Genomic DNA, 57,671 nt, shown 5'->3' with positions numbered 1-57,671 from the left:
GACACGCGGGAGGGCCGGGCACCGCGACGGCGCCCGGCCCCCTTCGGGCCGTACGGCGCGGCGCGCCGTACGGCCGGTCGGTCCTCCTAACCGATCAGATGCCTCATGATCTTCTTGAGCACGGCGACCCGCTCGGCGTCGCCCGCGATCTGCTCCAGGCCGAAGCCGAGGAACACGGTGTCCCGCGTCGTGACCGCGGCCGTCTTGTCGGCCTGCGCCCTGGCGAAGTCACCGGCCCCGGTCGGGCTGCCGGGCGGCGGGCCCGGGATGGACCAGGGGCCGAGCCCGGACTCGAAGCCCTCGGCGTCGAGGGTCCCGCCGCTGGTGGTGACCCTGGTGTCGTCGACGAAGGCGCCGACCCCTCCGGTGCCCGGGTCGGTCACGTAGCTGATCGAGACCTCGACCTGCTGGCCCGCGTAGGGGGACAGGTCGAAGGCCACCTGCTGCCAGCCCTCCGAGTCACCGGTGAACCTGTTCCAGGACCCGCTGGTACCGGTCGGCTGGCACGGGTTGCCCGGGGTCAGATAGTGGGTCAGCCACGGGTGCTCGTCCAGCAGGAAGCCGGCCTCGCACTCGGCCGGGACGCCGGTGTCGGTCCCGCCGTTCAGGTCGGGCAGCGTCGTCCAGTTCTCCTGGCCGACGGTGTGGGCCTCGACGATGACGTTGTCGTAGCTCTCCTCGGTGTTGAAGGAGAGCTGGAACGCCAGCCTCGGCTGCTGGGCCGCGGTCACCGACGACAGGTCGACCGTGCGGGTCAGCCTCATGTAGGAGTCGTCGCTGTGCGGGCCCGCGACGTACCAGTCGCCCTCGGCCGGGTCGAACGGCCCGGTCGCGCCCTGGTAGACCGCCGAGGCCGAGCTCCTGAACTGCGGGAACTCATCCGGCGGCAGCACGTCGCTGGTGACCTGCAGGCTGCCGGCCTCATCCAGCGGGTTGTCGGCCACGGCCGGCCCGCCGAAGGTGGCCGAGACCCCGGTCAGCGGATTGCCGGTGCCGGTGATCCCGGTCGGCCCGCTGCGCGAGGTCCGCCCGTAGACGCCCATGTAGTACTGGGCGAAGTCGTCGGCCAGCAGCAGGCACTCCTCGAAGAAGCCGTCGATCGTGGTGACCACGCAGTCGGCGTCCGGCGCGCCGTCCAGGCCGTAGTAGATGCCGCCGAGCGTGGAGCCCAGGATCCCGTAGTACGCGGCGGTCTCACCGGTGTGCAGCAGCTTGCCGCCCTCGTTGAGATAGTCGCGCACCGAGATGGTCAGGTCCTGCTGCGACCTGCGGACGTCCAGGTCGGGCAGCGGGCCGAGCGGCGTCTGGGTGACCACGTCCTGCGCCTCCATGGCGAGCCGGTCGTCGCCCAGATACCAGGCCACCGCCTTGAAGTGGCCGAGCACGCCGAGGTGGTGCGGCACGCCCTGCTTGTCGACGTCCCAGGTCTCGGAGGAGTAACCGGCCGTCCGCAGCGCCTGCGCGTACTGCGCGGCGTACTTCGGCGCGGTCACCGAGGCGGGGTAGGTGGGGTTGAAGCCGGTGTAGTCCTCGTTGGCCAGGACGAGCACCTTGGCGCTGCTCTTCTTCTGCAGCGTGTAGGTGAAGTGCTGGCTCTCCACGGTCCCGCCGCCGAGCTTGAACCCGGTGAACCAGACCTCGACCTTGTCCCCCGGTCTCGCCCCCCGGACCGTGGCCCGGTACTCGGCGAAGTACTCGTCGTTCTCGTCGCCGTAGCGCTCGCCGCCGTCCCACTCGCTCACCGGCCGGATCTGGGCGGGCCCGCCGTTGATCCGGAAGCGCATCGTCTTGGCCAGCAGCGACCGGCGGGCGATGACCGCCACCGGCTGCGGGTCACCGTAGGAGACGGTGAAGCTGTCGGGCCGGAAGTCCGGCACGGTACGGCCGACCGGGGAGACGGGCCGGTCGGGGGTGAAGACCGACTTGGCGACCGACAGCGCCAGCGGGATGTTCTTGGCGAACTCCGCCTGGATCAGCGCCTCGCTGTCGGGGAAGGTGAAGCCCTGACCGCCCTCGCAGTCCTCCAGCGTCCACTCGTCGTCCGGCACGCTCTCGACCGCGACCTCGCAGGTGCTCATCTCGGGCGTGATCGGCAGCGCGTCACGCCTGTTGGCCATGTGCCCGTCGGTCTCACCGTTGGTGGTGTAGAGCTCGGCGCCGATGTCGGGGTCGTAGCCCGGTACGGCGGGCGTCGCGTCGTCGCCGAGCAGCGCCTCGAAGATCAGATCGTCGGGCGAGGGGGTGGCCTGCTGCCAGCCCACGCCGTACAGCAGGAGCTGCGCGGCCGAGTGGTAGTTCATCAGGTAGGTGAACTTCACCCGCCGGGCGAGGTCGTCGACCGCCTTGGTCTCGGGCTCGGACTGCGGGCTCGGACCGCGGTAGGTCAGGCTGGCCGGGTTGGGCGAGGAGCCCTCGTTGTCGTAGCCCCACTTGTAGGCGAGGTTGCGGTTGAGGTCCACGCCGTCGGCGCTGGTGGTCTGGCCGTCGCCGTTGTTGTCGCGCAGGTTCTTGCGCCACAGGCGGTTGCCCTCGGTGAAGGTGTGGTCGTAGCCGTCGGGGTTGGCCACCGGGATGAACCACAGCTCCGTGGTGTCCACGAGCTTGGTGATCTCGGCGTCGGTGCCGTAGCCGTTGAGATAGTGCAGCAGCAACCGGCGGACCATCTCCGGAGTGATCCACTCGCGGGCGTGCTGGGCCGCCATGTAGAGGGTCGCCTTGCGGGAGCCGTCCCGCAGCTTGCGGGCGTCCTTGGTGACCTTGATCGCGGTGAGCTTCTGTCCCTTGACCGTCGTGCCGATGTCGACGACCTTGGCGATGTTCGGCTTGGCGTCCGCCGCGGCGACGATCTGCTCGCGGATGCCGCCCGCGCCGCTGTAGGGCTTGAAGACGCCGTCACCCTTGGCCGCCGCCTTGCGCTGCGCGGCCTGCCGGGCGGTCAGGGTGAGACCGCTCTTGGCGAGCTGTTCGGCCTGCGCCGTGCCGAGGATCACCTCGACGGCGACCTTTCCGTCCGCGGACTTGGTGAGCCGCAGCTCCTCGCGGTCGACGCCGGACCGCACCAGCGTCGCGAGCTGCTCCCGGGTGAGCTCTCCGGTGTAGACGTGGATCCCGTCGCCCGCGTCCGGCGGGTCCGGGACCGCCTCCGCGGGCAGGGACACGACCATGCTCGCGAGCATGGCCGTCACGGCGAGAACGGCTAATCTCGCACGTTTCATCGCGACCTCCGCACCTCCCCCGAACCAAAGGAATGTGCGAAATCTGCGCGTCTGACGGAAAGGTGTCAACGCCCCCGACGCCCGTGACCACATGTGGTCACCGGGGCTTTTGGGCCTTCCCGGATGACCATGGATATGCCTGCTCCACGGGGAATGGATCGGTCCCGCACCGGCCCCCTCCCGGCCCCGTCCCGCGTCACGTAGAGCGACCTGCTGAGCATGATCAGTGATTCCGCTATCCTCCCGATATGCCCGACAGGGAGGATTTTGCGGCGCGCTACCGTCTACTGCGCCAGCTCGGCAGCGGCGGAATGGGAACCGTCTGGCTGGCCCGGGACGAGATGCTGCACCGCGAGGTGGCGGTCAAGGAGCTGACCCTGCCCCCCGGGGCCGACGAGTCCCGGCGCGCCGACATGGTCGCGCGCGCCGTACGGGAGGCGCAGGCCACGGCACAGGTGCGCCACCCCTCCGTGGTGGCCATCCACGATGTGGCGGCCCACGACGGCAAGCCGTGGATCGTCATGGAACTGCTGCGCGGCCGCACCCTCGCCGACGTCGTGGAGGAGCACGGGCCGCTCCCCCCGCGGCACGTGGCCGCGCTCGGCGCGCAGCTCCTGGACGGCCTGGCCGCGGCGCACGCCCGCGGGATCCAGCACCGCGACGTCAAACCGGGCAACGTCTTCCTGACCGACACCGGGCGCGCCGTGCTGACCGACTTCGGCATCGCCAAGCTCACCGGCGAGGAGACGCTCACCCAGACGGGACTGCTCATCGGCTCGCCCGGCTTCATCGCCCCCGAGCGCCTCGACGGCGAGCGGGGCGGCCCGGCCTCGGACCTGTGGTCGCTGGCGGCCACCCTCTACTACGCCGTCGAGGGCGTGGCCGCCTTCGACGGCGAGCCGATGGCGAGGCTGTCGAAGGCCCTGGCCGGGAAGGTCACGCCGCCGCGGCTGGCGGGCCCGCTCGGGCCGGTCCTGATGGCGATGATGGCCAGGGAGCCGGAGCGGCGCCCGGACGCCGACACGGCGCGGTGGATGCTCACACAGGTCGCCGAGGGCCACACCCCCGAGGTGTGGGCCCCTCCGCCCGCCCCGGACGCCCGGGTCCCCGGCCCGGCGCACCCCGGCACGGACCCCGGCCTCTCCGGCCCGCCGCACCGGCCCGGCACCGGCCCCGGCGAGACCGCGCCCCGCCGCTCCCGGTTCCCGCTGTGGATCGCCCTGGGCGTCACCGCGTGCGTGGTGGCCGCCGCCGTGTGGATCACGCTGACGCTGACCGGAGGCCAGGCCGACAAGACGGCGTTCACCCAGCCGGTGGATCTGTGCGCCCTGCTCACGCCCGCCCAGGTCCGCGAGATCACGCGGGCCCCCCAGCCGCCGCAGGGCAGCCCGAAGGACGAGGGCTGCACCTGGACCACCGCCGACACCGGGATCGCGCTGATCCCGCACGCCGACGGCGACACGCCGCAACCGTGGATGATGACCCCCCAGGCCGCTCAGAACCTCCTGGTCAGCCAGGGCCGTGACCACTCCCAGCCGGGCAGCGGCATCCCGTGGGAGTGGGAGGAGATAGGGATGAAGGATCTGACCGCCGTCTCGACGGCGGGGCAGCCGGTGCAGGAGCTGGGAGAGGGGGCCTTCACCTACGACCTGAAGTCCGAGCTCGGCCAGACCCACACCGGCGTCGTGCACTTCCGGGCGCTCAACCTCGTCATCGAGGCCCGTTACTCCACCCTCTCGGCCAAGCCCACCGACGCCGACATCAGGAACAACGCGCTCAAGGCCGCCCGGTGGGCCGAAGCGGCGCTGCGGAGCCGGGCATGAGCGAGGAGCGGATCCTGGCCGGCAGGTACCGGCTGCTGGAACGGCTGGGCGAGGGCGGCGCGGGCACGGTCTGGCGGGCGCGCGACGAGATGCTCCGCCGCGACGTCGCCGTCAAGCGGCTGCGCGGCGGGGAGGCCTTCGCCGAACGCGCGATCACCGAGGCCAGGGCCGCCGCCCGGGTGAGCCACCCGTCCATCGTCATGGTCCACGACGTGGTCACCGACGACGGGCAGCCGTGGATCGTGATGGACCTGGCCGGCGGGAGCTCCCTGGACCGGGTGATCGACCGGCAGGGCGCCCTCGCGCCGGCCAGGGTCGCCGCGATCGGCCTGAGCGTCCTGGACGCCCTGGAGGCGGCGCACGCGCACGGCCTGCTCCACCGGGACGTCAAACCCGCCAACGTCCTGCTCGGCGAGGACGGTACGGCGATGCTCAGCGACTTCGGCATCGCCGTGCCGATGACCGGCGAGGCCAGTACGGCGAGCCGCGCGGGCTCGGCCGGGTACACGGCCCCGGAGCGCCTGCGGGAGGAGCCCGCGGGACCGGCCTCCGACCTGTGGTCGCTCGGGGCGACGCTGTACACGGCCGTCGAGGGCCGCGCCCCCTTCCACAGCGACCACCCCGCCGCCGTCGCCGCCGCCGTGCTGATGCGCGAGCCCCCGGATCCGGTCCGGGCGGGGCCCGCGCTCGGCTCGCTCCTGCACGGCATGCTGGCCAAGGACCCGCAGCGGCGTCCGGACGCCGCCACGATCCGGCAGGTGCTGCACGACATCGTCCGCGCCGACCGGGTCGCGAGCGGTCACAGCGGCGGGTTCAGCGGCCCACGGCCCGTCATGGCCGGGGCCTCCGCCGCGGACCGCGCGAACCCCTCCGTCTTCGAGCCCACCACCGCACCGGTCCGGCGGGGGCTCGTCACCCCGCCGCCCCCGGCCGCGCCCCGCCGCCGCCGTGGGCCGCTGTGGGCCGGGGCCGCCGTGCTGGCGGTCGCACTGGCCGCCGGCGCCGTGGTCACCTTCCGCACGGTCACGGCCGGGGAGCCCGTGCCGGATCGCGGCCGGTTCGCCGCCACGCCCGAGGCGTGCGGCCTGCTCACCGTCGAGCAGGCCCGCGGGCTGATCGGCGAGATCTTCGATCCGCGCATGACCAGGGTGGACGAGTGCACCTGGCAGGACACCAAGGGCACCGGCAACTACCGCTGGCTCAGCGTGCGGGCCCAGGCCGTACCGTCCCAGGGCGGCCAGGGCGCGGGTCAGACCGCCCGGATGCTGTTCGAGCGCAGGAAGAAGGAGGCCGCCGCGACCACCGGGACCGACACCGAGTTCGGCCGTCAGACGTGGTCGCCCGTCCGGGACGTCCCCGGGGTCGGCGACGAGGCTTTCACCCAGGACTACTGGAGGGTGGGCCGCAGCATCTCCAGGACCATCTGCTCGACGACGCTCCGGGTCGACAACCTGATCGTCGAGGTCGTCTGGACCCGCGCCGAGGACGGCGGTGTCACCCCCGGTGACCAGCGGACCGTGCGCCGAGCCGCCGAACTGGTCGCGGCGGGACTCGGCACTTCCGGAAAAACGGTCCGAACTTCCGGGGGGTGAGGGAGATCTCACAGATGAGACCCCTCCCTCACGGTCCCGCTCCCCCATTCCCGCACAGGAGATTCCGTGAACCCCCATAATCCAGAACCGCCCACCACCCCGGTCAGGTGGGACACCACCGCGCCCTCCCCCGCGCCGCGGCGGCGCTGGCTGGTGCCCGCCGTGGCCGGAGTGACCGCCCTGGCCGCCACCGGCGGCGTCGTCCTGTACATGGTGAACCGGCCCGCCGAGACGCGGGATCCGGTCTCCTCCGCCGCCTCCCCGGCGGTCCCCGCGGCCGCCTCCCCGTCGGGGCCGATCGACGCCTGCGCCACCGTCGACTCCGCCGAGACCGACCGTCTCGTCCCGGAGGGGAAGGTGACCGAGGCCACCAACGACAGGCGGAGCTCCGAGTTCCCCTCCGTCACCTGGAGCTGCAGCTGGCAGAACCTCGACTACTCCTTCGGGGAGTACAGCCGGTCCCGCGAGATCAGCGTGGAGATCACCCAGCACCTCGGGCACAAGGGCGAGACCGCCGACACGGTCTCCCGCAAGCAGTACGGCATCGACCTGCAGAGCAGCCGCTACACCGCCACCCATCCCCTCAAGGACAGCTACTTCTCCGACGTGGTGCCGGTGACCGGGGCCGGTGACGAGGCCCACTCCCAGTACACCTGGTACAAGGGCAAGACCCAGACCGCCTTCGGCCAGGGCTTCAGCCGGGTGGGGGATCTCACCGTCAAGGTGAAGTACCAGGCCGGCCAGGTGCGCAAGGACCTGCCGCTGTTCACCAGCACCGGCAAGAAGTCCGTCAACGAGGAGAACGCGCTGCGCGAGGTCAAGCTCCTGCTCACCCAGGCGTCGCAGTCGGCCGCGGCCTGGCGGCAGGGCAGGCCGTACGCCCGCGCCACCCCTCCGCCCAGCCCGACGCCGACGCCGACCGTCACGCCGACGCCGGTCCCGATCGCCATGCCCAAGGCCTGCGCCGCGGTGGAGCCGATCGCCACCCCGCTGGTCACCGGCGCGAAGGCCACCTTCGAGCGCACGCAGGACGGCAACAAGACGATCACCGTCTGCAAGTGGAACAACAGGGAGATCCCCGCCGCGAAGGGGCGGCTCGGCCTGCGCACGGTCTACGTCAGCATCACCGCCTTCACCAACCGCGCCGGGAGCCCGGACTTCGGGGCGGCCAAGCAGTACTACATCGACCTGCGCGCCAAGGCCAAGCAGTGGGAGGGCAGCGGGTTCCAGGGATTGTTCTACTACAAGGTCAACGAGCCCGCGGGCTGGGGCGACGGCGGGCACTACCAGTACCGCAAGAACCGCACCCCGAGCGCGCACGTCGGGGTCGCCGACAGCGCCGTCCGCATCGGCACGACGGTGATCGAGGTCACCTACGGCGGCTCCGAGCGCCCCAAGAACACTCCGATCAACTACGCCAAGTCCGTCCTCATGCCGCAGAAGCAGGCGATCGCCGGCGTCGTCCCGGTCACCGAGGCGATAGTGAAGGGCTTCAAGGAGAACGGCGTCAGCTGACCGGCCCGGCCGGGCACCGCCCCGTTCCGTGCGGGAAGCCCGCCCGGTCCCACGGCCCCGTCCCGGACGAGACCACGCCCTTCCCGGACAGACACATCCCCGCCGCCTGGAGATCCCGTGAACCCCGACGCCTCCGAGCCCCCCACCGCACCGGTCCGGTGGGGGCCCGCCACCCCGCAGCCCCCCGCCGCCGCCCGGCGGCGCTGGACGGTGCCGGCGGCGGCCGCCGCGACCGCCCTGGCCGTCACCGGCGGCGTGACCCTCTATCTGACGAACCGGCCCGATCCGCCGGCGGCGGGTCCCGTCCCGGCCGCCTCCCCGGCCGTCCCCGCGGCCGCCTCCCCCACGGGGGACCCCGACGCCTGCTCCATGGTCGGCGAGGCCGAGATCGACCGGCTCGCACCGCACGCGGAGATCGACCGCCAGAACCGCGACTCGCCCGAGCAGAGCGTCTGGGAGTGCGAGTGGAAGAGCGTCTCCGACGTCTCCACGGAGTTCAGCAGGACCACCACGATCACGGTGAACCTCATCCGGCACAAGGGCTCCGACGGCAGGAGCGCCAGGAACGCCGCCACCGGCAGCTACGACCTCCGCCTGCAGTCGGACAGGCGCTCGGCGTCCCAGCCGGTCAAGGGCTTCGTCTACTCCCCCGTGGTGCCGCTCACCGGGGCCGGCGACCAGGCGCACGTCCGCTACACCCGGTCCGCGAAGAACACCTACGGCGTCGGCGAGGGGTACGGCCGGGCCGGGGAGGTCACCATCGAGGTGCAGTACAAGGCCGACCAGTACCCCAAGGGCGGCTTCGCCGACGCCAACCGGCCCGTCGGCAGGAAGGAGGCGCTGCGGGAGGCCGAGCTCCTGCTCCGGCAGGCCTCGGCGGCCGTCACGGCCTGGCAGGAAGGCCGGCCGTACACGCATCCGGCCACCCCCGCCCCGACGGCCTCCGCCTCGTCCGACGGCACCCCCTCGCCCTCCGCCACGCCCTCGCCCACGCAGGTCGGCATCACCGTCCCGGCGGCCTGCACCGCCGTGGTCCCGGTCGTCGGCAGGCTGGTCCCCCGCCCGGAGAGCGGCGCCACCCGCGCGCGGCAGCCCGACCGCACGACCATCGTCTGCTGGTGGGAGAGCCTGAACATCCGCACCGCCGAGGGTCTGCGCCTGCGCACCGTCTACGCCGAGTTCACCTCCTTCGCCGACCGGGCCGGAGGTCCCGATCCCGAGGGGGCCAGGCGGTACTACGACGAGCAGCTCGCCAAGGGGCGCAAGCGCGCGAAGGCGGGCCGCGAGTCCGCGGAGCGGTCCTTCGGCGGGCTCACCGAGGTCGAGGGGCTGGGCGAACGGGCGTACTACCAGTACAGGCAGAGCAGGAACAAGATCGTGCACGCGGGGGTGGGCGGGGCCCTCGTCCTCTCCGGCGCCACCGTGATCGAGGTCGGCTACGGAGGTGCGGACCGGCCGCGCGACACCTCGGTCGCCTCCCGCGCGTCCGTGCTCATGCCGGAGAAGCAGGCTCTGGCCGGGCTTCCCGAGCTCACGGAGGCGGTCATCCAGGCTTTCGAGCAGGATCCGCCCCGCTGATCTCCGCCGCGGCCGGGCTACGGGAATCGGCCGCGTCGCGGGGATCCGGCGGCGCCGTACGGGAGCGCGGGCCCGGCGCCGGGGTCGGGTGGATCCGGTGGATCCGGTGGATCCGGTGGTCGGTCAGGCGGCGGCGAGGGCGAAGACGGCCGGGTCGACCCGGCCGGCCATGCTCAGGGCCCAGCGCATCCGGGTGGCGTACGTCTCGGGGTGGTCACCGGCCTCCTGCGCGACGCACGCGGCGCAGTCGGCGAGATCCGCGTGGCAGGAGCGCAGCCTGCCCTCGATGGCGACGCGCACCTGCTCCGGCGTGGGGTCGTCGGACGCCTGCAACGCGGAAGTGAAGAGAACCTGTGCCAACTCGGACACGCTCATCATCGTAGGCATCGCATGCCTCTCTCCCCGGGGATCGGGGTCCCGCAGGACCCGAGGTCCCCGTGATCGTTTAAGTCTCCTTCACGCCTTCATCATCTCGAACGGCACTGACATTTTCGGGGTTCCACACCGGAGAACACCAGCGATTTAATCCCGGCGCCGCCCTGCCGCCCCCGCCGCCCCGGCGATCTGCGGACGGGAGCCGAAGGGAGATCTTTCATCGCCCGTGCCGAATCTCTGAAAACTAGGATTGTCACCTTTTAGCGAGTATTCGGGGACTCAGGTTTAACCAAACATGAGGCGTCTTGTTTCGGGGTTCCTGAGGGGGATGACGTGTTCAGGGACGACTCTTCACCCAGCTACGAGCAGCTCTTCGGGGATCTGGACTTCCGGGACGAGGACGACGCCCGGTCCGTCTACTCGCCCGCCGCCTACTTCGTCGATCTCCTGGAGCTCCTGGAAGGCGCCCTGGGCCGGCCGTCGCTCCTCGAACGGCGGCCCGACCTGAAGAAGATCGTCCTCGACGCGCAGAACACGTTCACCGAGACGCCGTACCTCGACATCGTCAACGAGGTGCTGGAGCAGCTCGCCGGGACCGACCCCTACGAGGCCCTGCGCGACGGGCGCAAGCCGTTCTCCCTCAAGAACGAGCGGCTGAAGAAGTACCTCGACCACCTCCGGGTCACGCCGGAGGAGCTGTACCGCCTGTTCGCCTCGCACGTGGACCGCGACACCGTGGCGCGCGAGTACCTCGGGCTCTCCCGGGAGGACGTCGCGCTGGTGACGACCGTGCTGTCCGGCGAGACCGCCGTCGCCGCGGCGTACGGGGTCCCCGCGACCGCCGGGCTCGCGGACGTGGAGGCCTTCGCCCGCGCGACCGGGCTGTCCGGCGACCGGGTGCGCGAACTCACCGGCGTCACCCTCGGCGAGGACGGCCGCACGCTCCAGGGTATGAGCCTGCCGTGGTTGGAGCGTGCCAACCGGGTCGTCCACCTCGCCCGCCTGACCGGCCTGACCATCACCGAGCTGAACCAGGTGCTGACGACGTGCTGCGCCGACCGCCTGGACCCGGCCGCGCTGCGGGCCGTCGCCGTGGTGATCCGCCTCGGGCGCGTCCACGGCCTGTCCGTCCCCGAGGTGTGCGACCTGGTCACGCAGACCGGACCGGCCGACGTCGAGACCGGCTCCGGCGACATCCTCGCCGCGCGCAACCGGGACTACCGCTTCCGCCTGGCGGCCGCGATCGACGTGTCGGAGGCGGACATCGTCGAGACCGTGACGCGCTACCGCGCGCGCTACGCCGAGTCGGAGCCGGGCCCCTTCGACCGCGGGGTCGTCGGGCCGTCCCAGATCGGCCTGCTGCGCCGCGTCGGCCGCCTCACCAGGGCGCTCGGCGTCTCCACCGGCGAGTTCTTCGACGTGCTCGTCGCGCTGGAGAGCGACCCCTCGCTGCACAGGTACACGACGTTCGCGGTGCTCGACGACACGCCTCCCGGCACCCGGGACTGCTTCGCACTGCTCGACGGGGGCAGCCTGTGGCTGGTGCAGACGCTGTTCGCCGTCGTGGCGTGGATGCAGTCCGGCGGTTTCGGCGGCGCGGAGCTCGTCGACATCCTCGGCGGGCGGCCCTCCCCGGAGAACCTGGAGGAGGTCGACGCGCTCAACCAGGCCCTCCGGCAGGTCGCGTTCTCCCCCGGGCTGTTCGTCTCCGACCGGTTCGGCCCGCGCGCGGCGAAGGTCGTCCACGACGTCCTGACCGCCTACGACGACACCGTCGTCAGCCCCCGCGACGACCGGCTGCTCCGCCTGGACGTCGCCGGGGCCCGCGTGGCGGCCTACGACGCGGTCACCGACTTCGGCGTCGTCGCGGCCGAGGACTTCCTGGGGCTCGGCCTGGGCGAGCGGCTGGCCGCCAAGATCTTCTCGAACCTGGTCCACCAGGGCCACCTCCGCCCGGACGGGACCCTGATCGCGGTGGGACCGCGGCTGGCCGGGGACTTCGGCCCGTACGCCGAGCTGCTCTTCAAGTCGATCGGCGCCGTCGTCAACGGCTCCGCGTCGTTCTTCCCCTCCGACCTGGCCGCGGTCAACACCATGACCGGCGCGCAGCAGGCCGAGCTGTACGACAACCTCGTCCACAACGGCTATCTGACCGAGGACGGCGACCTGACGGATCCGGACTTCTTCCTGGACGCCGCCAACCTGGGCCGGTTCACCGTCAACGTCGACCTGTCCGATGTCCAGGACGACGTCTTCGAGATGCTGAACGACCGGATCGCGGCGTTCCGCGAAGGCCCGCTCGCGCCCGAGACCGACGACGAGAAGCTGCTCGAAAGCCTGCGATTCAACGGCTACATCGACCAGAACAATAATTATGTCGACAAATCAGCCCTGATTTCACTGAGGCTGGATGATTTCGGGCTGGCACTGGAGTTCCATCCCCGCCGGAAATCCATTCTGGACGCGATCCAGGCTCAGATAGCCGAATATCGGCGCGCCCTTTACACGTTCACGCCGGATGATTTCTCCGAGACAGCCGACCACGCGATGGGCCACCGCGTGGCCGGGGGCGGGGACGGCGACCTCACCGAGACCGAGCGGGCCGTCGTCGAGGACCAGATCGCCGTGATCAAGGCGGACGAGGCGCCGTACCGGCTGTCCCGCGAGGCCCTGCTCGACCTCGGCTTCGACGAGGAGGAGACCGACCGGCTCCTCGCGCTGCTGGTGGACCGGGGCCATCTCACCGAGGGCCTCACCGTGGCCTGGGACCGCATCGACTACTTCGGCAACGTCGGCAACGTCCTCGGCTTCACCCTGGAGGGCCTGCAGGACTTCAGCGCCGACATCTTCTTCCTGATCCACTCCGTGGCGCGGGAGCTGTCGGCCGCCATGGACGAGGTGCTCGGCCTGCTGACCGGCCGCGCCGACGAGCAGCGGCAGGCGCTGTACGGCACGCTCGCCGACGCCTTCGGCGTGCCCCCGGCCACCGTCGCCGCCATCTGCGAGGCGATCACCGACCGCCCGATGGACGTGCTGGCCGCGCCGGTCCTGACGGACGGCGAGGACCTCCTCGCGGTGCCCGCCGACCCGCACTTCCGCCTCACCTACCGCAGGGTGCGGCGCTTCGCCCTCCTGGCGGGCAAGCTCGGCCTGGACCCCACCGAGATCGCCGTGGTCTTCCGGGACCAGGACCTGGCCGGCAAGTTCCCCGAGCACCTCGCGCTCCCCGCCGGGGTCGAGCGCTTCGACGCGGTGCTGGAGAGCTTCGACGGCAACGTCTACGCGTTCGGCGAGGGCGGGTACTGGACCTACCCGCGGGCCACCTACACCCTGCTCGCTCCCCTGCCCGAGCCGCTCACCGAGCTGTCCCCGGCGCTCGCGGACCTGGTCGCGGTCGACGCCGCCTTCACCTGCGCCGACGCGTCCGAGTGGCTCGTCGGGCACGGGACCGACGGCGTCTCCCGCGTCTTCACGCGCGAGCCCGGCGGCACCCGCTGGGCGCCCAGGGAGCAGGTCTGGGGCAAGGTGCGCAACACCTTCGACGACCCGGCGCGCATCGACAGCGCCTACGTCGACAAGGACGGCAGGACCTACCTGTTCAGCGGCGACCAGTACGTCCGCTACTCCACCGACGACTACTCCGTGGCCGATGAGGGCTTCCCCCGCAGCGCGTCGGAGTGGTGGGGCTCGGCGGTCGGGGACCCGGTGGACGCCTCCTTCCAGTCGCCCGACGGCCGGATCCATCTCTTCACCGGGACGACCTGGCGGTGCGGGGACACGCGCGCGCCGATCTCCGAGAAGTGGGGCAGGGTCCGCAACGCCTTCACCGGGGCGGAGCGGATCGACGCGGCGTACTCCGACGGGACCGCCGCCCATCTGTTCGCCGGCAACCAGGTGATCCGCTACTCCGACAACCTCGAGAACCCCGGCGTCCTGGCGGACGAGGGGCACCCCCGGCTGATCCACGACGTGCCCGCCGAGTTCGAGGGGGCGATCGACGCGGCCTTCGTCGACACGGCGGGCGTGCTGAACCTGTTCCGCAACGGCCGGACCGTCGCGGTGACGGGGGCCCGCGCCAAGGTCGTCAGGACCGCCGACCGCTGGGGCGTGCTGCCGCCCGCCCTGCCCGGCGGCACGGTCGACGCCGCGTTCGTCGGGCTCGACGGCAGGACGTACCTGTTCGGCGGCGAGACCTACCTGCGTTACTCCGGGGACGACTACACGGTCGTCGACAGCGGCTACCCGCGCTCGATCGCGGCCGACTGGGGCGGGCTGACCCGCGTGGACGCGTCGTTCGTCATGGACGGCACCGCCTACCTGTTCGGCGCCGGCGGGAAGCTGTTCGAGCTGCCGGTCGAGTGGGAGAGCGAGCTCGACGCCGACCGGGTCTCCCCGCGGCTGCGCAACCGCTTCCAGGAGCACGGCCTGTCGCCGGTGCGGATCACCGGCAAGGCGCCGGAGTGGCGGCTGGAGACCGACGAGGGCGTCCCGCTCACGGTCAGGCGCGAGGGCCTGCGGGTCAAGGTGTACGGCGAGGGCGCCCGGTTCTACGTGCGCTACTCGACCAGGGACTACCGGACGCCGGACGCCGGGTTCCCCAAGCCGCTCTCCGACGACTGGTGGAACCTCGATCTCGGCCCGGTGGACGCCGTGTTCACCGGCGCCGACGACCGGACGTACCTGTTCTCGGGCGATCGGTACGTCCGGTTCGACGCGGTCCACCGCTGGTGGTCGGAGCCGCTGAGCATCCGCGAGCACTGGGACAGCATCCCGTTCGACCGGATCGACGCCGCCTTCGTCGGCCGGGACGGCCGGACCTACCTGTTCTCCGGCGACCGGTACGTGCGCTACTCGACCGGCGACTACACGAGGGTCGACGACCGCTATCCCGCCCGGGTGGGCGCGTTCTGGGGGAACGTGACCAACAACCTGGCCCGGACGGGACAGGTGGACGCGGCGCTGGTCATGGACGTGACCGAGCAGGTCGACGGCGTCGACACGGCCCGGACCTACACCTACCTGTTCTCCGGGGACCAGTACGTCCGCTACGAGGGCGGGGACTACGCGGTCGTGCAGTACGGCTACCCGCGCGACGTCGCCTCGCTGGGCACCGAACCCGGGCTGGCCGCACTGGGCGTGACGCTCGACGGGGTCGACGCGGCCTTCTCCGACCGGCGCACCGCCTACCTCTTCCGCGGCGACCGGGGACACGCCGTGTCCCGTTCCCCGTACCGCGCCTACCCCGATCACCCGGGCCTGACCTGCGCCTTCCTGGAGAACGGCTCGGTGATGACGGAGGGGCCCGACGGCTGGCTCAGGCGCACCTCGATCGAGGAACGGCAGCCGTCGGCCTCGCCGTACCGGCCCAGGACCCTGCGCACCGTGCCGCAGGAGTTCCGGACCGGGCTGGACGCGGTCCTGAGCGGCGCGGACGGCACCACCTACCTGTTCAAGGGCCCGCTGTGCTTCAACACGCAGCTCGGCCGCCCCTACCCGCTGGCCGAGGAGTGGGGCCGGCCGCGCAACACCGTCTATCTGGACAGCGCGGTCGACGCCGCCTTCGTCGGACGGGACGGCCGGACCTACCTGTTCAGCGGGGACCAGTTCGTGATCGAGCCGGGCGGGGAACCGCAGCTCATCGGCGACCGCTGGGCCGGGCTCACCAGCGTCGACCTGGCCTATGTGCGGGGGACGACGACGTATCTGTTCGAGAAGCCCGGCCCCGACGGCACGCGGCGCCACCTGCGCTACTCCGGCACGGACTACGCCGTCCCGGACGAGGGGTACCCGGCCGTCGCCGACGCCACGTTCTGGCAGTCCCCGAGCGGCTTCCCCGTGCCCGACGCCGTCCTGTTCGAGGGCGAGACGATGATCCTGCTCGGCGGCGACCGGTGCGTGCCGTACAACGAGAAGACCGGCGCCTGGTCCCACCCGCGGCCGATCGAGCGGATCTGGCCGGGCTACCGCCAGGGGCTGGAGCCCGAGGACGCGCTCCGCACGGCGTTCACCGCCCCGGACGGGACGACCTACTTCTTCTTCGGCACGCGGTACGCGGCCTTCAAGGACGGGTCCTTCGGCCCGCCCGCCGCGATCCGCGACCGGTGGGGGCTGTCGGCCAACCCGTTCGGCACGACCGTGGACGCGGCGTTCACCTGGCGCGGCACGACGTTCCTGTTCTCCGGGGACCGCTACGTCCGCTACTCGACGGCCGACTACCGCTACGTCGACGAGGGCTATCCGAAGAAGACGGCCGGCAACCTGCGCGGGGAGGAGGCGTTCAGGAGCTTCCCCGAGTCCTTCGAGGACGTGCTCACCCGCCCGCTCGACGCGGTGGTCGCCAACGACCGGAACGTGTACGTGTTCGCGGACGGCGGCTGCCACGCGGCCTCGCGCGAGCTCACGGCGAGCTTCCCGCTGGACGTCGTCGGGCGGATCCGCAACACCGTCGCCGAGCGGGTCGACGCGGCCTTCACGGCCGACGGCAGGACGTTCCTGTTCTCCGGTGACCAGTACGTCCGGTACTCGGGCCCGGACTACTCCCACGTCGACGACGGCTACCCCAGATCGCTCCGCGACGACGCCGACTTCACGGTGCCCGAGCGCTACCAGGACGGGGTGGACGCGGCCTTCAAGGGGCTCGACGGCCGGATGCGCTACTTCCTCGGCAAGGAGCCCGGCTGGGGCAGGATCCGCAACGCCTTCACCGACCGGCGCGTCGAGGCGGCGTTCGTCGCGCCCGGCGGCGAGCTGTACGCCTTCGCCGGCGGGCAGTACATCCGCTACCGGCCGGGCGTGCCCGACCTGGTGGAGGAGGGCTTCCCGCGGACCGTGCGCGACGACTGGGGCGATCTGCCCGCCGCCTTCGAGGCGGGGCCCGACGGCGCGTTCGTCTTCGAGGGGCGCACCTACCTGCTCAAGGGCGGGCAGTACGTCCGCTACTCCGGCACGGACTACCACCGGGTGGACCGCACCTTCCCGCAGGAGTTCCGGCACCGGTGGTCCGGCGCCGCCGACTACCGGCTGAGCGACGTCAACGTCATCACCCGCTTCGCCGAGCTGGCGCGCGCACACCCGGACGGGCTGCCCGCCTTCCTGCTGACCGGGACCCGGGATCCGTACCACTACCTGTCGGCGCTGTTCGGCTGGGACATGGACGAGCTGCGCTGGGCCCGGCGGCACGGCGAGCTCCTCACCGCCGGGGCGGAGGGGACGAAGGAGGAGGCGCGGTTCGAGATCGAGTTCCTGCTCGGGCTCACCGGCCTGTTCGCCGCCTCCGCGAAGATCGGGCTGGGCCCGAGGGAGCTCTACGAGACCGTCTGGTCGAAGATCCACGAGAGCGGCGACCTGGAGGCGGCGGGCACCGCCCTGTCCGCCCTGGTCGAGGACCCCGTCGTGATCAGGCGGATCCACGACGAGCTCAACGTGCTCAAGCGCGACGCGCTCGTGTCACTGCTGGCCGACCGCGGGCACGCCGGCTCGCGCGAGCTGTTCAGGCGGCTCCTGATCGACGTGGACATGGGCGGTGCCGGCACGACCTCCCGGGTCCGCGAGGCCATCGCCGCCACCCAGCTCTTCGTCCACCGCTACCTGCTCGACCTGGAGGAGGTGCCCGGCGACAGCGCCGAGGTCCGCGAGCGGATCAGGACGTGGTGGGCGTGGATGCGGAACTACCGGATCTGGGAGGCGAACCGGAAGGTCTTCCTGTACCCGGAGAACTATCTGCGCCCGGAGCTGCGGCCCACGAAGACCCCGGCGTTCCGGACGCTGGAGAACGACCTGCTCCAGGAGGAGATCACACCGCAGGCCGTGCAGAAGGCCTACAAGAAGTACCTCGACGAGTACACCGAGGTCTCCCGCCTGGCCATCGCCGGAGGGTACGTCTACACCGCCGACGACTCCCCCGCGGGCGAACGGCGGCTGGTGCTCTTCGGCCGGACCCGGACCGCGCCGCGGCGGTACTACTTCCGCAGCGCCGAGTTCCACGACGGCGAGAAGCTGAGCGCGAGATGGGACGCCTGGGAGAAGGTGGACGTCCAGATCGACGCCGACGTGGTGGACCCGGTGCACGCGTTCGGGCGGATCTTCGTCTTCTGGACGGTCGTCGAGAACGTCTCGCCCGACAACCTGGCGGGCACCACGATCCTGGCCAGGAAGGACGGCGACAACCAGAAGGTGTCCGCCCCGGCCCCGACGCCGCGGGTGAAGATCTTCTACGCGTTCCGCAACCTCAACGGCGAGTGGAGTCCCGCCCAGCTGCTGGCCGCCGACGCGCGGCAGGACGGCGCCGTCTCCGGCGTCGGCCTGTACGTCCAGGCCTCGCGGGACCTGCCCGGCGGCCCGCCGGGCGACCACGACTCGATCGTGGTCCAGTGCACCTACACGGTCGCCAGGGCGGCCGGCCCCCTCACGGTCAGGTCGTCGTTCTCGCTCACCCCCGAGCTGTACGCGCTGCGCGCCGAGGGCACCGTGCCGCCCGCGCGGCCCACGGACCCGGCGAAGGTGTTCGCCGAGCCCGTGCCGCCGATCGTGCGCTTCAACATGCCGGCGGACTCCCCCGACGGGCCGTGGTTCAGCGTCGACCACAAGGGCGGCAGCTTCCTGTGCCGTCCGGTCGGCGCGCCGCACACGCCCTATCCGTGGGGTCCGCTGCCCGGGAACACCGACCGGCTCCCGAAGAACTGGACGAAGATCGACGCGGCGTTCCAGTCGGGCGACGGCACGATGTACTTCTTCGACAACGCCGCGCAGAAGTACATCGCCACGCCCCCGGGCAAGGAGAGCTCGGCGCAGGCCAAGAAGGCCACCGCCGAGCGCTGGGGCGTCGTCGGCACCAACCTGAACCGGACCGGGGTGGTCGACGCCGCCCTCGTGCGCGGCGGCGTCGTCTATCTCTTCTCCGGCGGGGAGTACTACCGCTACAGCTCCTTCCCCGACCTGGATCCCGGCTATCCCAAGCTCATCGCGGACAACGACGAGGACCTGCCCAGATGGCAGCGCGTCGACTGGGTGGCCCGGCTGTCCGACGGCAGGATCCACTTCGGGTGGAACGACCAGCACTTCCGGTTCCTGCCGGACGGGACACCCGACCGGAGCCCGGGGAGGGCGCCCGCGCGCTCCGCCGACGCGCCGTCCTTCCCGTACCGCGACGGCACCGTGACCTTCGACAACAAGGCCGGGACGTACACGGTCCCCGGCGACAAGACCTCGCGCCCGACCCGGGCGCTCGGGCGGGTCCCGACGAACATCACGCGGACGGGGACGGTCGACCTGGCCTACGTCCGCGGCGACCGGCTGTTCCTGACCTCCGGTGGGGAGTTCCACCGGTACACGCTGAGCGGCGGCGCCATCCCGGAGTACGTCGACGAGGGCTATCCCAGGCCGCTGCCCCGCCGGCTCAGGGCCGTCTTCCGCGGATACGTCTTCAGCGAGGACGACTACGCGGTCATGGACGACCGGGAGCCGGACGCCGCCCTCACCTGGATCCCGGTTCAGGGGAACTGGCGGGGCCTGCCGGACGACGGCTACGACAGCGTCCTGGAAGGCGAGGCGCTCTGCTTCTTCAAGGGGACGACCTACGCCAGGTATCCGCTGACGGACACGGTCGTGCGGCCGTACGAGATCGCGGCGCTGCCCAACGAGATCATCCGGCTCACGTCGAGCACGGCCTACCGGCTCAACCGCGAGCTCCTGACCGGCGGCGTCGCCGCGCTCCTTGCGCCCTCCACCCAGGAGACCGACGAGCTGCCCAAGTTCAGCCAGACCCGCTCGGACGCCACGACCGTCCAGGTCAGGCCCCAGGTCTGGAAGGCGGGCGTGCCGACCGGCTCGCACCTGGACTTCCAGAGCTCCAACGGCGTCTACTACTGGGAGATCTTCTTCCACGCGCCGCTGCTGATCGCGCAGGCGCTCAACGGCGCCCAGCGGTTCGAGGACGCCCGGCAGTGGTACGAGTACGTCTTCGACCCCACCAGGCGCAACGACTACTGGCGCTTCCTGCCGTTCCTCGCGATCGACGTCCCGGCGCTGGTGTCGGCCTGCCGCCGGGAGGCCGGCGGCAGGAAGATCACCGGATACGACGGGATCCTGACGAAGGTGGAGGCCCTCGCTCCGGCGTTCCAGCAGGTCCGGCCGCTGGAGTCGGCGGAGCTGGCGTTCCTGGACGACCTGGCGGGCACCGGCCTGGACGCCGTCAGGAGCGCGCTCCCGGACAGCGAGCTGGTCGAGATGCTCGGTCATCTGCGCCGGCAGTACGACCTGCTGGGCGATCGGGACAGCCTGATCCGGGCCTACCTGGACGACCCGTTCGACCCGCACGCCATCGCGGACCTGCGGCCCGTGGCCTACCGGCGCGCCGTGGTCATGGCCTACATCGACAACATCCTCGACTGGGGCGACATGCTCTTCCGGCAGTACACGGGCGAGAGCATCGACGAGGCGCGGATGCTGTACATCTTCGCCCACGACCTGCTGGGCGAGCGCCCCTTCGACCTGGGACCGCGGACGCTGCCCCCGGCCGCCGCCTACGAGCAGCTCGGCGACGGCCCCGGCGGCGTGGCCGCGCTGACCGCCGAGGAGGGCTCGGGCGGCGTGGCCGCGCTGACCGCCGGCGGCGCGATGGTGCAGGGCGCGGGCGCCGTGAACGGGAGCATCGCCAGGCCGTACTTCTACGTGCCGGACAACGCCGCCTTCCACGAGTACTGGACGCGGGTCGACGACCGGCTGCGCAAGATCCGGCAGTCGCTGGACATCATGGGCATCGCCCGGCCGGTGCCGCTGTTCGAGCCGCCCGCCGACGTCATGGCGCTCGTACGCGGCAGGGCGGCGGGCACCCCGCTCGACCGGCTCGCCGCCGGGCCCGCGGCGGCGATCCCCGGTCACCGCTTCGCGTTCCTGTTCCGCAAGGCGCAGGACCTGGCCGGCCAGCTGCGGCAGTACGGCGGCGACCTGCTCGGCCACCTGGAACGCCACGACATCGAGCAGCTGTCGCTGCTGAACAACCGGCAGGAGGCGGGAATCGCCGAGATGACCAGGGCCGTCAAGGAGGCCCAGGTCAGGGTCGCGAACGAGACGCTGGCCGAGCTGCAGGCCGCGCTCAAGGGCGCCGAGGAGCGCGTCGGCCACTACGAGAAGCTGATCGCCCAGGGCCTGACCCCGGTCCAGCAGGCGCAGATCTCGATGCTGTCCCTGGCCACGGTGTCGAACTTCGCGGCGAGCGGAATCAAGATCGCCGCGGCCTTCGCGCTCTCCGGCCCGGAGGTCTACGCCGGCCCGTTCATCGTGGGCATCAGGGAAGGCAGCCAGGAGGTCGGCAACGCCCTCAACACGATCTCGGACGTCTCCTCCACGCTGGGCCAGGGCTTCAGCTCCATCGGCGAGGTCCTCGCCGTACGCGCCGACCAGGACCGCCAGGAACAGGACTGGCGCCTGCAACTGGGCACGGCCAGGACCGACGCGGCCCAGATGGGCCACCAGATCGCGGCGGCCGAGCTGCAGGCGGCGATCGCGCAGCGCGAGCTGGATATCCTCAATCGGGAGGCGGCCGACCTCGACGCCGTCAACGCGTTCCTCACCGGCAAGTTCACCGGCGCGCAGCTGTACGGCTGGATGGCCGGCCGGCTGTCGGGGACGTACTTCCAGGCCTACAACCTCGCCTACGATCTGGCGCGCTCGGCCGAACGCGCCTACCAGTTCGAGCGGGGCATGTCCGAGACGTTCATCCAGCCGACGTACTGGGACAGCAGGCGCAGCGGCCTGCAGGCCGGGGAGAGCCTGGCGCTGGACCTGGAGCGGCTGGGCAAGGCGTACGTCGAGGCGGACCGGCGCGGGCTGGAGATCGTCAAGAAGGTCTCGCTGCTCGCCCTCGACCCGCTCGCGCTGCTGGCCCTCCGGGACGGCGGCACGTGCGAGTTCGCGCTGACCGAGGCGCTGTTCGACCGGGACTTCCCCGGCCACTACCGGCGTCAGATCCGTACCGTGTCGGTGACCTTCGAGACCGCCGGCGGCCCGGTGGGCGTGCCGGCCACGCTCACCCAGCTCGACAACAGGGTCGTGCTGTCACCCGACCCCAAGGCGGTCAAGTTCCTGCTCGACCCGAAGGGCTCACCGCCCGCGTCGCTGCGCGCCGACTGGCGGCCGAGCCAGCAGATCGCGCTGTCCGACCTGGAGGAGTACAAGGACAACAACGGGATGTTCGAGCTCCGCTTCGACGACGACCGCTACCTGCCCTTCGAGGGCACCGGGGCGATCTCCCGGTGGCGGCTGTCCGGCAGGCCGCGCGCGGATCTGACCGATGTGACGATCACGGTGAAGTACGCGGCCCAGCAGGGCGGAGAGCCGTTCGCCACCGCGGTCGGGGGCATGCTCAAGCCGTACCCCGCCGCCCGGTTCGTCGACGTGGCGGCCGAGTTCCCGCAGGCCTGGGCGGACTTCCAGGAGAGCGGGGAGCCCGAGCTGCTCCTGCCGCTCACACCCGAGCTGTTCCCCGGCATGAGCGGGCGCCAGATCACCGGCGTCCACGCCTCGTACGGCGGAGCGGGGGTGCGCTTCCTGCTCGACGGGGACCGGCGGCTCGCGCTCGAGGAGGGCAGGCTGCTCAGGACGCCCGGCCTGAACGTCGGCGGGACTCCGTGGAGGCTCGTCCTGGAGGGCGACCGGTCGGCGCTCACCACCATCGGTCTCGTGCTGGCCTACCGCGCCGGCGTGAAGTGAGCGAGGTGCCCGCATGTTCTCGTCGTTCTTCTCGAAGAAGAAGTCCAAGAAGCCTCCCATGCGCAAGGCCGCGCGGAAGACCGGCACCGGGGTCGAACTGACGCCGATCAAGGCGAAGGTCGCCTTCGCCGAGGGGACCGCGACGACGGCTCCGGCGCGGGCGCTGCCCAAGGACGCGCCGCTCCGGCCGAAGACCCGGCCGACCGCCCCCGCCACGTCCGGGGAGCCGGCCGGGCCGGTCGGCGTGGTCAAGACCAAGCGGCCGATCGTGACCGCCGAGATGACCGACGACCAGCGCTACGACTACAACAAGGAGGCCACCGAGGCCGTGCTGGGGACCATCTACGAGGCGTTCTACAACAGCAGGACGGGCGACCGCCTCGATCTGGACGGCCGGATCGGCAAGATCTACGGCATGATGGGCAAGGGCGCCTCGGAGTACATGAAGCATCCCGTCACCCATGACCAGTTCAGGGCCTTCAACGTCACGGACAAGGCGGTGCGCACGAAGGGCCAGAAGGTCAGCGCCTACCAGAAGGCGCTGAAGGCCTACGACGACTGGCCCGGGACGGACCCCGCCAAGAGGCCGCCGATCCGGCCGGAGAAGCCGGTCGGGCCCGCGAGCAACGACGAGTCCGTCCGGGACGGCGACTACTTCCACGTCCACAACCTGCGGCCCGACCTGACCAGGGACCTCAAGGGCAAGTCGCGCCGCATCATCGTCAACGTGAAGACGCAGCAGACCGGGCTCAAGGTGGCCGAGGCCGTACAGAACCTCTTCACCGACCCGGACGTCGGGCCCGGCATCCGGGAGTACAAGATCTATCTCTCGGAGAAGGCGCAGGACGTCGCCCAGGCCAAGCACGACAAGCTGGTCATCTACTACGCGATGAAGGACGAGCCGGGCGGCGAGGACACCCGGGGCGACAAGATCGTCAGTGCGATCTCGAAGGCGATCCCGGACACGGACGTCGGCGAGGGGTTCGCGCCCTTCTACTCGATCATCGGTCCCGGCATCGCCTGGGCCGAGGAGCCCAAGCACTTCGTCGAGTCCCTGAAGAACAGCTTCACCCGGACCCGGAGCGACATCATCACCGATGTGATCCAGAAGAACGACAAGGTGCTCGACAAGGCCGACTTCGTCAAACGGGTCGACGACGCCCTCAAGGCCGCCGGGGTGGACCCGGAGCGGCCGCACCGGCACCTCACGGGGGCGATCGCATGACGCACTCCACGCCCCATCTGTCCCACATGGCCGCGTCCTCTGCCACCTCCGCGCGCAGGAGGTCCTCATCGGAGAAGGATCCGTCGAGGAAGGAGAGCAGGAAGAAGGACGGCGGGCGGAAAATCCCGAAGCCCGTGACCGATCCTCCCCTTCTCGTTCCACGTGCCATGCCCGGGTTGTCCACGCGTCCGCCGGGTCTTCCCCCGTGGACGGCGAAGTCCGGACCCCTGAGGCTGGAGGGCCCGTCCGGGCCGCCCGAACCGCTCGGGCCGAGCAGGCCGGCCGTACGGCCCAGGCCCAGGCGGCGGCTGGAGTTCGGGGTCGCTCTGTCGGACCAGGAACGCTACGCGCTGAACCGGCAGGCGGCCAGGGAGACTCTCGACGAGATCTACGACAGCTACTACGACGAGCGCACAGGCAGGAAATGGCCCCCGAACACCCTTCAGAAGAACATCTACAACCTGATGGGCAAGGCCGGATCCGACTACGCGAAGACCCCGATAACAAGAGCGCAGTGGAAGGAGTTCAAGCGCCAGCCGAACGCCACGGTCATCAGCCAGCGGGTGCAGGAATATCAGGGTGAACTCGCCGCCTACGAGGAGGGGCAGAGGCACAAGCCCGATCCCTCGGCCCGCCCGCCCAAGCCTCCGGTGGGGGCCGGGAGCAACGAGGAGGCGCTTGTCCGCGGCGACTACTTCCGGGTGCACAACGCGAACGCCGACTCCTCGCAGCGGGCGAGACGGATGCGGCGCATCATCGTCAACGTCAATTCGCAGGCGGCGGGGCTGGAGGTCGCCAGGTCGCTGAACGAGCTGTTCACCGACAAGGAGATGGGCAGGCATCTCTGGCAGTACAAGATCTATCTGTCCAGGCTCTCCCAGCCGGGTAAAAGACTGAAGCACGACAAGCTCGTCATCTACTACGGTCTCGCGGACCCGAAGGACATGAGCAGCGATCCGGTCGGCGACAAGATCGTGGCGGCGATCAACCGCTCGATCAGGGCGGAGGATGTCGGCGAGGGATTCGCCCCGTTCTACTCCGTCGTCAGCCCCGGCATCGCCTGGGCCGAGGAGCCGCAGGCGTTCGTCTCGGCGCTCACGCGCAGCTTCACGAAGACCCGCGCCCGGATCATCTCCGGCGTGGTCCAGAGCAATCCCGTCATCCCCGGTAAGGCCGCGTTCGAGAAGCTTGTCTACGAGGCGCTGGAGCAGGCCCGCGTCGACCCCGAACGCCCCCACCGCCACATCCCGGACGTGCCCCCGGGCTCCGGGACATGAAAAGAATCCCAGCCCACGAGGGTGGGCTGGGATCTCTCGTCTGTGCGCCGCCAGGGACTCGAACCCCGGACCCGCTGATTAAGAGTCAGCTGCTCTAACCAACTGAGCTAGCGGCGCTTGCGACGGGTCAACTCTAGCAGCCCCACCAGGTGGAAAGCACATCGTGGCGTTACGGGGACGCAAGGGAGGAAACCGGAGGCCGGAGGGGTCCGGGGCCGGGAAAGGTACGGGGCCGGACGGTTCCCCCAACCGTCCGGCCCCGCCTCTACCTCGCGGGCTCTGCCTTCGTCTCCCCCAAGACTCCGGCGGCTCCGCGTAGGGACGCGAACCCCCGCGTCCTTTCCGGTAAAAGTCCTCGTGCTGCCCCTCTGGGGCTCGCAGGCCTCCTTGACCTGCTTCAACACTACCGAGCCGATTGCAACGAGCACGTCATACACAGGTTGATTCTGGGCCTACACCCAGAGTTGACCCGGTATAGCCGGACCGGTCCGCGTCATCACCCGGGCAGGTCCAGGATCACCTGGGTCTCGTCCCGCAGGGCGCGGCTCACCGTGCAGTATCGCTCCTCGACCCGGTGGGCGACCGCCCGGAACACCTCGTCCGCCTTCTCGTCGCCCTCGGGCAGCTCGACGTCGTAGGTGATCGTGATCGGCCCCAGCTTCGAGGTCTCCACCTTCTCGGCGTGAACGGTCATCTCCAGGCGGACCAGGCGGTGACCGCGCTGGGCGGTGAGGGGTTCGACCGTGACGATGTTGCAACCGCCGAGCGCGGCGAGCAGCAACTCGACCGGGGTGAACGCGCCCTGCTCGTCACCGCTGCCCATGACGACCTCGGCGCCGCGGTCGTTGCGCGCGACGAATCCGTCCTCGGTCCGCTCCACCTTCACCGACGCCACGGTGCACTCCCCTCTGCCGACTGCCGATCACCCTATCGAAACCGGCAGATCGGGCGGCGGGGGCCGTACGGCCTGAGATCAGGCGTCGGGGTGCTTGGACAGGTAGTCGATGTAGAACGGACGCAGCGCCTCGCCGAGTTCGCCCTCTCCCGAGGCCATGGCATCGCTGAGGAGGGCGGAGACCCTGGTGAGATCGTTGGCCGTCTCACCGTCGTGGCCGCTGGCCGCCTCGGCCGCCGGAATGACCTTCAGCAGCTCCCACAGGAAACCGAAATCCCCGTGGCGCACCGCGTAACGCACCGACCGGTCGTGCAACTCCTGGGCCGACATCTCCTGCAGCTGGTCCGTTTCCACCAAACCCACCCCCTCCATCGCCACCCTGCCCACAGATGTGAGCGATCATGCACGATCGTGGAGGCCGAGCGGATATCTCTCCGCCGTCACACCCGGCGCACCGCCGTCACGGTACGCCGACCGCCACGATGACCTCCAGACTGTCTAGTGTCTTGGTATATCGGCGACGGCGACATACCCGTCACGACCAGGAAGACCAACCGCCCATCCGACGAACCGTGCGAGGACGCCGCAACGTGAAGATCATCGTAAAAATCCTCATCGTGGCGGCCGCCCTGTGGGCGGCCACCCGACTCGTGGACGGCATCACCGTCACGGGAGGCACCACCACCCAGAACATCCTGACGCTGCTCGCGGCCGCCCTGATCTTCGGCCTCGTCAACGCGGTCCTCAAGCCGATCATCAAGACCGTGGGATGCGCGTTCTACATCCTGACCCTCGGCCTGTTCGCCCTGATCGTGAACGCCGGCCTGCTCCTGCTCACGAGCTGGATCGCCGAGCAGCTCGACCTGCCCTTCCACGTCGACGGCTTCTGGGCCGCCTTCTGGGGCGCGCTCATCGTCGGCGTGGTCAGCTGGCTGCTCGACCTGGTCCTCGGCGACTGAGCCGGTACGGACGGCCCGGGCATCGAGAACGGCCGGCACAGGTGAAGGGCCCCAGGCGGTCAGGACGGCCGAGACGATGACCATCGTCCTCGACGGCACCGGCCTGACCTGCCAGGACGTCCACCGGGCGGCCCACGGGGCAGGGGTCGTGCTGGGCTCCCTGGAGCGCGCCGAGGCCGCCTGGCGGACCGCCCGCTCGCTCCACGGGCCGCTGTACGGCCGCACCACCGGGGTGGGCGCCAACAAGGGCATCGCGGTCGAGTCCGCCGGCCTCGACCTGCTGCGCAGCCACGCCGGGGGCGCGGGCCCGAGGGTCGGCCGCCCCCGGGCCCGCGCCGCCCTCGTGGTGCGCCTCAACCAGCTCCTGGCCGGCGGTTCCGGTCTCGACCCCGCCCTCCTGCCCGTCCTCGCCGAGGTGATCAACCGGGGCCTCACCCCGCCGATCCGCGCCTACGGCGCCCTGGGCACCGGCGACCTGACCGCTCTCGCCACCACCGCCCTGTGCCTCCTGGGCGAGATCGCCTGGGTCGCCCCCGGCCGGCGGTTCTCCCGCGGAGCCCGCCGGGAGAACCCTCGGCGGGAGACCGCCCGGCCCGCCGCCGGGCGGGACGCGCCCCGGTTCGCGCTGGCCTCCGAGGACGCGCTCCCTTTCATCAGCTCCGGCGCGGCCACCCTCGCCGACGCCGCCCTGGCCGTGCACCGGCTGCGCGTCCTGCTCGACGCCGCCGTCGCCGTCGCGGCCCACTCCTTCCGCGCGATCGAGGCCTCCCCCGAACCGCTGGCCGAGGCCGTACAGCGTCCGGGCAACCAGCGCGCGGTCGCGGCCCGGCTCCGCGAGCTGGTCGGCCCCACCGCGCCCGCACGGGTCCAGGACCCGTACGGCTATCGCACCCTGCCCCAGGTCCACGCCGCCGTGCTCGACGCCCTCGACCGGGCGCAGGAGGCCGTCACCGTAGAGCTCAACTCCTCCCCCGAGAACCCGCTGATCGCCGGGGGCCGGGCCTGGCACAACGGGGCCTTCCACTCCGCCGGGGTCGCCCTGGCGCTCGACGCCCTGCGGGCCGGGATCGTCCAGACCGCGTCCCTGAGCGCCGCCCGGCTCGCCACCCTGACCGACCCGGCCCACACCGGTCTGCTGCCCTTCCTCGCCGAGCGTCCCGGCCTGTCCGGGGTGATGATCCTGGAGTACGTCGCCCACTCGGCCCTGGCCGACCTGCGGCACCTCGCCGCGCCGGTGACCCTCGGCACCGCCGTACTCTCCCTGGGCACCGAGGACCACGCGAGCTTCACGCCCCAGGCCGCGCGGGCCGCCCTGCGCGCCGCCGGACCGCTGGAGGCCGTCCTGGCCTGCGAGCTGGTGGCCGCCGTCAGGGCGCTGCGCCAGCGCGGACTGCCCTGGGACAGCCCCCTGGACCCCGCGATGGCCGACCGTCCCCTCGACGCCGACCTCGGCCTCGCCCGCTCGCTGCTGCCCGGCCTCGGCCTCGCCCGCACCCCGCTGCCCGGCCAGCACCCGCCGGGCGGCACGTCCACCGGCTGAGCCGCGCCGGCCGGACGGCACCCCGGCCGAACGGTGTCTCGGCCGGGGACGCTCAGCCGACAAGGCGCCCCAGCCGGAGGTGCCCCGGCAGAGGGTGCCCGGCTGACAGGCGCCTCAGCCGACCGAGCCGCGCTCGCGGAGCTGGGGCGCCTGGACGATGCGGCGGCGGTGGGGCGTGCCGTCGACGGCGCCGACGACCATCCGCACGGCGGCGCGGACGATGCCGTCGATGTCCCAGTCGACCGTGGTCAGCCCCGGGGTGAGCAGCCCGGACATCGGGTGGTCGTCATAGCCCATCACGGTCACCTCACCCGGGATCGCCAATCCCCGCTCGGCCGCCGCGGCGTAGACCCCGTAGGCGATCGAGTCGGCGAAGCAGAAGAACGCCCGGTGCCCGGCGGTCAGCGCCCGGTCGGCCGCCCGCGTGGCGTCCGCCAGCGCCTGGGAGGCGGTGACGACCTCGATGTCCATCCCCAGGCGTCCGGCCTCCGCCATGACGTGCACGTCGGCGGGGCGGTCGGGGGTGCTCGCCCGGGTCGGGGTCAGCACCGCGACCCGCCGATGCCCGCGCTTGCGCAGGTGCTCCAGCGCCATCGTCACGCCCGCCCGGTTGTCGAAGACGACCTCTGCCGCCGTGCGGGCCCCGGCCAGCGCGTCGCCGACGGCCACCACCGGCAGACCGTCGCACATCGGCGCCCAGAACTCGCCGGCCGGATCCACCGGCTGCACGATCAGCGCGTCCACCCGCTGGTCGCGCAGCTGCCCGGCCAGACTGCGCTCCCGCGCCGGATCGCCCGCCGCGTCGAGGATGAGGGCGTAGCGGCCGTTGTCCTTCAGAGCGCGGCCGATGCCGACGGCCAGGGCCTGCTGCCAGAGGTCCTCCAGGGAGCCGCACAGCAGGCCGATCATCCCGGTCCGGCCGCTGGCCAGCGCGCGGGCGATCGGGTCGGCCTCGTAGCCGAGTTCGTCGGCCGCCTTGCGGACCCGCTCCATGGTCTCCTCGGAGACCTGCATGCCGCGCAGGGCGTAGGAGACGGCGGCGGGGGACAGTCCGGTGGCCTTGGCGACCTCGCGTATCGTCGCGCGTTTGCGTGGCTGCGGCACCAGCCAAGCCTATGCCTCCGGACCGACAAGGAGGTGTCCTCCACTTGTGCGCCGGGCTTGCGCCGATTGACAGAGCGACATCTGAAGCGTTTCACTGAAACGGTTCACTGAACCGCATCACCTCTTGATGTAGCAAGGTCAGCAAGATTGCCTGTATTCTAGGTAGGGAATACAAGCAAAGGAGGTGGAAGTGACCGTCGACGTGCACCAGCACCTGTGGACCCCGGGGTTCCTGGACGCGCTCCGGCGCCGTACGGCCTCGCCCCGCCTCGACGGCTGGACCCTCCACCTCGACGGCGAGCCCCCCTACGAGGTCGATCCCCGCGACCACGACCTCGACGCCCGCCTGGCCCGCAACAGCGGTCTCGATCTGGCCCTGGTGTCCCTGTCGAGCCCGCTCGGCGTCGAGGACCTGCCGCCCGGGGACGCCTGGCCGATCATCGACGCCTACCACGACGACGCCCTCGCCCTGCCCGCCCCGTTCGGCGTCTGGGCCGCGACCTGCCTGGCCGATCCCGACCCGGTACGGCTCGGCGCCGTCCTGGACCGGGGCGCGGCCGGGCTGCAACTGCCCGCGACGGCCGTCGGCACCCAGGAGGGCCTGCGGGCCGTGGCACCGCTGCTGGAGGTGCTGGAAGAGCGCGACCTGCCGCTCTTCGTGCACCCCGGACCGGCCGGCGGCTCCGAGACCCCGGGCTGGTGGCCCGCGGTGGTGCCGTACGTGCAGCAGATGCACGCCGCCTGGTTCGCCTTCGCCGCCTTCGGCCGCCCCCGCCACCCGCGGCTGCGGGTCTGCTTCGCGCTGCTGGCCGGGCTGGCCCCGCTCCACTCGGAGCGGCTGATCAACCGGGGCGGCCCGGGACGCGGGCGGGTGGACCCCGGCGTCTTCGTGGAGACCTCCTCCTACGGCCCCCGCGCCGTCGACGCGATCGTCCGCGAACTCGGCGTCGACGTCGTGGTCAACGGCTCCGACCAGCCCTACGCCACCGCCCCCGACCCCGGCCTCGGCGACGCCGCCCGGCACGCCGTCACCCTCACCAATCCCGTCCGCCTGCTGAACCGGAAGGAGTCTCACACGTGAACAAGTCCCAGGGCCGTGAGCGCTGTGCGCTCCTTGCGTCCTTCGAGATGCTCCCCGCGCCCTCCGGAGCGCTCCTCACGCCCTCCGGATCCGCCGGGCTTCCGGTGGCCGGCACGCTCTCCGGGGGTCCGCGATGAGCTTCGCCTCCCTGCCCGAGCGCACCCTCGACCGGCGCGAGCTGCGCGACCTGGTCGACGAGCTGGCCGCCGACCCCTCCCGCTGGGAGGAGCACGTCCAGTTCCCCGAGGAGGGAGGCCGCCACTACGCCTCTCTCTACCGGGACGCCTACGTGGACGTCTGGCTGCTGTGCTGGCGGCCGGAGGACGACACCGGCTGGCACGACCACGACATCTCCTCCGGCGCCGTCCGGGTGGTGGCCGGCACCCTGCTGGAGTGCAACCCGCGCATCGGCGGCGAGCACCTGGAGACGGTGATCTCCGCCGGGGAGTCGTTCTCCTTCGGTCCCGACCACATCCACCGGCTGACCGGCGCCGAGCACGGCAGCGTGTCCATCCACGCCTACTCGCCGCCGCTGTGGCGCATGGGCCAGTACTCCATCAGCGAGACCGGCCTCATGCGCCGCGTCTCGGTCAGCTACGCCGACGAGCTGCGCCCCATGGAGGAAGTCGCCTCGGTCGCCTAGCGGTCGGAGAAGACGCGCTCCCTGACGGCCCGGGCGGCACCCGGGTCGTCGGCGAACACGCCGTCCAGGCCGAGCCGGTAGAGCTTGTCCAGCCAGCCCGCCACGTCGCCCATGGCGCGCGGGAAGACCGGGTTGGCCGGGTCGCCGAGCCGGAAGTCCGCGGGGAGCTGGGAGTTCTCGTTGCGGATGGTCCAGGTGTGCACCGCCAGACCGGCCCGGTGGGCGTCCCTGATCAGGGGCGTGGGCTCCAGGAGGCGGCCGTCGGGGCCGACCGGGACGATCCGCCGGGTGTCCACGCCGACGCCGTCGGCGTAGCGGGCCACCTCGCGCAGGCCCTCGGGGGCCACCATGGTGTCGTAGGTGCGCGGGTCGCCGGCGGCGACCCAGTCGTACGGCGCGCCGGTCGCGTTGATCAGCTGGATCAGCGGCAGCCGCGTCTTCTTGCGCAGCTCGCGCAGGTTGGCGGTCTCGAACGACTGGATGAAGACCGGGTCCCGCCGCCCGCTCCAGCCGTACCGGTTCAGGACCTCCAGCAGCGGCTCCTCCAGCGACAGCCCGATGGAGTCGAAGTAGGTGGGGTGCTTGGTCTCGGGGTAGACGCCGACTCCGTGCCTCTGCGCGAGCTGGACGACCTCCTCGAAGGTCGGGATCTGCGCCAGCCCGTTGAAGACGGTGTTGTTCGGGCGCAGGTCGGGGATGCGCTCCTCGGCCTTGAGCGTCCTCAGTTCGGCAAAGGTGAAGTCCTCGGTGAACCAGCCGGTCACCGGCCGTCCGTCGATGGTCTTGGTGGTACGGCGGGCCTCGAACTCGGGGTGGTTCTCCACATCCGTGGTGCCGCCGATCTCGTTTTCGTGCCGGGCCACGAGCACCCCGTCCTTGGTGGAGACGAGGTCGGGCTCGATGTAGTCGGCGCCCAGGGCGATCGCGGTCTCGTAGGACAGCAGCGTGTGCTCGGGGCGGTGGGCGCTGGCGCCGCGGTGGCCGATGACGATGGGCTCGCGGGCGCGGCGGTCGGCGGAGGCGGGTTCGGGTTCGTGCAGCACAACGGCGACGGTACCGGTCGCGAGGACGGTCAGCGCCAGGGCGAGGAGTTTACGGAACATGACTGGAACGTAAAGATTCCCGGTAACCTCCGGGTGCCCTTCACGCGGCCGGTTCCGGACACCTCGGTGACCGGACGGTCACGGAAGTGCCAGGAGTGCCCGAAGCGCCGGGAGCGCCCGAAGTGCCGGAAGCATCGGGATCACCGGGAGCACCCGGGAGCACCGCTCGACGCCTCACCCCGCAACGGTGACCGAAGGCGTCTCATCCCCGGGCGGCGGGCGCGGAGGCCTGCACCGGCACGGGGCGGCCGGCCAGGAACCCGGCGGCCGTCTGGAGCCCGCACGCGCCGAGTCCGGCCAGCAGCGGCACCGTCCAGCCGCCCGAGACCTCGCGCAGCACGCCGATCACCAGCGGGCCGAGCGCCGCCAGCACGTATCCGGCCGACTGCGCGATGGCCGACAGCGCGGTCACCGAGACGGGGTCGGGGGCGCGGAGCGTGATGATCAGCAGGGCCAGCGCGATCGAGGCGCCCTGGCCGAGGCCCAGGATGATCATCCACAGCCACGGGAGGGTCGTGGGGGCCAGCAGCACCCCCGCGTACCCGGCGACGGTGAGCAGGGCCGCGACCGTCACGTGCGGCACCTGCGAGCGCGCCCGCCCGGCGTGCAGCGGGACCGTGAGCGTGGCCGCCACCTGGACCAGGTTGGTCAGGCTCAGCAGGTACCCGGCCTGGTCGGCGGGGAGGCCGGCCTCCTTGAAGATCGTCGGCAGCCAGGCGAGCACGATGTAGAACGTCAGCGACTGCAGGCCCATGTAGGCGGTGATGACCCAGGTCATCGGGGCGCGCAGCAACACCCGGAACGGCCGGGGCGCGGCGGTCCCGGCGACCGGCGGGCGCAGCGCCTGCGGCAGCCACACCGCGGCCGCCAGCACGGCCGGGGCCGCCGCCATCGCGGTCGCCTCGCGCCAGCCGTACCCGGTGGCGTGTTCCAGCGGCACGGTCAGCCCCGAGGCGGCGGCCGCGCCCACGACCAGGCCGGAGACGTAGATCCCGGTGAACAGCCCGACGTTCGCCGGGAAGTGCTGCTTGACGACCCCCGGCATGACGACGTTCATGACCGCGATGGCCGCGCCCGCCACGGCCGCGCCCGCGTACAGCGTGGGCACGCCGTCCGCGCCGCGCAGCAGCACCCCGGCGGCCACCACCAGCAGGCACGCCAGCAGGACCCGGTCCAGGCCGAACCTGCGGGCCAGCGGCGGGGCGAGCGGGGCCAGCACGCCCAGGCAGACCACCATCACCGTGGTGATCGCCCCGCCTCCTGCCGGGCTCAGCCCCAGGTCGGTCATGATCTCGTCGAGCACCGGCGAGATCCCCGCCAGCGCGGGCCGCAGGTTCAGCGAGGCGAGCACGAACCCCGCGACCAGCACCGCCCCCGACAGACCGCTGTGACGCTCAGACACCTTTCAACCTTCGCACAACTCCCGGCACGGCATCCGCACGGGACCGTCCCCCGGGCCTCCGGCCGCATCCGCTCCGGCGCCTCGTGTACGGCGGGCGACCGTGAACATCCACCAACACCGGAACCGGCGGGCGACCGGTGAACGCCCGTGAACTAGAAGGGATAGCCCGCGATGTCGCCCTGCATCGTCACCCACCTGGTCTGGGTGAACGCCTCGGCGTTGGCCCGGCCGCCGCCGAAGCGGGCCCCGGTGCCCGAGGCTCCCACCCCGCCGAACGGGGCCACCGCCTCGTCGTCCACGGTCTGGTCGTTGATGTGCACGATCCCGGTGGGGACCAGGTCGGCCAGGGCCAGGCCGCGCATCGCGTCGCGGGTGAGGATGCCCAGCGAGAGGCCGTACTCCGTGTCGGACGCCAGCGCGGCGGCCTCCTCGATCGTGGAGAACGGCACGACCGGGGCGACCGGGCCGAACACCTCCCGGGCGTAGGCGGGAGCCGTGCGCGGCACGCCGTCCAGCACCGTCGGCCGGTAGAACAGGCCCTCGAAGGTGCCCCCGGCGGCCAGCCGCGCCCCCGCCTCGACGCTCCCGGTGACCATGGCGTGGACCTTGTCCCGCTGCCCGGCGTCGATCAGCGGGCCGAGCGCGACCTGCCCGGTCGCCGGGTCGCCGACCGGCAGGTGCTCGGCCTTCTCGGCGAGCCGCGCGACGTACTCCTCGGCGATCGAGGCGTGCACCAGGTGCCGGCCGGTGGTCATGCAGATCTGGCCCTGGTGCAGGAACGACCCCCAGGCGCCCGCCGAGGCGGCCAGGTCCAGGTCGGCGTCCTCCAGCACGATCAGCGCCGAGTTCCCGCCCAGCTCCAGGTGGGCGCGCTTGAGCAGCCGCCCGCAGGCCTCGCCGACCCGGCGGCCGGCGGCGGTCGAGCCGGTGAAGGAGATCACCGGCACCAGCGGGTCGCCGACCAGCGCCTCCCCCGTCTCGACGCCGCCGGGCAGGACGTGGAGCAGGCCGGGCGGGAGCCCGGCCTCCTCGAAGACCCGGGCGATGGAGACACCCCCGCAGACGGCGGTGCGCGGGTCGGGCTTGAGGATCACCGCGTTGCCCAGCGCCAGCGCCGGGGCGACCGAGCGGATGCCGAGGATCAGCGGGAAGTTGAACGGCGCGATCACCCCGACGACCCCCACCGGGACCCGCCGGGCGAGGCTGAGCCGGTCCTTGGCCGTGGGCAGGATCTCGCCGAGCGGCTGGGAGGCCAGCGCGGCGGCCTCGTAGCACTCCTGGGCCGCGACGTGCGTCTCCACTCCCGTCTTGGGCCGGATCGACCCGGCCTCGCGGACCAGCCAGTCCTGGATCTCCTCGGCGTGCTCCTCGAAGAGCCGCCCGGCGCGCCGCAGCACCGCCGCCCGCTCCTCGAACGAGACGGCCGCCCACTCGCGCTGCGCCCGTACGGCCCGCACGACCGCCGCCGCGACGTCCTCGGGCCCGGCGATCCCGGCACGGGCGAGCTCCCGGCCGGTGGCGGGCTCGACGACGGCCGCGTCACCCGCCCGCGAGGCGGTCCATCCGTCCCCGTAGACGAGACCCGTCCACGTCTTGGCGTCCATCAGATTGGCATCGGTGATCGTCATGGCGTCTCCTCTTGCGGGGCGGGTCACGGCCGGAAGTCGGGATCGGGGGGGACGGCGACGTCGAGCAGCAGGGGCTCCCGCCGTTCGGCGAGGTCCGGGACCACCTCGTCGAGCGTCTCCACCAGCTCTTCGTAGGAGGTCACGCGGCGGGCCGGGCAGCCGAGCGACCTCGCCAGGGCGGCCATGCCGACCTCGGTGAACGGCGGCCACGGCGCCTTGCCGCCGCCGGACTGCTCGGCCAGCCGGTCCATGACGGCGTACCGGCCGTTGGCCAGGACCACGAACAGGGCCCCCACCCGGTAGTGGGCCGCGCTCCACAGGGCCTGGATCCCGTACAGGGCCGAGCCGTCGCCCACGACCGCGACCACCGGCCGGTCGGGGGCGGCCATGCGGACCCCGACCGCCGCGGGCAGCGCGAACCCCAGCCCGCCCATCGCCGCCGACAGGAACCCCAGCGGGCGCCGGGCCGGGACCAGCCGGTGCAGGTCGGGCCGGGAGGAGGGGGTCTCCTCCACCACCACGGTCTCCGGCGCCAGCCGTACGGCCAGCTCGTGCAGGACGTGCGCGGCCCGCAGCTCCTCCCCGGGCGCGGGCGGGGCGGGCGGGAGGGCCCTTGCGAAACGGGGCGGTACGGCGTCGCGGGCGGGCACCAGCTCGGCCAGGCGGGCGCAGACGGCCGCCGGGGAGGCCAGGACGGCCAGGTCGGCCGGGCTGCGGTGGGCCTCGGCCGGATCGTCGGTGACGACCGCGACCGCGGTGCCGGGGGCGACCAGCGGGCCGGGCTCGTAGGGGTACTGGCGGAAGACCGGGGCGCCCACCGCGAGCACCGCGTCGTGCCCGGCCAGCGCCTCGCGCAGCCGGGCCCGCCCCGCCGGGAGGATCCCGGCGAACAGCGGGTGGTCCTGCGGGAAGCCCGCGCGGGCGCCGAAGGACTCCTGCCAGACCGGGCAGCCCAGCCGCTCGGCCAGCGCGGTCAGCGCCCGCCAGGCCGCGGCCGAGTCCGCGCCCGCCCCGGTCACCAGCACGGGCGAGCGCGCGGCGGCCAGGAGTTCGAGCAGCGGCGCGAGATCGGCGTCCGCCACGGCCGAAGGCCGCACCACCCGGGCCGGGGCCGCCACCACGGCGTCCCCGTCCGCGGCCGGGGAGACGACCCGCGACCGCCCGGCGGCCCAGGCGCCCTCCGCCGCCCGGATCCCGGAGGCGCCGCCCTGCGTGGGCCGGGTTCCGGGTTCCGGGCCTGCCCCGGCCGGGGTGGGGGTGTCGGCCGGGGCAGGGTCTGCGGCCGGAGCGGACCAGTCGTCCATGGGGACCACGACCAGGGCCGGACCGCGGGCGGCGACCGCCTCGTGGCAGGCCCTGGCCACCGCGCCCGGCACGTCTTGCGCCCGGACGGGCTGGTCCGTCCAGACGGGATAGTCGCCCGCGAGACCGGCCAGCCGCCCGGTCAGGAACGGCTCCAGGGCCAGGTGCCTGCGGTCCTGCTGGCCGACCAGGACCACCAGCGGCGCCCGGTTCACCCGCGCGGTGGCGATCGCGCCGACCGCGTTGCCCAGCCCCGCGGTGGTGTGCAGCAGCGCGAGCGCGGGCCGGTCGCGGGCGGTCGCCCAGCCGGTGGCCATGCCGACGACCGCGCCCTCGTGCAGGGCGAGCACGAACTCCAGGTCGTCGGGGAGCCCGGCGAGCAGGGAGACCTCGGTGGACCCGGGGTTGGCGAAGATCGTGGTCAGCCCGGTACGGCGCAGCACGTCGAAGGTCGCGTCCCTGACCGTTCTCATCGGGCCTCCCGGGCGCGCCGGATCCGGGCGTAGGTCATCGGGTCTCCCGCGCGTGCCGGATCCGGGCGGTAGGTCATCGGTCCCCCCGGGCGCGCTGGATCTGGGCGTAGAGATGGCCGCGCAGGTCGGCGAATCGGGACAGGGAGCGGGTGGTGAGCTGGTCGCGTTCCGGCGGAAGGTCGATCTTGAGATCCTCCATCACCACGGTCGGCGAGCCGGACAGCACGATCACCCGCTGCCCGAGATAGACGGCCTCGTCGATGTCGTGGGTGACGAACAGCGTGGTCACCCCCATGTCCCGCCACAGCACGAGGATCAGGTCCTCCAGGTCCGCCCTGGTCTGGGCGTCCACCGCCGCGAACGGCTCGTCCATCAGCAGCACCTGCGGCTCGTAGGCGACGGCCCGGGCGATCGCGACCCGCTGCTGCATGCCGCCGGACAGCTGCCACGGGTGGGCGTCGGCGACGTCGGCGAGCCCCACGGCCGCCAGCGACCCGGCCACCAGCTCGTTGCGCCGTACGGCGGGCACCTTCTTCTCCTTCAGCGGCAGCTCGACGTTCTGCCGCACGGTCATCCAGGGGAACAGGCTCCTGCCGTACTCCTGGAAGACCACCGCCATCCGCGGCGGCGGGCCGGTCACCGCGGCGCCAGCCACCTTCACCGACCCGGCCGTGGGGGGCATCAGGCCCGCGACGCACCGCAGCAGCGTCGTCTTGCCGCATCCCGAGGGCCCGATGACGCAGACGAGCTCACCCGCGTCCACCTGGAAGGTCACCTCGCGCAGCGCCTCGACGCGCCTGCCCTCGTAGACCTTCCGCAGCCCGGAGACCTCAAGCACGGCCGACCCCCCGGCCGTGGTGCCAGGACAGCACCCGGCGCTCCAGCCGCCGCAACAGCAGTGCGAGCACGTAGCCCAGCAGGCCGAGCAGCAGGATCCCGCTCCACATCTCGGGGATCTGGAACCCGCGCTGGAACAGCACGATCGTGAAACCGAGCCCGCTGCTGCTGGCGAACATCTCGCTGATCACCATGAGGATGATCCCGATGGACAGCGCCTGCCGCAGGCCCGCCATGATCTGCGGGCCGGCCCCGGGCAGGACCAGGTGGCGCAGCCGGGACAGGTCGCGCACGCCGTACATCCGGCAGGTGTCGGACAGGACCTCGTCCAGCGCCCGCACGCCCTCGACGGTGTTGAGCAGGATCGGCCAGACGCAGCCGGAGGCGATGACCAGCACCTTCGTCCCGTCGCCGATCCCCGCGAGCAGCATGATCAGGGGAACCAGCACCGGGGGCGGGATCGCCCGGAAGAACTCCAGCACCGGCTCGGCCGCGGCCCGCAGCCGGGGCGAGAGCCCGATCGCCACGCCGAGCCCGACCCCGGCCGCGGCGGCGAGCGCGTACCCGGCCAGGAGCCTGGCCAGGCTCGGCAGCACGTCGTCGAGGAGCCGCTCCGAGAACCAGGTCTCGGCGAACGCCCGCGCCACCCGCCCCGGAGCCGGGACGTAGAAGTTCTCCGAGACCGTGCTGTAGAGCTGCCAGGAGATCACCAGGAGCGCCGGGACCCCGGCGACGGTCAGCACCCGCAGCGCCGTCCGGCCCGTCCGGGTCGCCCGGACGTCCTTGCGGCGGACGGTCTCGGGCCCGGTCACCGGGGCGCCTCCCCCCGGACCGAGGGGTGCCAGGCCAGCACCCGGCGTTCCAGGGCGCGGACCCCCGCGTTCACCGCGACGCCGACCAGCCCCGCCAGGACCACCAGCGCGTACATCGTGGTCACCGCACCCGCGGACTGGGCCGCCTGGATGGACAGGCCCAGGCCGGGGCTGCCGACGACCAGCTCGGCGGTGATCGCGAGGATGAAGGCCACGGCCGCGGCCAGGCGCAGGCCGGTCATGACGTACGGCAGCGCCGTCGGCCAGACCAGGTGGCGGATCCTCGACCAGGCCGACAGCCCGTAGGACCGGGCGGTGTCGTGGGCGACGGCGTCGACGTCCGCCACGCCGTACAGGACCTGGATGAGCACCTGCCAGAACGACGCGTAGACCACCAGCAGGAGCGTGGAGCCGAGCGAGGCGCCGAACAGCAGCGTGGCCAGGGGGATCAGCGCGACCGACGGGATGGGGCGCAGGAACTCGACGGTGGAGTGCGTCGCGGCGCGCAGGCCCGGCACCGAGCCGATCACCATCCCGGTGGCCACCGCGGCGCAGAACGCGATGGCCAGCCCCAGAGCCCAGCCCCACATGGTCTCGCCGAGGGCGGTCCACAGGTCGGCGGTGGCCAGTTCCGCCGCCAGCGCGCGCAGGATCTCCGAGGCCGGGGGCAGGAACCTCTCGTCCACCGGCCCGAGCCGGGAGACGGCCTCCAGCGCCACCAGCAACCCGCCCAGGCCCGCCGCGCCGTACGCCACCCGGAATCCGGTGCCGCGCCTCACGGGATCAGCGTGTCCACGTCGACCTGGCCCTTGAGCACGCCGTCGCCCTGCGCGAGGTCCGCGATCTCCTGCACCGACTCACGGTTGATCTCCGTCCCCCACTTCGGCAGGTAGATCTTGGCGATCACCTCTGGAGCGATCTTGGTGTAGGTCTTCAGGGCCTCGCGGGCCTCCTCCGGGTGCTCCTGGGCGTAGGTCAGCGACTCGTTCATCGCCGCGGTGAACCGTTTGACCAGGTCGGGATCGGTCTTGCCGGTGGTGAAGTACATCGCGACGGTCAGGTCCTCGACGGGCTCGGCGAAGTTCCACGTCACCGGGCGGGCCCCCCGGCTGAGCGCCTGGCTGACGAAGGGCTCGACCACCCAGATCGCGTCGACCCGCCCGTTCTCCAGCGCGGCGGGCGCGTCGGGGAAGGCCAGCTCCACGAACTCGATCGAGTCGGGGTCGCCGCCCGCGTCGCGCACCGCGGCGCGGATCGTGGTGTCTCCGATGTTCTTGAGCTGGTTGACCGAGATCTTCTTTCCGGCCAGGTCCTTGGCGGTCTTGACGGGGCTGTCGGGCTTGACGAGGACCGCGCTGAAGTCCTTGCCCGGAACGCCGGTGGAGGCGACCCCGTTGGTGACGACCTTGACGTCGAGCCCCTGCTCGGTCGCGGTGAGCAGGGAGGTGGTGTTGGCGAAGGCGAACTGGAACTGGCCGCCGACCGCTCCGGAGATGCTGGCGGCGCCGCCCTGCACGGGGGTGATGGTCAGGTCGATGTTCTGCTTGTCGAAGAAGCCCTTGGCCTTGCCGAGGTGGATCGGGGCCGTGTCGACGATGGCGATGACGCCCGCGTTGACCTTGTCCTTCCCGCCCGCCGCGGGCTCCTCCTGCGATCCGCACGCCGCCTGCGCGGCCAGCAGCAGCGCGACGGCCAGGACGGTGAACGGACGGCGCATCTGACCTCCCGAGGGAGAGGTTGGGGGGATGCGTTCGCTATACGAACGACGATTCTCTCAACGAACGGGCGATATCGCGGAAGCTACGCCGCCCGTCACGGTTAGTCAAGGATCAGCAGCCGGAGAATTGACGATCCGGACATCAGGTCAGTATGTTCGTTAGAAGAACTTCGGTTCGCATACCGAACACTCCTGAAGGGGGCATGATGGCCACGGTGATCCCACTCGCCGAGGCGGTGGCGAATCTCGTCCACGACGGTGACAGCGTCGCGCTGGAGGGTTTCACCCACCTGATCCCCTACGCGGCCGGGCACGAGATCATCCGCCAGGGACGCCGCGATCTGACGCTGATCCGGATGACCCCCGACCTGATCTACGACCAGCTCGTCGGGATGGGCTGCGCCCGCCGGCTGGTCTTCTCCTGGGGCGGCAACCCGGGCGTCGGCTCGCTGCACCGCTTCCGCGACGCGGTGCAGAACCACTGGCCCGCCCCGCTGGAGGTCGAGGAGCACAGCCACGCCGGCATCGCCAACGCCTACGCCGCCGGCGCCTCGGGACTGCCGTTCGCCGTGCTGCGCGGCTACCGCGGCACCGACCTGCCCGCGCACACCGCCACCGTCAAGCCGATCACCTGCCCGTTCACCGGCGAGGAGCTCACCGCCGTCCCGGCGATCAACCCCGACGTCGCGATCGTCCACGCCCAGCGCGCCGACCGGCACGGCAACGTGCAGCTGTGGGGCATCACCGGGGTCCAGAAGGAGGCCGTGCTCGCGGCCCGGCGCTCCCTGGTCACCGTGGAGGAGGTCGTCGATGAGCTGGAGCCCCACCCCGGGGCGGTCACGCTGCCCGGCTGGGTGATCACCCACGTGTCCGAGGCGCCGGGCGGTTCCCACCCCTCCTACAGCGCGGGATACTCCGTCCGCGACAACGACTTCTACCAGGCCTGGGACGCGATCGCCCGCGACCGCGAGAGCTTCCTGGCCTGGATGGACGAGCACGTCCTCACCGGAGAGGCGGCCCGTCCGTGACCGCCTCGGGAGGCCAGTCCACGTCCACCTCGGGAGAGCTCCTCATGTCCGCCCCTTCCCCGCAGTCCTACACGGCCGACGAGATGATGACCGTGGCCGCCGCCCGGCGGCTGCGCGGCGGCTCGTGCTTCGTCGGCATCGGCCTGCCCAGCCTCGCCGCCAACCTCGCCCGCCGCACCCACGCCCCGGACCTGGTGCTGATCTACGAGTCCGGGACCATCGGCGCCAAGCCCGACCTGCCTCCCCTGTCCATCGGGGACGGGGTGCTGGCCGAGACCGCCGACTCCGTCGTGAGCGTGCCGGAGATCTTCAACTACTGGCTCCAGCCCGGCCGCATCGACGTCGGCTTCCTCGGCGCGGCCCAGATCGACAGGTACGCCAACATCAACACGACCGTGATCGGCCCCTACGACGATCCCAAGGTCCGCCTGCCCGGCGCAGGCGGGGCGCCGGAGATCGCCGCCTCCTGCGGCGAGGTGACGGTGATCGTACGGCAGAGCCCCCGGGCGTTCGTCGACCGCGTGGACTTCGTCACCTCGGTCGGCTTCGGCTCGGGTCCCGGCGACCGGGAACGCCTGGGCCTGCGCGGCCGCGGTCCCCGTACGGTCATCACCGACCTGGGCATCCTCGAACCCGACCCCGTCACCTGCGAGCTGGTCCTCACCCACCTGCACCCGGGCGTCACCCTGGAGCGGGCCCGCGCCGCCACCGGCTGGGAGCTCGCCGCCGCCCCCGGCCTGCGCGAGACCGAGCCCCCCGCCGACCACGAGCTCGCCGCCCTGCGGGCCCTGACCGGAGGCCACCGATCATGAACGACGTCTTCATCCTCGACGCGGTCCGCACGCCCATCGGGCGGTACGGCGGCGCGCTGTCGGAGGTGCGCCCCGACGACCTCGCCGCGCACGTGGTGCGCGCCCTGCCGCGGCGCTCGCCCGATCTCGACCCCGCCGCCGTCGACGACGTGTTCTTCGGCGCGGCCAACGGCGCCGGCGAGGACAACCGCGACGTCGCCCGGATGGCGGTCCTGCTCGCCGGGCTCCCGGTCACCGTCCCCGGCACCACCGTCAACCGGCTGTGCGGCTCGGGCCTGGAGGCCGCGATCGCGGCGAGCCGGGCGGTGGCCGTGGGCGACGCCTCACTGGTGATCGCCGGCGGCTCGGAGTCGATGAGCCGGGCCCCGTGGGTCATGCCCAAGCCGTCGCGCGGGTTCGAGCGCGGGCCGCAGACCCTGTACGACACCGCCCTCGGCTGGCGCATGGTCAACCCCGCGATGCCGGCCGAGTGGACGGTGGCGCTGGGCGAGGGCGCGGAGATCCTCGCCGACCGCTACAAGATCACTCGCGAGGCCCAGGACGCCTTCGCCCTGCGCAGCCACCACCGCGCGGCGGCCGCCTGGGAGGCCGGGGTCTTCGCCGGTGAGGTGGTCCCGCTGGAGGCCCCGGCCGGGCGGTCCGGGACCGTGACCGTGGAGCGCGACGAGTCCGTCAGGGCCGACACGACCCCGGAGTCCCTGGCCCGGCTCAAGCCGGCCTTCCGCCCCGGCGGCACGGTCACCGCGGGCAACGCCTCACCGCTGAACGACGGGGCCGCCGCCCTGCTGCTGGGCGACGGGGCGGGAGCCGCCCGGGCGGGGCGGGCGCCATTGGCCCGGATCGTCTCGCGGGCGGTCACCGGCGTGGAGCCGCACCTGTTCGGGATCGGCCCGGTCGAGGCCGCCCGCACGGCGCTCAAGCGCGCGGGGCTGTCGTGGTCCGACCTGAGCGCGGTCGAGCTCAACGAGGCCTTCGCCGCCCAGTCCCTGGCCTGCCTGGCCGAGTGGCCCGACCTCGACCCGGAGATCGTCAACGTGCACGGCGGGGCCATCGCCCTGGGCCACCCCCTCGGTTCCTCCGGCGCGCGCATCCTGGGCACGCTCGCGCACACCCTCCACCGGCGGGGCGGCGGGTACGGCCTGGCCGCCATCTGCATCGGCGTCGGTCAGGGTCTGGCCGTGGTTCTGGAGGGAATCCCCTCCTGAGAACGACTCAGGCGACCACTCAGGCGACCACTCAGGCAACGACGACGACGCGCATCGCGCCGGAGGTGACCATGACCTCGTCGCAATCGGACGGGCTGTTCTCGGGGACGTTCTCCCGGGGTGGGGCGGCCGCGGAGGCGTCGGACTCCGGATGGCTGGCGGCGATGCTGGACGTCGAGGCCGGGCTGGCCGCCGCGCAGGCCGGGCTCGGCCTGATCCCCGCGGAGGCGGCGGAGGCGATCGGCAAGGCCTGCGACCCCGGCCTCTTCGACGTGGCCGGGCTGGGCCGCCGGGCCGGTCCGGCGGGCAACCCGGCGATCCCGCTGGTCGCCGCCCTGCGCGAGCAGGTGGAGCCCGGCGTGCGGCGGTTCGTGCACTACGGCGCGACCAGCCAGGACGTCAACGACACGGCCGCGATGCTGGTCGCCTGCCGCGCCCTCGTACCGATCCTGGCCGATCTGGAGGCCTCGGCCGAGGCGTGCGCCGGGCTCGCCGCCGGGCACCGCGACACCCCCATGGCAGGGCGTACCGTCCTGCAGCACGCCGTACCGATCACCTTCGGGTTGAAGGCGGCCGGCTGGCTGAGCGCGCTGGACCGGGCGCGGGCCCGCCTGGACGGGCTGAGCCTTCCCGTCCAGTACGGCGGGGCCGCCGGGACGCTGGCCGTCCTGGGCGAGCGCGGCCACGAGGTGCCGCCGCGCCTGGCGGCCGAGCTGGGCCTGGCCGAGCCCCTGCTGCCGTGGCACACCGACAGGGGACCGGTCGCCGAGCTGGCCTGCGCCCTCGGCATGGCCGCCGGGACGCTCGGCAAGATCGCCACCGATGTGAAGCTCCTGGCCCAGACCGAGGTCGCCGAGGTGGCCGAGCCGACGGCACCCGGCAGGGGCGGCTCCAGCGCCATGCCGCACAAACGCAACCCGGTGGGCGCGATGTCCGCACTCGCCTGCGTCCAGCGGGTGCCCGGCCTGGTGGGGTCGGTGCTCGCCGGGATGGCCCAGGAGCACGAGCGCGCGGCGGGACCGTGGCAGGCCGAGTGGGAGACGCTGGGCGAGCTGCTGCGCCTGACCGGCTCCGCCGCCTCCTGGCTCCGCGAGGTGCTGGAGGGGCTGACGGTCGACGCCGCCCGGATGCGCGCGAACCTGGACGCCACCCGGGGGCTGCTGATGGCCGAGCGGGTCGTCGCCGCACTCGGCGGCTCCCCCGCCGCCCGCGAACGGGTGGACGCCGCCTGCGCCCGGGCCGTCGAGGAGGACCTCTCCCTGCGCGACGCCCTCCTCGCCGATCCCGGCACCGGCCTGTCCCCCGGGGAACTGGACTCCGCACTCGACCCAGCGGCCCACCTCGGCTCCGCCGGGGTCTTCGTCGACCGGGCCCTCGCACGGGCACGCGGCTGGGACCACGGCCACGGCCACCGGCGCGCCGGAGCCTGAGAAGGCGGGCCCCGGGTGGGACCGGTGGCGGCGTTAAGGTTCGATCGGAACGACAGGAGGGCGCAGATGGTCGAGTCCGTTGACCGCAGCTCGGATCACGTGCAGTCGCTGGCCAGGGGGCTCGCGGTGATCCGGGCGTTCAGCGCGGCCGCGCCCGAGCTGACGCTCAGCGAGGTCGCCCGCGCCACCGGCCTGACCCGCGCGGCGGCCCGCAGGTTCCTGCTGACGCTCGTGGACCTCGGCTACGTGCGCACCGACGGGCGGCTGTTCGCCCTGTCCCCGCGCGTCCTGGAGCTCGGCTACGCCTACCTGTCCAGCCTCTCCCTGCCCGAGGTCGCCGAGCCGCACCTCGAACGGCTCGTCGCCGAGGTGCACGAGTCGGCCTCGGTGGCGGTGCTCGACGGCGAGGACGTCGTCTACGTCTCCCGGGTGGCGACCACCAGGATCATGCGGGTGACGATCAACATCGGCACCCGCTTCCCCGCCCACTGCACCTCGATGGGGCGGGTGCTGCTGGCCTGGCTGCCCCCGGAGGAGCTCGACGCCTACCTGGAGCGTGCCGAGCTGCGCGCCTTCACCTCCAAGACCGTCACCGAGCCGGCCGCGCTCCGCGCCGAGCTGGCCAAGGTCCGCTCCCAGGGATGGTCGATGGTCGACCAGGAGCTGGAGGAGGGGCTTCGCTCGATCGCCGTACCGCTCAGGGAGCGCTCGGGCCGGGTGGCCGCGGCCATGAACGTCTCCTCCCACGCCAGCCGGACCACCGCCGAGTCCGCCCGGCGCGACCTGCTGCCGCACCTGCTGGCGACGGCCGCCCGGGTGGAGGCCGACCTGCACGCCACGGGCGCCAGGGGCACCGCGCTGTCCCGCTGAGCGTTCCCGTACGGCGGGCGCCGGATCCGGAGAGCGCTCCCTCGGGACGGGACCGGATGACAACGTTGTCCACCGGCCCGGCCTGGGTGATGATCGGACGGTGGCAGACAGTATGCGGGGGCGTCCCACGATGAAGGACGTCGCCGCCGCGGCCGGGGTGGCGCTCAAGACCGTCTCGCGGGTCGTCAACGACGAACCCGGAGTCAATCCGGCCACGGCCGAACGGGTGGTGGCCGCCATCGCGCAGCTCGGCTACCGGCGCAACGAGAGCGCCCGGGTGCTGCGCCGCGGCCGGACGGCCACCATCGGGCTGGTGATCGAGGACGTGGCCGACCCGTTCTACTCGGGGATGAGCCGCGCGGTGGAGGACGTGGCGCTCCGGCACGGCTCGCTGGTGCTCAGCGGCTCCTCCGGTGAGGACCCCGTGCGCGAGCGCGAGCTCGTGCTCACCTTCTGCGCGCGCCGGGTGGACGGACTGATCATCGTCCCCGCCGGGACCGACCACGACTATCTGCTGCCCGAGCTCGACGCGGGCATCGCCGCCGTCTTCGCCGACCGGCCGGGCGGGCTGGAGGCCGACACCGTCATCTGCGACAACGCCGGCGGCGCGCACGCCGGGGTCGGCCACCTGATCCGGCACGGCCACCGCCGGATCGCCTTCCTCGGCGACAGCGCCTCCATCTTCACCGCGAGCGAGCGCCTGCGGGGCTACCGCCGGGCCCTGGCCGAGGCGGGCCTGCCCGCCGACGGGTCCCTGATCGCGATGGGCCCCGCCGATCGGGCCGGGGCCGCGCTGTGCGCGATGCTCGCCGCCCCCGACCCGCCCACAGCGGTCTTCACCGGCAACGGCCGGATCACCGTGGCCGCCCTGCGCACCGGCCACCGCCCCGCCCTGGTGGGCTTCGACGACTTCGAGCTGGCCGACGTGCTGAGGCCCGGCGTGACCGTGGTGGCCCAGTCCCCGGACGGGCTCGGCCGTACCGCCGCCGAGATGCTCTTCCGCCGCCTGTCCGGCGAGCCGGGCCCCGCGGAGCGGATCCAGCTGCCCACCCGGCTGATCCCCCGCGGCTCCGGGGAGATCCCCCCACCCTGACCAGCGCCCCGTCCCCAGGCCCGGGAATCCCCGGAGAGCCCCGAGATCCGGGAACCGCCGGAGAGTCCCGAGGACGGCGCATCCGGTGAATCCTGCGTCCGGCGGGACCCTGCGTCCGGCGGGACACCGCCCCGGCGCCCCGCCTCAGCGCTCCGGCCGGTGGAAGCTCGCGCGGTAGGCGCGGGGCGTGAGCCCCACCCGGCCGACCAGGTGCTTGCGCAGGGAGTCGGCGCCGCCCAGCCCACTGCGCCAGGCGATCTCGTCCATCGCCAGCTCGGTGCTCTCCAGCAGCTCCCGCGCCCGGTCGACGCGCCGGTGCAGCAGCCACTGCAGGGGGCTGAGCCCGGTCTCCTCGCGGAAACGGCGGGTCAGGGTGCGCACGCTGGTGCCGGCGTGCGCCGCCAGGTCCTTCAGGGCCAGCGGACGGTCCAACCGGGCCAGCGCCCACGCCCTGGTCTCCGTCAGGGAGGTGCCCCGCTCGGGCGGCATCGGGGTCTCGATGTACTGGGCCTGGCCGCCCGGCCGCACCGGGGAGACGACCGCGGCCCTGGCCACGGCGTTGGCGGTGGCCGCCCCGCAGTCGAGCCGCACCAGGTGCAGGCACAGGTCGATGGCGGCGGCCGCGCCCGCCGAGGTCAGCACCTGACCGTCGTCGACGTAGAGCACGTCGGGCCGCACCTCGACCGCGGGATGGCGGGCGGCCAGCGTGGCGGCCAGAGCCCAGTGGGTGGTCGCCGGGCGGCCGTCCAGCAGGCCCGCCTGCGCCAGGACGAAGGCGCCGGTGCACAGCGAGGCGATACGCGCCCCGGCCGCGGCCGCCTCCCGCAGCGTCTCCAACGCGTCCGGGTGGGCGGGCTCGCCGCCGCTGCCGACCGCGATCACGGTCTCGGCCCCGCGCGCCGCCCCCAGGCCGTGCGGGATGAACAGGTCGGGGCCGCCGGCCGTGGGCACGATGCCCGGCTCGGCCGTACACGCCCGGAGGTCGTAGAGCGGGGCGCCGTCGACCTCGACGCCGCCGAACACCATGTACGGGATGGAGACGTCGAAGCTCATGACGGGAGTCACGACGACGAGGGCGATGCGATGCATTGGCCAGATCTTCCGGATAGCTGTCATTCGGGCCACTGCCGCCAGCCTAGAGGCCTCGGGCACCGTGGGGCCATGACCTTTCACGTGATCATCGGTGCCGGTGCCGCCGCGGCCCGCACCGCCCTGCTGCTCGCCGCCGAGGGCGAGCGCGTCAAGATCCTCAGCCGCAGCGGTGCCGGGCCCGACCACCCGCTGGTCGAGAAGGTGAGCGCGGACGCCGGCGACGCCGACCGGCTCACCGGGCCGCTGGAGGGGGCGGCCACGCTGTTCGGCTGCGCCGCGCCGCCGTACCACCGCTGGCCGCAGGAGTTCCCGGCGCTGGCGGACGGGATGCTGACCGCCGCGGCGCGCACCGGCGTGCCCTACGTCATGCTGGGCAACCTGTACGGCTACGGCCTCGTCGACGGCCCGGTCCGTCCGGAGCTGCCGCTGCGGGCCACCGGGCCCAAGGGCTCGCTGCGGGCCCGTCTGTGGCAGGAGGCCGCCGCCTCCGGCGTCCGGGTCACCGAGGTGCGGGCCGCGCAGTTCTACGGCGCCGGCGCGGTGTCGGTCTTCAGCCTCATGGTCCAGCCCCGGGTGCTGGCCGGCGCGCTCGCGCTGGTCCCCCAGGAGCCGGACCTGCCGCACAGCTACTCCTCCATCGGCGACACCGCCCGCACGCTGGTCGCCGCGAGCCGCGACGACCGCTCCTGGGGGCGCGCCTGGCACGTGCCGGCCGTCACGCCGTCGGCGCGCGAGCTGGCCGCCCGGCTGGCCGTACTGGCCGGCGCGCCCGTGCCCCGGCTGGAGCAGCTGACCGAGCGGGATCTGGCGCTGCTGGCGCTGACCGACCCGTTCTGGGCGGAACTCGGCGAGGTGCTGGAGACTCCCGGCCTGCCGTACGTCTCCGACTTCACCGACACCGAGAAGCTCCTCGGCCTCACGGCCACACCGGTGGACGAGGTCCTGGCCGAACTGCTCTGATCACGCAACCCGGGTCCCGTCGCGTTCGGCCGGGTCCCACCGCAGCGAGCGGCGCAGGGCGAGGGAGCCGAGGATCACCGCGACCCCGGCCAGGGCCATCGCCGAATGCGGTGCCGTCAGCTCGGCGGCCAGACCGGCCAGCGCGGCGCCCGCCGCCTGGCCGGTCATCATTCCCGCAGACACCAGCCCGAACGCCTGTCCCCTGACCGGTTCGGGCGTCACGTCCACGAACCGCCGCTGCAACCCGAGGCTGTAGGAGCCGCCGGCCGCCGCGGCGAGTACGGCGATGGCCACCGTGCCCGCGAGCCCCGGCCGGAGGACGAACCCGAGCAGCGGCACGCCCGCCGCCACCGCCAGGGGCAGGGCCAGCCGCTCCCGCCCCCGCGGGGACACCAGGCGGCCGACCGCGACGTTGCCCAGGGCCAGGCCGAGCGAGGCGGCGGCGAGCGCGATCCCCGCCGCAGCGCCCAGGTACGGGATGAACACGGCCTCCGCCCCCGTCACGAACGACACCGGCAGCCACTGGGCCAGCAGCAGCCCGCGCACCCGCGCGTCCGCCAGCAGGTCCCGGTTGGCGCGCAGGGTCTCCCGTACGGCCCCGCCCGCGCCCCTCCCCCGGGCGGGGATGTCGCCGAGCCCGAGCCGCAGGACCAGCGCGGCACCGGCCGACAACCCCGCCGTGATCACCAGTGCCCCGCCGGGACCGGCGGCGGCGAGCACGCCGCCGCCCAGCGCGAGCCCGCCGACCTGCGCCCCGGCGGCGGTGAGGGTCAGCACCGACCGGCCCAGCACGAACGCGTCGCCCGGCAGCAGCTCGGGCAGCAGCGCGGTGCGGGCCGCCCCGAAGACGGGCGAGAACAGGCCGGTGCCGAGCACCAGCGCGAGCATCGCCCAGACCGGGAAATCGGGAACGGCCAGCAGCAGGCAGGTCGCCGCCCGGAGCAGTTCTCCGGTGATCATCAACGTCCGGGGACGGATCCGGTCGGCCAGCGAGAGCAGGAAGGTGCCGCCCACGATGTACGGCAGGAAGCCCAGCATGTACGCCGCCGCCGACAGGCCGGGCGATCCGGTCCGCTCGTGCACCAGCGCCGCCAGCGCGAGCATCTTCACCTGGTCGCCGGCGACCAGGAGCGCGAAGCTGCCGAACAGGACCCGGAACTCGCCGACCGCGAAGAGCTCGCCGTAGGTCGCCCCGCGCCCCGCCGCGGAGGTCGTCTCCGGGGTCTTCTCCGGGTTCTTTTCCGTGGAGGCCATGGGCACGATGCTGGGACGGCCCGGGACACCGGCCTAAGCTTTCGGATATCTCCGAAACATCGCTCCCATGAGGCCGGGGCCGCGGAAGGAGGCCGGTGACCTACCGGATCGAGGTCAGTTCGCAGGACATCATGGCGAGCAGGTTCGCCGTCTCCAAGCTCATCATGACCAAGACCGCGCTCTGGGTCCTGTCCGGCAAGAAGGGGGCCGGGCCGTGGCGGGCCTGGGCCGACGGCGTGCGGGAGCCGTACGAGCGGCTGCTGGCCGCCGAGCCGGGGCTGCGGGCGATGACGGCGCTGTTCCGGGACCACCGCTACAACGCCGACTTCCCCGCGCCGCCGCCGACCGGGGTGAACCCGCCGATCGAGGAGGAGCTCGCGGTCGTGCGGGCCACGCCGGTCGCGCAGGCGCACGACGAGATCGCCCGGAACCTGGAGGGGATGGCCCGGCCGCCGGCCGCCGTCCTGGAGACCCTGCTCTCCCCGGACGTCGTGACCCTGGTCGCCGACGGCCTCCAGCGGGCCTGGGAGGAGATCGTCGCCCCGGCCTGGCCGCGCTTCCACGCGATCCTGGAGCGGGACGTCATCCAGCGGGCCGGGCGGCTGGCGGCGTACGGCTGGGCCGCGGCCCTGGACGATCTCGCGCCCAAGGTGCGCTGGCACCCCGACGGCGTCATCGAGGTCCGGTCCGTCACCGACGAGACGTACCGCCTCGACGGCCGGGGCGTGCTGTTCGTGCCCACGGTGTTCCCCACCGGGGTCGGCTCCTACTTCGAGCACGCCTGGCCGTACGCGCTCATCTATCCGGCGCGCGGCACCGCGATCCCGCACGAGCCCGCGGACGGCCTGTCCGAAGTGATCGGCCGGACCCGCGCCCGCGTCCTGCTCGAACTGACCGTCCCGGCCACCACCACCCGGCTCACCGTCCTGCTCGGCCTGAGCCTGGGCACCGTGGGCGGCCATCTGGCGGCGCTGCGCGGGGCGGGCCTGGTGGCGGGCGCCCGCACCGGCCGGAGCGTGCTGTACCACCGCACCGCCCTGGGCGACGCCCTGGCCGCCGCCGACCCCGGCGGCCCGTGAATTCCGTTCTTCCGTGGCCGCTGTGCGTCGTGGGGCCACGGGGATAAACTCTGTTGATCGGCGCGATATTCGGCACGAATCAGCGCGCCGGGTGCGTATTAGTGCATAGAGCGGAATTAACCGGCTTCCTATGGTGAGAATCCATCTCACGGAAGGAAGAGATCATGCGCAAGCTCCTCGCGAGCATCGCCCTCGCCGCTTCCCTGGTCCTCGCCGGTCTCGCCGCCAGTGCCCCCGCCCAGGCGAGCACCGCCACCACCACCGGCGCCGTCACGGTCAGCGAGACCGCCGGCTGCCCACACGGCTACTACTGGCACAAGCACTGGTACAAGAAGTGGTACAAGCCCGGCCACTGGTGGAAGGGCCATTACCACAAGAAGGGCCACTGGCACTACTACTACAAGTGGCACTGCCACAAGAAGGGCTGAGCCCCGCAAAAAAGGCCCGCCGACATCCGATCGGCGGGCCTTTTTCCGTCTGGAATGCATCGAAGCCTTTTTCATCCCCGGCGGCACACTCGGAGCCTCCGCCCCGGCTCAGCCCTTCAGGGAGCCGGCCATCAGGCCGCGCATGAAGAAGCGGCCGAGGATGACGTAGACGATCATGGTGGGGACGGAGGCGAGCAGGGCGGCGGCCATCTGCTGGCTGTAGGGGACGGTCTGGGCTCCGGCGATGTTGTTGAGCATGACCGTGGTGGGCCAGCTCTGCGGGCCGGTGAGGAAGACGGCGAACAGGAAGTCGTTCCACAGTGAGGTGAACTGCCAGATGATCACGACCGCGAAGGCCGGGCCGGACAGCGGCAGCACGACCGAACGATAGGTCCGCAGCATCGTGGCGCCGTCGACCCGGGCGGCCTCGATGACCTCGTCGGGGATGGTGACGTAGTAGTTGCGGAAGATCAGCGTGCAGATCGGGATGCCGTAGACCACGTGCGCGAGCACCAGGCCGGGGATGCCGCCGTAGAAGACCCCGTTCAGCCCGGTGAGCTCGTTGAGGTTCACCAGGAGCTGGACGAGCGGGATCATGACGCCCTGGTAGGGGATGAACATCCCGAACAGGAACAGCGTGAAGACGATGTCCGCACCCGGGAAGCGCCACTTCGACAGCACGTAGCCGTTCATCGAGCCGAGCGCCGCCGAGATCAGCGCGCCGGGCACGGTCAGCAGCACGCTGTTCCAGATGCCCGGCGCGAGCTTCTCCCAGGCCACCCGCCACGGCTCGAACGTCCACGTCTCCGGCAGGGCCCAGGCCCGGGACGGGTCGGCCTCGGTCAGCGGCTTGAAGCTGGTGACCAGCAGCACGTAGACCGGGGCCAGGAAGATCAGCACGAAGGCGAGCAGCACGGCCAGCCGGACCCCGCGCACCCACTGCACCCGCCGGGCCGCCCGCTCGTGGGCTCCCCGGGTCCGTACGGCGGTGGCCGTCATGACCGCCTCTCCTTCCGCAGCGACCAGACGAGATAGGGGACGACGAAGATGCTCACCGCGATCACGATGTAGGCCGCGATGGTGGCGCCCTTGGCCGGGTCGTGGGCGTCGAAGACCGCCACCCACATGAACACCGCGGGCACGTCGGTGATGATCTGCTTGCCGGAGACCGCGACGATCAGGTCGAAGGCCTTGAGCGAGATGTGGCCGAGGATGATGAGCGCCGACAGGGTGACCGGGCGCAGCAGCGGCAGCACGATGCGCCGGTAGACGTCCCACTCGGTGCAGCCGTCCACCCGGGCGGCCTCCCGCAGTTCCTCCGGCACGCCCCGGAACCCGGCCAGGAACAACGCCATGACATATCCGGACATTTGCCAAATTGCAGGGATGGCCATCGCCGCCATCCCCCAGTCCGGATCACGGAACCACTGCCACTGCAGGAACTCCAGCCCGAGGTTGTCGAAGAGCCGGTTGAGCCCGACCGCCCGCTCCCCGGTGCCGGAGTTCATCAGCCAGCGCCAGACGACCCCGGTCGCCACGAACGAGATCGCCATCGGGAACAGATAGATCGCCCGGAAGGTCCCCTCGCCCCGCAGCCCCTTCTCCATCAGGAAGGCCAGCAGCCAGCCCAGCGCGAGCGCCCCGCCCACGAACACCACGGTGAAGACGATCGCGTGGTTGACCGACAGGGACCAGCGCTGCTGGTCCCAGATCCCGATGAAGTTCTCCAGCCCGACGAAACCGCCCTCGGACACCTCGTCGTGCTTGTCGGTCATCGCCAGCCGGAAGTTCCAGCCGAGCATGCCGTACACGAAGACGGCGATGGCCACGATCGACGGCGACACCAGCAACAGGCCGGGCAACCACCTGCGCACACGCGTCAACTGACATCCCTTTCCCGGTCACGGCCCGCACCCGGCGGGCGCCCGAACTCCACCGGCGCCGGAGGCCGGCGCCCCCCGGCCGAGGGGCGCCGGCCGCGGGTCACTGACCGGAGTTCTTCGCGGCGTCGGCCAGCGCGGTCTGCAGCGCCGCCACGTCCTTGGACTGCTGGAACAGGCCGACCGCCTCGTTGATCGCGGTCCGCCAGGCGTCGTTGACCGTCACGCCGTGCTGGATGGAGCCGGCGAGCTTGTTGCTGCCCCAGTCCTTCAGGGCGTCGGCCAGGTAGTCGGTGTACAGCGAGGTGTCGGCGTCCTTGCGGGCCGGGATCGAGCCCTTCTTCGGGTTGAAGGCGTCCTGGCCCTCCTTGCTCGCGGCCACCTTCAGCCAGGCCACGGCCCCGTCGCGGTTGGGCGCGCCCTTGGGCAGGGTGAAGCTGTCCGACAGCCACATGAACGTGCCGCCGGTGCCGGGCGAGGGCGCCCAGTCGAAGTCGGTCTTGGACGTCTTGCCCAGGCCGCCGTCCGGCGGGTTGTGGAAGTAGCCGTAGGCCCAGTCGCCCATGATGTTGAAGGCGGCCTCGCCGTCGGCCACCTGCTTGGCGGCCGGCTGCCAGTCGTCCTGCGGGTCTCCGGCGTAGGACAGGATCGTCTTGTAGTCGTTCAGCGCCTTGGTCATCGCCGGGCCCGACCAGTCGGAGTTCGCGGTCCACAGCTGGTTGTAGGCCTCGGTGCCGAGCGAGCCGAGCAGCACGCTCTCCAGCAGGTGCACGGCCGTCCACTCCGAGCCGATCGAGAGCGGGACCTTGCCCGCCTGCTTGACCTTCTCCAGCGCCGCGATGAACTCCTCGATCGTGCCGGGCACCTCGGTGACGCCCGCGTCCTTCAGCACGCCGGGGTTGAACCACATCACGTTGGAGCGGTGGATGTTCACCGGCACCGAGTAGATCTGGCCGCCCACGCTGATCTGGTCGACGAGCTGCTGCGGGAAGACGTCCTTCAGCTTCAGCTCGTCGTAGAGGAAGTTGACCGGCTCCAGGTCACCGGCCTTGATGTAACCCTGCAGCTCGGCGCCCGCGTGCCCCTGGAAGGTGTCGGGCGGGGTGTCGGCCTGGAGCTTGGAGGTCAGCAGGGCCCGCGCCTTGTCACCCGATCCGCCGGCCACCGCCGCGTCGAAGAAGGTCAGGCCGGGGTTCTGCTTCTCGAAGATCTCCTTCATGGCCTTCAGGCCGTCGGCCTCACCGGGCCCGGTCCACCAGGAGAAGACCTCCACCTTCTTGGCCGCGTCCGCCTGCGGGCTCTGCGCGGCGCCGTCGTTCCCGCCGCCACCGCACGCGGTCAGCGTCAGCATGCCCGCCACGGTGACCGCGACGGCCGCCATCCACCGTCGTCGCATAGCTTCAGTCCCTCCTGGGTCGTCGTTCCGGCGCAGTGCGCCGCGTTCCCCCGAGAAAGGTGACAACGTTGTCAGTAGGGCAATCAACCCACCTCGCACCGAGCGGCGTCAAGGTGTGTGCAGATAACGTCTGCGCCACACCATCCGAAAACCCCGCGAAGCGCAGGAAACCCATCCGCCTCCGCCGCACCGGCGGTCCGGCCGGGTGGGTAATAAGCCGTGGCGGACTGTCGGTGGCGCCGCTCACACTGCTGGTATGGCGGACACCCCTTCGGGCACCTCCCCCGGAGTTCCCCCGGCCTCCCCCGGAGTCTCCCCGGCCTCCTCCGGCTCGGGCGCCTCCCCCGACGTCCCCCCGGCCTCCCCCGCCGACCCCGATCCCCAGATCGGCGAGCTGAACCTCTCCGACTGGCACGCCCACGCCGACAAGATGGCCGGCGTCGGCTTCCTGACCATCGCCCGGCGGCTGCCCGCGCTCATCGCCCAGGCCGTACGGCTGGCCTGGCGGGCCAGCCCCCGCGACACCCTCACCACGATCGTCCTGAGCACGCTCGGCGGCGTCTTCACCGCGTTCGGGCTGCTGGCCACGACCGGGGTCCTGTCGGCCCTGTTCGAGGCGGGCCCCACCCCCGAGCGGGTCAAGGCCGCCCTGCCGTCCCTGATCCTGGTGGGCGTGGCCGCCACCCTGCGCACGCTGGTGCAGGCGGGCGCTGGCTGGGCGCAGTCCCGCCTCGACCCGCAGGTCGGCAGGATCGCCGAGGAGCGGCTGTACGGCCTGACCAGCCGGGTCGAGCTGGCCTCCTTCGACGACCCCGACTTCCACGACGCGCTGCAGCGGGCCAGGACCCGGGGCGTGTCCATGGCCGACGCGGTGGTGAGGATGGCCGTCGACGTGCTGACGGCGGCCATCGGCCTCGTGGCGGCCGCGGGCGTGCTCGGCGTCCTGCACCCGGTGCTCCTGCCCCTGCTGGTGCTCGCCGTCCTGCCCGACGCCTGGGCCGCCGTCCGGACGGCGCGCATGCGCTACACCACGATGTACGCCCTGATCCCCGCGCACCGCCGTAAGTGGATCATCGCCGAGCTGCTCGCCGACCGCGATCCGGCCGCCGAGGTGCGCTCGTTCACCATGCGCGGCTTCCTGATGCGGATGTACGACGCGGTCTCCCGGGCCGAGCAGGCCATCCTGCTGAAGCTGGCGCGGCGGCAGACGGTGGCCAGGCTGGTCGGCGAGGGGCTCAGCGGCCTGGGCACGGCCGCGGTCTACGTCGCGCTCGGCCTGCTGCTGGCCGTCGGGGCGGTGCCGCTGGCCGTGGCGGGCACCGCGGTGCTGGCCATCCAGTCGGGCAAGGGCTCCCTGCAGAACCTGATGTACGCCACCAACCGCCTCTACGAGGAGGGGCTCTACTTCACCGACTTCCTCGACTTCTGCTCCGACGCCGAGACCCGGCTGACCGGCGAGCGCACGTCGCAGGTCCCCGCGTCGTTCGAGCGGATCGGCGTCGACGACGTCACCTTCACCTACCCGGGGGCCGACGACCCGGCGCTGAAGGGGGTCACGATCCACATCGACCGCGGCGAGGTCATCGCCCTGGTCGGCGAGAACGGCTCGGGCAAGACCACCCTGGCCAAGATCCTGTCCGGGCTCTACGCGCCGGACAGCGGCCGTGTCCGGTGGGACGACACCGATCTGGCCGGGGTCGACCCCGACCTGCTCCGCCGCAACATCGCGGTCATCGCCCAGGACCACACCCGCTGGCCGCTGACCGCCAAGCACAACATCGACATGGGCACCGACAAGGGCGAGCCGGCCCTGGTTGCGGCGGCCGAGGTCGCCGGGGCCGACCAGGTGGTGGCCGAGCTGCCCTACGGCTACAACACCCTGCTGGACCGCCGCTTCAAGGACGGGCAGGAGCTGTCGGGCGGCCAGTGGCAGCGGATCGCGGTCGCCCGCGGCTTCCACCGCGACGCTCCCCTGCTGATCTGCGACGAGCCCACCGCGGCCCTCGACGCCCGGGCCGAGCACGCCCTGTTCGAACGCGTCCGGCGCCACTCCGACGGCCGGACCGTCCTGCTCATCACCCACCGGCTGGCCAGCGTGCGCTACGCCGACCGGATCTACGTCCTGGACCACGGCAAGGTCACCGAGCAGGGCACCCACGCCCGCCTCATGGACCTGGGCGGTCTGTACGCCGAGCTCTACACCCTGCAGTCCCGCGCCTACTCGGCCTGACCGGTGCGGCGCCCTCGGGATACGGCCGGCGTTCCCTGAGGTACGGCCGGCGTTCCCTGAGGTACGGCCGGCGTTCCCTGAGGTACGGCCGGCGTTCCCTGAGGTACGGC

The 57,671-nt window shown here is 72.4% G+C and carries 39 protein-coding genes and 1 tRNA gene; 21 read left to right on the top strand and 19 right to left on the bottom strand.

Annotated elements, in window-relative coordinates:
- Positions 1-86: 86 nt before the first annotated feature.
- Positions 87-3,215, bottom strand: a complete 3,129-nt coding sequence (locus Pta02_RS13725) for a M14 family metallopeptidase (protein ID WP_203875178.1) — start codon at positions 3,213-3,215, stop codon at positions 87-89.
- A gap of 248 nt (positions 3,216-3,463) precedes the next feature.
- Between Pta02_RS13725 and Pta02_RS13720 the strand changes: the two genes are divergently transcribed.
- From Pta02_RS13720 to Pta02_RS13705, 4 genes are all read left to right on the top strand, one after another.
- The gene (locus Pta02_RS13720; RefSeq protein ID WP_203875177.1) at positions 3,464-5,038 is read left to right on the top strand and encodes a serine/threonine-protein kinase; all 1,575 of its coding nucleotides are present in this window, start codon (positions 3,464-3,466) and stop codon (positions 5,036-5,038) included.
- A complete protein-coding gene (locus tag Pta02_RS13715) occupies positions 5,035-6,630 on the top strand; it encodes a serine/threonine-protein kinase (protein WP_203875176.1) in 1,596 nt (531 codons plus the stop codon). Before Pta02_RS13720 ends, Pta02_RS13715 begins: the two co-directional genes overlap by 4 nt.
- Before the next feature lie 66 nt (positions 6,631-6,696).
- Positions 6,697-8,145: a hypothetical protein gene (locus tag Pta02_RS13710; protein WP_203875175.1), complete on the top strand. Its 1,449-nt coding sequence runs from the start codon at positions 6,697-6,699 to the stop codon at positions 8,143-8,145.
- Positions 8,146-8,262: 117 nt separating this feature from the next.
- Entirely contained in the window at positions 8,263-9,723 is a 1,461-nt protein-coding gene (locus tag Pta02_RS13705; RefSeq protein ID WP_203875174.1) for a hypothetical protein, read from the top strand.
- Between the two features lie 123 nt (positions 9,724-9,846).
- On the opposite strand, the gene Pta02_RS13700 is transcribed toward Pta02_RS13705, so the two are convergent.
- A complete protein-coding gene (locus Pta02_RS13700; protein ID WP_203875173.1) occupies positions 9,847-10,092 on the bottom strand; it encodes a hypothetical protein in 246 nt (81 codons plus the stop codon).
- Between the two features lie 339 nt (positions 10,093-10,431).
- On the opposite strand from Pta02_RS13700, the gene Pta02_RS13695 reads away from it, so the two are divergent.
- From Pta02_RS13695 to Pta02_RS13685, 3 genes are all read left to right on the top strand, one after another.
- Positions 10,432-22,806, top strand: a complete 12,375-nt coding sequence (locus Pta02_RS13695; protein ID WP_203875172.1) for a hemopexin repeat-containing protein — start codon at positions 10,432-10,434, stop codon at positions 22,804-22,806.
- A gap of 13 nt (positions 22,807-22,819) precedes the next feature.
- Complete coding sequence (locus tag Pta02_RS13690) at positions 22,820-24,031, top strand: T3SS effector HopA1 family protein (RefSeq protein WP_203875171.1); 1,212 nt, start codon at positions 22,820-22,822, stop codon at positions 24,029-24,031.
- A gap of 176 nt (positions 24,032-24,207) precedes the next feature.
- Entirely contained in the window at positions 24,208-25,308 is a 1,101-nt protein-coding gene (locus Pta02_RS13685) for a T3SS effector HopA1 family protein (protein WP_203875170.1), read from the top strand.
- A gap of 43 nt (positions 25,309-25,351) precedes the next feature.
- Here Pta02_RS13685 and Pta02_RS13680 read toward each other — a convergent pair.
- The 3 genes from Pta02_RS13680 to Pta02_RS13670 form a co-directional block, all read right to left on the bottom strand.
- A tRNA-Lys gene (locus tag Pta02_RS13680) sits at positions 25,352-25,425 on the bottom strand.
- 379 nt (positions 25,426-25,804) lie between these two features.
- A complete protein-coding gene (locus Pta02_RS13675; protein ID WP_203875169.1) occupies positions 25,805-26,203 on the bottom strand; it encodes an OsmC family protein in 399 nt (132 codons plus the stop codon).
- A gap of 78 nt (positions 26,204-26,281) precedes the next feature.
- Positions 26,282-26,557, bottom strand: coding sequence for a hypothetical protein (locus tag Pta02_RS13670; RefSeq protein ID WP_239127673.1), 276 nt, complete (start codon positions 26,555-26,557; stop codon positions 26,282-26,284).
- Between the two features lie 236 nt (positions 26,558-26,793).
- On the opposite strand from Pta02_RS13670, the gene Pta02_RS13665 reads away from it, so the two are divergent.
- Positions 26,794-27,162 (top strand): phage holin family protein, encoded by a 369-nt coding sequence (locus tag Pta02_RS13665; RefSeq protein ID WP_203875167.1) that lies wholly within the window; start codon positions 26,794-26,796, stop codon positions 27,160-27,162.
- 76 nt (positions 27,163-27,238) lie between these two features.
- Complete coding sequence (locus Pta02_RS13660; RefSeq protein WP_203875166.1) at positions 27,239-28,702, top strand: aromatic amino acid lyase; 1,464 nt, start codon at positions 27,239-27,241, stop codon at positions 28,700-28,702.
- Positions 28,703-28,816: 114 nt separating this feature from the next.
- Here the strand turns inward: Pta02_RS13660 and Pta02_RS13655 are convergent, their stop codons facing one another.
- Positions 28,817-29,806, bottom strand: a complete 990-nt coding sequence (locus Pta02_RS13655; RefSeq protein ID WP_203875165.1) for a LacI family DNA-binding transcriptional regulator — start codon at positions 29,804-29,806, stop codon at positions 28,817-28,819.
- A gap of 190 nt (positions 29,807-29,996) precedes the next feature.
- Here Pta02_RS13655 and Pta02_RS13650 point away from each other — a divergent pair, with 190 nt between their 5' ends.
- A complete protein-coding gene (locus Pta02_RS13650; RefSeq protein WP_203875164.1) occupies positions 29,997-30,887 on the top strand; it encodes an amidohydrolase family protein in 891 nt (296 codons plus the stop codon).
- 133 nt (positions 30,888-31,020) lie between these two features.
- On the top strand, positions 31,021-31,530 hold the full coding sequence (locus Pta02_RS13645) for a cysteine dioxygenase (RefSeq protein ID WP_203875163.1): 510 nt from the start codon (positions 31,021-31,023) through the stop codon (positions 31,528-31,530).
- Here the strand turns inward: Pta02_RS13645 and Pta02_RS13640 are convergent.
- The 8 genes from Pta02_RS13640 to Pta02_RS13605 all read right to left on the bottom strand — a co-directional run bounded on the left by Pta02_RS13640 (position 31,527) and on the right by Pta02_RS13605 (position 40,804).
- Entirely contained in the window at positions 31,527-32,633 is a 1,107-nt protein-coding gene (locus Pta02_RS13640; RefSeq protein WP_203875162.1) for a glycerophosphodiester phosphodiesterase, read from the bottom strand. The two genes, Pta02_RS13645 and Pta02_RS13640, sit on opposite strands and share 4 nt — an antisense overlap.
- A gap of 202 nt (positions 32,634-32,835) precedes the next feature.
- The gene (locus tag Pta02_RS13635; RefSeq protein ID WP_203875161.1) at positions 32,836-34,035 is read right to left on the bottom strand and encodes a CynX/NimT family MFS transporter; all 1,200 of its coding nucleotides are present in this window, start codon (positions 34,033-34,035) and stop codon (positions 32,836-32,838) included.
- 152 nt (positions 34,036-34,187) lie between these two features.
- Positions 34,188-35,663 carry a benzaldehyde dehydrogenase gene (locus Pta02_RS13630; RefSeq protein ID WP_239130456.1) on the bottom strand — a complete coding sequence of 492 codons (1,476 nt, stop codon included), beginning with the start codon at positions 35,661-35,663 and terminating at the stop codon, positions 34,188-34,190.
- Positions 35,664-35,686: 23 nt separating this feature from the next.
- Entirely contained in the window at positions 35,687-37,438 is a 1,752-nt protein-coding gene (locus Pta02_RS13625) for a thiamine pyrophosphate-dependent enzyme (RefSeq protein WP_203875160.1), read from the bottom strand.
- Positions 37,439-37,511: 73 nt separating this feature from the next.
- Complete coding sequence (locus Pta02_RS13620) at positions 37,512-38,276, bottom strand: ABC transporter ATP-binding protein (protein WP_203875159.1); 765 nt, start codon at positions 38,274-38,276, stop codon at positions 37,512-37,514.
- On the bottom strand, positions 38,269-39,087 hold the full coding sequence (locus Pta02_RS13615) for an ABC transporter permease (protein WP_373872371.1): 819 nt from the start codon (positions 39,085-39,087) through the stop codon (positions 38,269-38,271). The genes Pta02_RS13620 and Pta02_RS13615 overlap by 8 nt, the downstream gene beginning before the upstream one ends.
- The gene (locus Pta02_RS13610) at positions 39,084-39,866 is read right to left on the bottom strand and encodes an ABC transporter permease (protein ID WP_203875158.1); all 783 of its coding nucleotides are present in this window, start codon (positions 39,864-39,866) and stop codon (positions 39,084-39,086) included. The genes Pta02_RS13615 and Pta02_RS13610 overlap by 4 nt, the downstream gene beginning before the upstream one ends.
- Positions 39,863-40,804 carry an ABC transporter substrate-binding protein gene (locus tag Pta02_RS13605; RefSeq protein ID WP_203875157.1) on the bottom strand — a complete coding sequence of 314 codons (942 nt, stop codon included), beginning with the start codon at positions 40,802-40,804 and terminating at the stop codon, positions 39,863-39,865. Before Pta02_RS13605 ends, Pta02_RS13610 begins: the two co-directional genes overlap by 4 nt.
- Positions 40,805-41,010: 206 nt before the next feature.
- Between Pta02_RS13605 and Pta02_RS13600 the strand changes: the two genes are divergently transcribed.
- From Pta02_RS13600 to Pta02_RS13575, 6 genes are all read left to right on the top strand, one after another.
- Positions 41,011-41,832, top strand: coding sequence for a CoA transferase subunit A (locus Pta02_RS13600; RefSeq protein WP_203875156.1), 822 nt, complete (start codon positions 41,011-41,013; stop codon positions 41,830-41,832).
- A 44-nt stretch (positions 41,833-41,876) separates the two neighbouring features.
- Positions 41,877-42,644, top strand: coding sequence for a CoA-transferase subunit beta (locus Pta02_RS13595; protein ID WP_203875155.1), 768 nt, complete (start codon positions 41,877-41,879; stop codon positions 42,642-42,644).
- A complete protein-coding gene (locus tag Pta02_RS13590; RefSeq protein ID WP_203875154.1) occupies positions 42,641-43,849 on the top strand; it encodes a thiolase family protein in 1,209 nt (402 codons plus the stop codon). Before Pta02_RS13595 ends, Pta02_RS13590 begins: the two co-directional genes overlap by 4 nt.
- Positions 43,850-43,920: 71 nt before the next feature.
- Positions 43,921-45,279: a 3-carboxy-cis,cis-muconate cycloisomerase gene (gene pcaB, locus Pta02_RS13585; RefSeq protein WP_203875153.1), complete on the top strand. Its 1,359-nt coding sequence runs from the start codon at positions 43,921-43,923 to the stop codon at positions 45,277-45,279.
- A 66-nt stretch (positions 45,280-45,345) separates the two neighbouring features.
- On the top strand, positions 45,346-46,149 hold the full coding sequence (locus Pta02_RS13580; protein ID WP_203875152.1) for an IclR family transcriptional regulator: 804 nt from the start codon (positions 45,346-45,348) through the stop codon (positions 46,147-46,149).
- 100 nt (positions 46,150-46,249) lie between these two features.
- Positions 46,250-47,242, top strand: a complete 993-nt coding sequence (locus tag Pta02_RS13575) for a LacI family DNA-binding transcriptional regulator (protein ID WP_373872370.1) — start codon at positions 46,250-46,252, stop codon at positions 47,240-47,242.
- Between the two features lie 144 nt (positions 47,243-47,386).
- Here Pta02_RS13575 and Pta02_RS13570 read toward each other — a convergent pair whose 3' ends face one another.
- A complete protein-coding gene (locus Pta02_RS13570; protein ID WP_203875151.1) occupies positions 47,387-48,331 on the bottom strand; it encodes a GlxA family transcriptional regulator in 945 nt (314 codons plus the stop codon).
- Between the two features lie 72 nt (positions 48,332-48,403).
- Here Pta02_RS13570 and Pta02_RS13565 point away from each other — a divergent pair, with 72 nt between their 5' ends.
- Complete coding sequence (locus tag Pta02_RS13565) at positions 48,404-49,294, top strand: Rossmann-fold NAD(P)-binding domain-containing protein (RefSeq protein WP_203875150.1); 891 nt, start codon at positions 48,404-48,406, stop codon at positions 49,292-49,294.
- Here Pta02_RS13565 and Pta02_RS13560 read toward each other — a convergent pair whose 3' ends face one another.
- The gene (locus Pta02_RS13560; RefSeq protein ID WP_203875149.1) at positions 49,295-50,548 is read right to left on the bottom strand and encodes an MFS transporter; all 1,254 of its coding nucleotides are present in this window, start codon (positions 50,546-50,548) and stop codon (positions 49,295-49,297) included.
- A 95-nt stretch (positions 50,549-50,643) separates the two neighbouring features.
- Here Pta02_RS13560 and Pta02_RS13555 point away from each other — a divergent pair, with 95 nt between their 5' ends.
- Both Pta02_RS13555 and Pta02_RS13550 read left to right on the top strand, forming a co-directional pair.
- Entirely contained in the window at positions 50,644-51,627 is a 984-nt protein-coding gene (locus Pta02_RS13555; protein ID WP_203875148.1) for an ArsR/SmtB family transcription factor, read from the top strand.
- Between the two features lie 164 nt (positions 51,628-51,791).
- A complete protein-coding gene (locus tag Pta02_RS13550) occupies positions 51,792-52,055 on the top strand; it encodes a hypothetical protein (protein WP_203875147.1) in 264 nt (87 codons plus the stop codon).
- A gap of 108 nt (positions 52,056-52,163) precedes the next feature.
- Here the strand turns inward: Pta02_RS13550 and Pta02_RS13545 are convergent, their stop codons facing one another.
- From Pta02_RS13545 to Pta02_RS13535, 3 genes are all read right to left on the bottom strand, one after another.
- The gene (locus Pta02_RS13545; protein ID WP_203875146.1) at positions 52,164-53,054 is read right to left on the bottom strand and encodes a carbohydrate ABC transporter permease; all 891 of its coding nucleotides are present in this window, start codon (positions 53,052-53,054) and stop codon (positions 52,164-52,166) included.
- A complete protein-coding gene (locus Pta02_RS13540; protein WP_203875145.1) occupies positions 53,051-53,938 on the bottom strand; it encodes a carbohydrate ABC transporter permease in 888 nt (295 codons plus the stop codon). Before Pta02_RS13540 ends, Pta02_RS13545 begins: the two co-directional genes overlap by 4 nt.
- Before the next feature lie 100 nt (positions 53,939-54,038).
- A complete protein-coding gene (locus Pta02_RS13535; RefSeq protein WP_203875144.1) occupies positions 54,039-55,331 on the bottom strand; it encodes an ABC transporter substrate-binding protein in 1,293 nt (430 codons plus the stop codon).
- 430 nt (positions 55,332-55,761) lie between these two features.
- Here Pta02_RS13535 and Pta02_RS13530 point away from each other — a divergent pair, with 430 nt between their 5' ends.
- Positions 55,762-57,561 carry an ABC transporter ATP-binding protein gene (locus Pta02_RS13530; RefSeq protein WP_373872374.1) on the top strand — a complete coding sequence of 600 codons (1,800 nt, stop codon included), beginning with the start codon at positions 55,762-55,764 and terminating at the stop codon, positions 57,559-57,561.
- Positions 57,562-57,671 lie beyond the last annotated feature (110 nt).

The sequence above is a fragment of the Paraplanobispora takensis genome (assembly GCF_016863195.1).
GTDB lineage: Bacteria > Actinomycetota > Actinomycetes > Streptosporangiales > Streptosporangiaceae > Planobispora > Planobispora takensis.
This window is presented reverse-complemented; position numbering and strand designations above follow the sequence as displayed.

Coding starts and splice junctions, on each gene's coding strand:
- Pta02_RS13560 (WP_203875149.1), bottom strand. CDS start 50,548: ATGGCCTCCACGGAAAAGAACCCGGAGAAGACCCCGGAGACGACCTCC.
- Pta02_RS13550 (WP_203875147.1), top strand. CDS start 51,792: ATGCGCAAGCTCCTCGCGAGCATCGCCCTCGCCGCTTCCCTGGTCCTC.
- Pta02_RS13590 (WP_203875154.1), top strand. CDS start 42,641: ATGAACGACGTCTTCATCCTCGACGCGGTCCGCACGCCCATCGGGCGG.
- Pta02_RS13565 (WP_203875150.1), top strand. CDS start 48,404: ATGACCTTTCACGTGATCATCGGTGCCGGTGCCGCCGCGGCCCGCACC.
- Pta02_RS13600 (WP_203875156.1), top strand. CDS start 41,011: ATGGCCACGGTGATCCCACTCGCCGAGGCGGTGGCGAATCTCGTCCAC.
- Pta02_RS13630 (WP_239130456.1), bottom strand. CDS start 35,663: ATGACGATCACCGATGCCAATCTGATGGACGCCAAGACGTGGACGGGT.
- Pta02_RS13545 (WP_203875146.1), bottom strand. CDS start 53,054: ATGACGGCCACCGCCGTACGGACCCGGGGAGCCCACGAGCGGGCGGCC.
- Pta02_RS13690 (WP_203875171.1), top strand. CDS start 22,820: ATGTTCTCGTCGTTCTTCTCGAAGAAGAAGTCCAAGAAGCCTCCCATG.
- Pta02_RS13530 (WP_373872374.1), top strand. CDS start 55,762: ATGGCCGGCGTCGGCTTCCTGACCATCGCCCGGCGGCTGCCCGCGCTC.
- Pta02_RS13605 (WP_203875157.1), bottom strand. CDS start 40,804: ATGCGCCGTCCGTTCACCGTCCTGGCCGTCGCGCTGCTGCTGGCCGCG.
- Pta02_RS13725 (WP_203875178.1), bottom strand. CDS start 3,215: ATGAAACGTGCGAGATTAGCCGTTCTCGCCGTGACGGCCATGCTCGCG.
- Pta02_RS13535 (WP_203875144.1), bottom strand. CDS start 55,331: ATGCGACGACGGTGGATGGCGGCCGTCGCGGTCACCGTGGCGGGCATG.
- Pta02_RS13640 (WP_203875162.1), bottom strand. CDS start 32,633: ATGTTCCGTAAACTCCTCGCCCTGGCGCTGACCGTCCTCGCGACCGGT.
- Pta02_RS13660 (WP_203875166.1), top strand. CDS start 27,239: ATGACCATCGTCCTCGACGGCACCGGCCTGACCTGCCAGGACGTCCAC.
- Pta02_RS13595 (WP_203875155.1), top strand. CDS start 41,877: ATGTCCGCCCCTTCCCCGCAGTCCTACACGGCCGACGAGATGATGACC.
- Pta02_RS13720 (WP_203875177.1), top strand. CDS start 3,464: ATGCCCGACAGGGAGGATTTTGCGGCGCGCTACCGTCTACTGCGCCAG.
- Pta02_RS13645 (WP_203875163.1), top strand. CDS start 31,021: ATGAGCTTCGCCTCCCTGCCCGAGCGCACCCTCGACCGGCGCGAGCTG.
- Pta02_RS13580 (WP_203875152.1), top strand. CDS start 45,346: ATGGTCGAGTCCGTTGACCGCAGCTCGGATCACGTGCAGTCGCTGGCC.
- Pta02_RS13715 (WP_203875176.1), top strand. CDS start 5,035: ATGAGCGAGGAGCGGATCCTGGCCGGCAGGTACCGGCTGCTGGAACGG.
- pcaB (WP_203875153.1), top strand. CDS start 43,921: ATGACCTCGTCGCAATCGGACGGGCTGTTCTCGGGGACGTTCTCCCGG.
- Pta02_RS13570 (WP_203875151.1), bottom strand. CDS start 48,331: ATGCATCGCATCGCCCTCGTCGTCGTGACTCCCGTCATGAGCTTCGAC.
- Pta02_RS13625 (WP_203875160.1), bottom strand. CDS start 37,438: ATGAGAACGGTCAGGGACGCGACCTTCGACGTGCTGCGCCGTACCGGG.